The 55,631-nt window shown below is 70.5% G+C and carries 55 protein-coding genes and 1 pseudogene (2 of these 56 cut by a window edge); 27 read left to right on the top strand and 29 right to left on the bottom strand.

Translation table 11 applies throughout. The annotated features are described in order from the left end of the window. From ABH920_RS03150 to ABH920_RS03140, 3 genes are all read left to right on the top strand, one after another. Positions 1-990, top strand: partial view of a transglycosylase domain-containing protein gene (locus ABH920_RS03150; protein WP_370346511.1) — the 3' end only. The gene continues 2,055 nt to the left of window position 1, outside the view; only the last 990 of its 3,045 coding nucleotides appear in the window; the start codon falls outside the window, past its left edge; the stop codon is at positions 988-990. 59 nt (positions 991-1,049) lie between these two features. Further along, the gene (locus tag ABH920_RS03145) at positions 1,050-2,591 is read left to right on the top strand and encodes a glycosyltransferase family 87 protein (RefSeq protein WP_370346509.1); all 1,542 of its coding nucleotides are present in this window, start codon (positions 1,050-1,052) and stop codon (positions 2,589-2,591) included. A gap of 113 nt (positions 2,592-2,704) precedes the next feature. Beyond that, positions 2,705-4,240 (top strand): mannosyltransferase family protein, encoded by a 1,536-nt coding sequence (locus tag ABH920_RS03140; protein ID WP_370346507.1) that lies wholly within the window; start codon positions 2,705-2,707, stop codon positions 4,238-4,240. Here ABH920_RS03140 and ABH920_RS03135 read toward each other — a convergent pair. After that, entirely contained in the window at positions 4,225-4,995 is a 771-nt protein-coding gene (locus ABH920_RS03135; RefSeq protein WP_370346505.1) for a hypothetical protein, read from the bottom strand. The genes ABH920_RS03140 and ABH920_RS03135 overlap by 16 nt on opposite strands. Positions 4,996-5,145: 150 nt before the next feature. Here ABH920_RS03135 and ABH920_RS03130 point away from each other — a divergent pair, with 150 nt between their 5' ends. Next, positions 5,146-6,711 (top strand): N,N-dimethylformamidase beta subunit family domain-containing protein, encoded by a 1,566-nt coding sequence (locus ABH920_RS03130; RefSeq protein WP_370346503.1) that lies wholly within the window; start codon positions 5,146-5,148, stop codon positions 6,709-6,711. A gap of 27 nt (positions 6,712-6,738) precedes the next feature. Here ABH920_RS03130 and ABH920_RS03125 read toward each other — a convergent pair whose 3' ends face one another. The 4 genes from ABH920_RS03125 to ABH920_RS03110 form a co-directional block, all read right to left on the bottom strand. Continuing rightward, positions 6,739-7,797: an alanine racemase gene (locus ABH920_RS03125; RefSeq protein WP_370346501.1), complete on the bottom strand. Its 1,059-nt coding sequence runs from the start codon at positions 7,795-7,797 to the stop codon at positions 6,739-6,741. 53 nt (positions 7,798-7,850) lie between these two features. After that, positions 7,851-9,047, bottom strand: a complete 1,197-nt coding sequence (locus ABH920_RS03120) for a lipid II:glycine glycyltransferase FemX (protein ID WP_370346498.1) — start codon at positions 9,045-9,047, stop codon at positions 7,851-7,853. A 9-nt stretch (positions 9,048-9,056) separates the two neighbouring features. After that, entirely contained in the window at positions 9,057-9,845 is a 789-nt protein-coding gene (locus ABH920_RS03115; RefSeq protein ID WP_370346496.1) for a deoxyribonuclease IV, read from the bottom strand. 122 nt (positions 9,846-9,967) lie between these two features. Beyond that, complete coding sequence (locus ABH920_RS03110) at positions 9,968-10,327, bottom strand: hypothetical protein (protein WP_370346494.1); 360 nt, start codon at positions 10,325-10,327, stop codon at positions 9,968-9,970. A gap of 253 nt (positions 10,328-10,580) precedes the next feature. On the opposite strand from ABH920_RS03110, the gene rpsF reads away from it, so the two are divergent. The 6 genes from rpsF (at position 10,581) to dnaB (ending at position 15,909) form a co-directional block, all read left to right on the top strand. Then, a complete protein-coding gene (gene rpsF / locus ABH920_RS03105) occupies positions 10,581-10,886 on the top strand; it encodes a 30S ribosomal protein S6 (RefSeq protein WP_012784585.1) in 306 nt (101 codons plus the stop codon). A gap of 30 nt (positions 10,887-10,916) precedes the next feature. Beyond that, complete coding sequence (locus ABH920_RS03100; protein WP_370346492.1) at positions 10,917-11,561, top strand: single-stranded DNA-binding protein; 645 nt, start codon at positions 10,917-10,919, stop codon at positions 11,559-11,561. Positions 11,562-11,663: 102 nt separating this feature from the next. After that, positions 11,664-11,900 (top strand): 30S ribosomal protein S18, encoded by a 237-nt coding sequence (rpsR, locus tag ABH920_RS03095; RefSeq protein ID WP_012784583.1) that lies wholly within the window; start codon positions 11,664-11,666, stop codon positions 11,898-11,900. A 15-nt stretch (positions 11,901-11,915) separates the two neighbouring features. Continuing rightward, positions 11,916-12,371 (top strand): 50S ribosomal protein L9, encoded by a 456-nt coding sequence (gene rplI, locus ABH920_RS03090; RefSeq protein WP_370346489.1) that lies wholly within the window; start codon positions 11,916-11,918, stop codon positions 12,369-12,371. A gap of 159 nt (positions 12,372-12,530) precedes the next feature. Then, positions 12,531-14,144: a N,N-dimethylformamidase beta subunit family domain-containing protein gene (locus ABH920_RS03085; RefSeq protein WP_370346487.1), complete on the top strand. Its 1,614-nt coding sequence runs from the start codon at positions 12,531-12,533 to the stop codon at positions 14,142-14,144. A gap of 382 nt (positions 14,145-14,526) precedes the next feature. Beyond that, positions 14,527-15,909, top strand: a complete 1,383-nt coding sequence (gene dnaB, locus ABH920_RS03080) for a replicative DNA helicase (protein ID WP_370346485.1) — start codon at positions 14,527-14,529, stop codon at positions 15,907-15,909. 47 nt (positions 15,910-15,956) lie between these two features. Here dnaB and ABH920_RS03075 read toward each other — a convergent pair whose 3' ends face one another. Both ABH920_RS03075 and ABH920_RS03070 read right to left on the bottom strand, forming a co-directional pair. Continuing rightward, complete coding sequence (locus ABH920_RS03075; RefSeq protein WP_370346727.1) at positions 15,957-16,346, bottom strand: hypothetical protein; 390 nt, start codon at positions 16,344-16,346, stop codon at positions 15,957-15,959. Between the two features lie 240 nt (positions 16,347-16,586). After that, a complete protein-coding gene (locus tag ABH920_RS03070) occupies positions 16,587-17,216 on the bottom strand; it encodes a TetR/AcrR family transcriptional regulator (protein WP_370346483.1) in 630 nt (209 codons plus the stop codon). A gap of 68 nt (positions 17,217-17,284) precedes the next feature. On the opposite strand from ABH920_RS03070, the gene ABH920_RS03065 reads away from it, so the two are divergent. Further along, positions 17,285-18,160: a ketopantoate reductase family protein gene (locus tag ABH920_RS03065; RefSeq protein WP_370346481.1), complete on the top strand. Its 876-nt coding sequence runs from the start codon at positions 17,285-17,287 to the stop codon at positions 18,158-18,160. Positions 18,161-18,220: 60 nt separating this feature from the next. Here ABH920_RS03065 and ABH920_RS03060 read toward each other — a convergent pair. After that, positions 18,221-18,952, bottom strand: a pseudogene (locus ABH920_RS03060) (class I SAM-dependent methyltransferase); the annotation flags it as partial. A 34-nt stretch (positions 18,953-18,986) separates the two neighbouring features. After that, positions 18,987-21,101 (bottom strand): DUF4132 domain-containing protein, encoded by a 2,115-nt coding sequence (locus ABH920_RS03055; protein ID WP_370346479.1) that lies wholly within the window; start codon positions 21,099-21,101, stop codon positions 18,987-18,989. Positions 21,102-21,275: 174 nt separating this feature from the next. Between ABH920_RS03055 and ABH920_RS03050 the strand changes: the two genes are divergently transcribed. Beyond that, on the top strand, positions 21,276-21,566 hold the full coding sequence (locus tag ABH920_RS03050) for a hypothetical protein (protein WP_370346477.1): 291 nt from the start codon (positions 21,276-21,278) through the stop codon (positions 21,564-21,566). Positions 21,567-21,765: 199 nt separating this feature from the next. Here the strand turns inward: ABH920_RS03050 and ABH920_RS03045 are convergent, their stop codons facing one another. The 8 genes from ABH920_RS03045 to ABH920_RS03010 all read right to left on the bottom strand — a co-directional run bounded on the left by ABH920_RS03045 (position 21,766) and on the right by ABH920_RS03010 (position 29,946). Further along, the gene (locus ABH920_RS03045; RefSeq protein WP_370346475.1) at positions 21,766-22,212 is read right to left on the bottom strand and encodes a hypothetical protein; all 447 of its coding nucleotides are present in this window, start codon (positions 22,210-22,212) and stop codon (positions 21,766-21,768) included. Between the two features lie 80 nt (positions 22,213-22,292). After that, on the bottom strand, positions 22,293-23,465 hold the full coding sequence (locus tag ABH920_RS03040) for an ABC transporter permease (RefSeq protein WP_370346725.1): 1,173 nt from the start codon (positions 23,463-23,465) through the stop codon (positions 22,293-22,295). A gap of 497 nt (positions 23,466-23,962) precedes the next feature. Then, entirely contained in the window at positions 23,963-24,673 is a 711-nt protein-coding gene (locus tag ABH920_RS03035; protein WP_370346473.1) for an ABC transporter ATP-binding protein, read from the bottom strand. Next, the gene (locus ABH920_RS03030; protein ID WP_370346471.1) at positions 24,670-25,773 is read right to left on the bottom strand and encodes a peptidoglycan-binding protein; all 1,104 of its coding nucleotides are present in this window, start codon (positions 25,771-25,773) and stop codon (positions 24,670-24,672) included. The genes ABH920_RS03035 and ABH920_RS03030 overlap by 4 nt, the downstream gene beginning before the upstream one ends. Then, positions 25,763-26,335 (bottom strand): hypothetical protein, encoded by a 573-nt coding sequence (locus tag ABH920_RS03025; protein WP_370346469.1) that lies wholly within the window; start codon positions 26,333-26,335, stop codon positions 25,763-25,765. The genes ABH920_RS03030 and ABH920_RS03025 overlap by 11 nt, the downstream gene beginning before the upstream one ends. Positions 26,336-26,430: 95 nt before the next feature. Beyond that, complete coding sequence (locus tag ABH920_RS03020; RefSeq protein ID WP_370346467.1) at positions 26,431-28,209, bottom strand: sensor histidine kinase; 1,779 nt, start codon at positions 28,207-28,209, stop codon at positions 26,431-26,433. Beyond that, positions 28,202-28,957 (bottom strand): response regulator transcription factor, encoded by a 756-nt coding sequence (locus ABH920_RS03015; protein ID WP_370346465.1) that lies wholly within the window; start codon positions 28,955-28,957, stop codon positions 28,202-28,204. The genes ABH920_RS03020 and ABH920_RS03015 overlap by 8 nt, the downstream gene beginning before the upstream one ends. A gap of 41 nt (positions 28,958-28,998) precedes the next feature. Further along, a complete protein-coding gene (locus tag ABH920_RS03010; protein WP_370346723.1) occupies positions 28,999-29,946 on the bottom strand; it encodes an NADP-dependent oxidoreductase in 948 nt (315 codons plus the stop codon). Positions 29,947-30,106: 160 nt separating this feature from the next. On the opposite strand from ABH920_RS03010, the gene ABH920_RS03005 reads away from it, so the two are divergent. Continuing rightward, on the top strand, positions 30,107-30,697 hold the full coding sequence (locus ABH920_RS03005) for a TetR/AcrR family transcriptional regulator (RefSeq protein ID WP_370346463.1): 591 nt from the start codon (positions 30,107-30,109) through the stop codon (positions 30,695-30,697). Between the two features lie 54 nt (positions 30,698-30,751). Here the strand turns inward: ABH920_RS03005 and ABH920_RS03000 are convergent, their stop codons facing one another. Next, a complete protein-coding gene (locus tag ABH920_RS03000) occupies positions 30,752-31,159 on the bottom strand; it encodes a VOC family protein (RefSeq protein ID WP_370346461.1) in 408 nt (135 codons plus the stop codon). A gap of 86 nt (positions 31,160-31,245) precedes the next feature. Between ABH920_RS03000 and ABH920_RS02995 the strand changes: the two genes are divergently transcribed. Together ABH920_RS02995 and ABH920_RS02990 are read left to right on the top strand one after the other, a co-directional pair. Then, positions 31,246-32,211 carry a helix-turn-helix transcriptional regulator gene (locus tag ABH920_RS02995; RefSeq protein WP_370346459.1) on the top strand — a complete coding sequence of 322 codons (966 nt, stop codon included), beginning with the start codon at positions 31,246-31,248 and terminating at the stop codon, positions 32,209-32,211. Positions 32,212-32,301: 90 nt separating this feature from the next. Continuing rightward, on the top strand, positions 32,302-33,021 hold the full coding sequence (locus ABH920_RS02990; RefSeq protein ID WP_370346457.1) for a DUF6882 domain-containing protein: 720 nt from the start codon (positions 32,302-32,304) through the stop codon (positions 33,019-33,021). 52 nt (positions 33,022-33,073) lie between these two features. Here the strand turns inward: ABH920_RS02990 and ABH920_RS02985 are convergent, their stop codons facing one another. Beyond that, entirely contained in the window at positions 33,074-33,877 is an 804-nt protein-coding gene (locus tag ABH920_RS02985) for an alpha/beta hydrolase (RefSeq protein WP_370346455.1), read from the bottom strand. A gap of 179 nt (positions 33,878-34,056) precedes the next feature. Further along, on the bottom strand, positions 34,057-34,509 hold the full coding sequence (locus ABH920_RS02980; RefSeq protein ID WP_370346453.1) for a MarR family winged helix-turn-helix transcriptional regulator: 453 nt from the start codon (positions 34,507-34,509) through the stop codon (positions 34,057-34,059). Between the two features lie 174 nt (positions 34,510-34,683). Between ABH920_RS02980 and ABH920_RS02975 the strand changes: the two genes are divergently transcribed. From ABH920_RS02975 to ABH920_RS02960, 4 genes are all read left to right on the top strand, one after another. Continuing rightward, positions 34,684-36,255: an MFS transporter gene (locus tag ABH920_RS02975; RefSeq protein WP_370346450.1), complete on the top strand. Its 1,572-nt coding sequence runs from the start codon at positions 34,684-34,686 to the stop codon at positions 36,253-36,255. A 225-nt stretch (positions 36,256-36,480) separates the two neighbouring features. Further along, positions 36,481-38,052 (top strand): TROVE domain-containing protein, encoded by a 1,572-nt coding sequence (locus ABH920_RS02970; protein ID WP_370346448.1) that lies wholly within the window; start codon positions 36,481-36,483, stop codon positions 38,050-38,052. Positions 38,053-38,157: 105 nt separating this feature from the next. Continuing rightward, complete coding sequence (locus ABH920_RS02965) at positions 38,158-39,015, top strand: sterol desaturase family protein (RefSeq protein WP_370346446.1); 858 nt, start codon at positions 38,158-38,160, stop codon at positions 39,013-39,015. A gap of 43 nt (positions 39,016-39,058) precedes the next feature. Continuing rightward, on the top strand, positions 39,059-39,784 hold the full coding sequence (locus tag ABH920_RS02960; RefSeq protein ID WP_370346444.1) for a phytanoyl-CoA dioxygenase family protein: 726 nt from the start codon (positions 39,059-39,061) through the stop codon (positions 39,782-39,784). Positions 39,785-39,841: 57 nt separating this feature from the next. Here ABH920_RS02960 and ABH920_RS02955 read toward each other — a convergent pair whose 3' ends face one another. Beyond that, positions 39,842-40,411 carry an SRPBCC domain-containing protein gene (locus ABH920_RS02955; protein ID WP_370346442.1) on the bottom strand — a complete coding sequence of 190 codons (570 nt, stop codon included), beginning with the start codon at positions 40,409-40,411 and terminating at the stop codon, positions 39,842-39,844. Between the two features lie 58 nt (positions 40,412-40,469). On the opposite strand from ABH920_RS02955, the gene ABH920_RS02950 reads away from it, so the two are divergent. Continuing rightward, positions 40,470-40,934: a winged helix-turn-helix transcriptional regulator gene (locus tag ABH920_RS02950; protein WP_370346440.1), complete on the top strand. Its 465-nt coding sequence runs from the start codon at positions 40,470-40,472 to the stop codon at positions 40,932-40,934. 17 nt (positions 40,935-40,951) lie between these two features. On the opposite strand, the gene ABH920_RS02945 is transcribed toward ABH920_RS02950, so the two are convergent. Then, positions 40,952-41,815, bottom strand: a complete 864-nt coding sequence (locus ABH920_RS02945) for a TIGR03621 family F420-dependent LLM class oxidoreductase (RefSeq protein ID WP_370346438.1) — start codon at positions 41,813-41,815, stop codon at positions 40,952-40,954. 137 nt (positions 41,816-41,952) lie between these two features. On the opposite strand from ABH920_RS02945, the gene ABH920_RS02940 reads away from it, so the two are divergent. Continuing rightward, positions 41,953-42,705: a class I SAM-dependent methyltransferase gene (locus ABH920_RS02940; protein ID WP_370346436.1), complete on the top strand. Its 753-nt coding sequence runs from the start codon at positions 41,953-41,955 to the stop codon at positions 42,703-42,705. Between the two features lie 61 nt (positions 42,706-42,766). On the opposite strand, the gene ABH920_RS02935 is transcribed toward ABH920_RS02940, so the two are convergent. Together ABH920_RS02935 and ABH920_RS02930 are read right to left on the bottom strand one after the other, a co-directional pair. Beyond that, positions 42,767-43,279, bottom strand: a complete 513-nt coding sequence (locus ABH920_RS02935) for a tetratricopeptide repeat protein (protein WP_370346434.1) — start codon at positions 43,277-43,279, stop codon at positions 42,767-42,769. Between the two features lie 39 nt (positions 43,280-43,318). Then, the gene (locus ABH920_RS02930; RefSeq protein WP_370346432.1) at positions 43,319-44,758 is read right to left on the bottom strand and encodes a sugar porter family MFS transporter; all 1,440 of its coding nucleotides are present in this window, start codon (positions 44,756-44,758) and stop codon (positions 43,319-43,321) included. A gap of 77 nt (positions 44,759-44,835) precedes the next feature. On the opposite strand from ABH920_RS02930, the gene ABH920_RS02925 reads away from it, so the two are divergent. Both ABH920_RS02925 and ABH920_RS02920 read left to right on the top strand, forming a co-directional pair. Continuing rightward, complete coding sequence (locus ABH920_RS02925; protein ID WP_370346430.1) at positions 44,836-45,249, top strand: Mov34/MPN/PAD-1 family protein; 414 nt, start codon at positions 44,836-44,838, stop codon at positions 45,247-45,249. A 68-nt stretch (positions 45,250-45,317) separates the two neighbouring features. Continuing rightward, the gene (locus ABH920_RS02920; RefSeq protein WP_194893594.1) at positions 45,318-45,623 is read left to right on the top strand and encodes a TfoX/Sxy family DNA transformation protein; all 306 of its coding nucleotides are present in this window, start codon (positions 45,318-45,320) and stop codon (positions 45,621-45,623) included. A gap of 14 nt (positions 45,624-45,637) precedes the next feature. On the opposite strand, the gene ABH920_RS02915 is transcribed toward ABH920_RS02920, so the two are convergent. The 3 genes from ABH920_RS02915 to ABH920_RS02905 all read right to left on the bottom strand — a co-directional run bounded on the left by ABH920_RS02915 (position 45,638) and on the right by ABH920_RS02905 (position 48,592). Beyond that, on the bottom strand, positions 45,638-46,792 hold the full coding sequence (locus ABH920_RS02915) for a peptidoglycan-binding protein (RefSeq protein WP_370346427.1): 1,155 nt from the start codon (positions 46,790-46,792) through the stop codon (positions 45,638-45,640). Positions 46,793-47,028: 236 nt separating this feature from the next. Then, positions 47,029-47,892 (bottom strand): LysR family transcriptional regulator, encoded by an 864-nt coding sequence (locus ABH920_RS02910; protein WP_370346425.1) that lies wholly within the window; start codon positions 47,890-47,892, stop codon positions 47,029-47,031. Positions 47,893-47,956: 64 nt separating this feature from the next. Continuing rightward, a complete protein-coding gene (locus ABH920_RS02905; RefSeq protein ID WP_370346423.1) occupies positions 47,957-48,592 on the bottom strand; it encodes a TetR/AcrR family transcriptional regulator in 636 nt (211 codons plus the stop codon). Positions 48,593-48,701: 109 nt separating this feature from the next. On the opposite strand from ABH920_RS02905, the gene ABH920_RS02900 reads away from it, so the two are divergent. Together ABH920_RS02900 and ABH920_RS02895 are read left to right on the top strand one after the other, a co-directional pair. Next, positions 48,702-50,930, top strand: a complete 2,229-nt coding sequence (locus ABH920_RS02900) for an MMPL family transporter (RefSeq protein ID WP_370346421.1) — start codon at positions 48,702-48,704, stop codon at positions 50,928-50,930. 100 nt (positions 50,931-51,030) lie between these two features. After that, positions 51,031-52,326, top strand: a complete 1,296-nt coding sequence (locus ABH920_RS02895) for a M18 family aminopeptidase (protein WP_370346419.1) — start codon at positions 51,031-51,033, stop codon at positions 52,324-52,326. A gap of 1 nt (position 52,327) precedes the next feature. Here ABH920_RS02895 and ABH920_RS02890 read toward each other — a convergent pair whose 3' ends face one another. After that, entirely contained in the window at positions 52,328-53,263 is a 936-nt protein-coding gene (locus ABH920_RS02890; RefSeq protein ID WP_370346417.1) for a M56 family metallopeptidase, read from the bottom strand. Between the two features lie 252 nt (positions 53,264-53,515). Beyond that, on the bottom strand, positions 53,516-53,905 hold the full coding sequence (locus ABH920_RS02885; protein WP_370346415.1) for a BlaI/MecI/CopY family transcriptional regulator: 390 nt from the start codon (positions 53,903-53,905) through the stop codon (positions 53,516-53,518). Positions 53,906-53,963: 58 nt separating this feature from the next. Here ABH920_RS02885 and ABH920_RS02880 point away from each other — a divergent pair, with 58 nt between their 5' ends. Beyond that, entirely contained in the window at positions 53,964-55,448 is a 1,485-nt protein-coding gene (locus ABH920_RS02880) for a cytochrome ubiquinol oxidase subunit I (protein WP_370346413.1), read from the top strand. Further along, positions 55,445-55,631 carry the beginning of a cytochrome d ubiquinol oxidase subunit II gene (locus ABH920_RS02875; RefSeq protein ID WP_370346411.1) on the top strand. It continues 830 nt past the right edge of the window, so only the first 187 of its 1,017 coding nucleotides appear in the window; its start codon is at positions 55,445-55,447; the stop codon falls past the right edge of the window. Before ABH920_RS02880 ends, ABH920_RS02875 begins: the two co-directional genes overlap by 4 nt.

Genomic DNA, 55,631 nt, shown 5'->3' with positions numbered 1-55,631 from the left:
CGCATGGCCAACGTCTACGGCGCCTTCGACAACGGCGGCGTCTCGCACGAGCCGGTGCAGGTCACCGCGATCATCGACCAGCGCACCGGGCAGACCGTGTGGACGCCGCCGTCGATGCGCAAGGACAGCACCGTCAACAAGCAGGTGATGTCCGCGAACACCGCCGCCGGGGTCACCAACGCGCTGCAGTCGGTGCTCCAGAAGGGCGGCACGGCGAACGCGAACAACTACGCCGCCGCGCTGGCCGCGTCCACCAACTACAACCTGGCCGGCAAGACCGGTACCACCGACCAGAACCACTCGGCCTGGTTCACCGGGTTCTCCTCGTCGCTGGCGACGTCGGTCGCGATCTTCAGATCCACCCCTGACGGCACGCTCGAATCCATCAAGGGCCTTGGCTACGACGACCAGAGCACCCGTATCAACGGTATGGACTGGCCGACGTCGGTCTGGACGAAGTTCATGAGCATCGAGTTCAACAAGGACAAGACCAACTTCGCCAAACCGTTCGCACCCTACGCGCCGATCTGTTCCGGGGTCAGCAACATCGTGAGCTTCGGCCAGTCCGTCTCGGCCGGCCCGCTGGCCACGGACACCAACGCGCTGCCTGGCACCCCGACCGGCTCGGAGGCGAACTGCCAGGCGGTGTTCGTCCCGACGCCGACCCCGACGCCGACGCCGACCCCGACGAAGGCCACGACAAGCTCGCAGCAGCAGCTGTGCCAGCCGCCGGCCCAGTTCGACCCGGCCTCGCAGCAGTGCGTGACGCTGCCGTCGACCCCGACGGACAGCACCACGCAGCAGCAGCCGACCGGCACCGGCGCGACCAACACCACCGGGCCGACCACTCCGACGAACACCACCCCGACCACGCCGTCGAGCAAGTTCTGCCAGAACCATCCGACGGATCCGCTGTGCCCGACGACGACGACGTCGCCGACCACCTCCAGCACCACGTCCAACCCCTTCGGCGCCCCGCCCGGGGGCTGACGCGGGATCTTTGCCAGGACATGCAGACGGGGGACGGAGCGGTAGGGCACGATGTGCAAGTGAGTTCGGACGTGAGCGACCAGGCGCCCGGCCCGTCGGCGGAACCGACGGGCCGGAGCGCGGCGGCGGCACCGACCCTCGTCGCCCCCTCCCTCGACGACCCGGTGGTGAACGCCGCCTCCGACGCCGTGGGCGGCCCGCTGGGCGCGCGCGCGTGGCGGCCCCGGCTGGGGTCGCGCTCCGCGATCCGGACGGTCGCCAGGGTGCTGGTGCTGCTGACGCTGCTCACGCTGGGGCTCGGGGTGGCGCAGCGCTCGCCGTGCTACTCCACGGCCTGGAACGGCACGGGCAAGCAGCAGTACAACCACCTGTGCTACACCGACGTGCCGTACATGTACTACGGCCGGGGCTTCGACAAGCACCTCACGCCGTACCGCCAGACCGACGCGGCCAGCGGCAACTACGGCCTGGAGTACCCGGTGGTGGCCGGCGCGGCGATGGAGACCGCGGCGCTGCTGGCGCAGAAGATGGGCGCCGACACCCCGGACCAGGTGCGCTGGTTCTACAACGTCACGACGTGGTTCCTGATCATCTTCGCGCTCGTCTGCGTCCTGGCGGTGATCGGGCTGGCAGGACGAAGACCATGGGACGCGGCGATGTTCGCGCTGGCGCCAGGGTTGCTGCTGACCGGAACCATAAACTGGGACCTGATCGCGGTCGCGCTGGCCTCGGTCGGGATGCTGGCGTGGGCGCGGAACAAACCGGTGGTCGCGGGCATCGCGCTGGGCCTGGGCTCGGCGACGAAGCTGTACCCGGTGTTCCTGCTGATCCCGCTGCTGGTGCTGTGCTGGCGCGCGGGCCGGATGCGCCAGTGGACGCAGGCGACCGGCACCGCGGTGGTGACCTGGCTGGTGGTGAACGCCCCGGTCATGATCTTCGCCTTCCAGGGCTGGAAGTACTTCTTCACGTTCAACGACAACCGCCCGATCGACCTGGGCTCGCCGTGGTTCGCGATCCGCCACTGGTGGGGCTGGGAACCGCCGAACAAGAACATCGTCATCATCGCCCTGGTGCTGGCCGGCTGGCTGGCCGTGGCGCTGCTGGGCCTGATGGCCCGCCGCCGGCCCCGGTTCGCGCAGCTGGCGTTCCTGACGGTCGCGGTGTTCGTTCTGCTGAACAAGGTGTACTCGCCGCAGTACGTGCTGTGGCTGATCCCTCTGGCGGCACTGGCGCGGCCGCGCTGGCGCGACTTCCTGATCTGGCAGTGCTGCGAGGTCGCGTACTACGTGGCGGTCTGGTACTACCTGGTCTGGCAGGCCGGGCCGAGCAACGGCAACACCCGCGGCCTGCCGGACAACTTCTACGTGTGGGCGATCGTGATCCACCTCGCGGGCATCGTGTTCATGATGGTGCAGATCATCCGCGACATCATGGACCCCCGTCGCGATCCGATCCGCGCCGACGGCGTCGACGACGACCCGGCGGGCGGCGTGATCGCGGACAGCCCGGACGTGTGGGCGTGGTCGCAGCCGCGGTCGCACCGGGCGGGGGCGGGGCATGGGGTCGGGGCCGGAGCCGAGCCTGAGCTTGCTTCGGCCTGAAGTTGGCCGCGGGGGACGGGGCTGGGGAGGCTCGGGGGGCTTCGGCGGCTCGCGAAGCTCCGGGGGCCCGACTGCCGGAGAGCGATAGCCGCGAGCCCAGTGGGGAGGCGGTCGTGGCGCGCGAGCCGGAGGGCGGCGCGCTGGAGGGCGGCGTGCCGGACAGCGGCGGTCTGGTGGGCGGCGCGCTGGAGGGCGGTGCCCCTGCGCTATCCGGCGGTCAGCGCCCCCGGCGCAGGCTCGGCGACGGGGACCGCACGGCCCTGGCGGCGTGGGGCGCGACGCGGCTCGGGATGATCGTCCTGGCGTGGATGAGCGCCTGGGTGTTCGCGACGGCGGCCACGACGCCGGGCCCCTGGCTGGCCCGCTGGGACCGCTGGGACGAGGGCATCTTCACCAGCATCGCGCAGCACTGGTACTTCGCACCGGGCACCGACCCGAGGCACGTGGCGTTCTTCCCGGGCTTTCCGGTGGCGATGTGGCTGGCGCACCTCCTGGTCTGGAACTGGGTCGCCGCCGGGCTGGCGGTGTCAGCGGTGGCCGGCGCGGTCGCGACGGTGGCTTTGGGGCGGCTCGCGGCGCAGGAGGTCGAGGGCGCTTGGGTGCGTCGCGAGGGCAGCCGTGATCCACTGGATGCGGTGCTTCGGTTGCCCCGGATGCGTGCCGCCCTCAACCTCGCTGAGGTTCCGAATTCCGAATCATCCATTGCACCGCAGCCCTCCCCGATCGGCATCGGCTCAGCGCGCGCAGACTCCGCGCCACAAGCGATCGCGGCCGCGGAGCCGGCGCGGCCAAGCGAAGCAACCGCCTCGCTGCCTGCGTCCGATGCGAGCGCAGGCGGGCACGTGCGCGGCGCCGTCCAGCCCTCCGCGAACCTCCCCCTCCCCCGAGGCGTCCGCGCCCGAGCCAACCAGGCCGCCGCCAACGCCGCGCTCTTCTTCACCCTCGCGCCGGCGGCCGTCTTCCTCGCGGCGGGCTACAGCGAGAGCCTGTTCGCCGCGTTCGCCTTCTCGGCGTGGGCGGCGGCGCGGCGCGATCGGTGGACGAGCGCCGTCGTGCTGGCGGCGGGCGCCAGCACGGTGCGCGTGAACGGGTTGTTCCTCGCGGCGGCCATCGCGTTGGAGTTCGTGCTCGCGGGGCGGGCTCGGCGGCGGTGGCGGCAGGCGCCGCTGCTCGTCGTGCCGGCGCTGCCGGTCGCGGCCTATGTGCTCTACCTCCACCACGACACCGGGGACTGGCTCGCCTGGCAGCACGCGCAGGCCGCCGGGTGGTTCCGCACGTTCCGCAACCCGAAGTACGCGTGGGACCAGACCTGGCGCGCGGCCTTCGAGGCCAGCCAGGCGGGGCACACCGCGTGGGTCTTCCAGCTGGAGCTGCTGGCGGTGGTCGTGGGGCTCGGGCTGACGGCGCTCCTGCTGCTGAAGCGCCGCTGGCCCGAAGCCCTCTACGTCGCTCTCTCGCTGCTCGCGCTGGGCACCACCACGTGGTTCATGTCCGTCCCACGCACCATGCTCCTGTGGTGGCCGCTGTGGACGATGCTCGGCGCGTGGGCCACCCGGCGCCCGGCGGTGCGCACGCTCTACATCTGCTGCGTCGCGCCGGTCATGGCGGGGGTGGCGTTACTGTTCCTGTCGGGTCAGTGGGCCGGCTGAGTGGGTCGGGCAGGCTTGTCGGGCCGCGCAGCCTTGTCGTTCCGGGCGGGCTTGTCGGCCCGGATCCAGCGCGCGCCGGCCAGGTAGCCGGCGGCGGTCGCTCCGCCGGCGGCGACGATCCCCCACACCGTCGGGTCGGAGCGGTGCACGTAGAAGACGATGATCGCCACGACGGTCAGCGCCACCAGGTACCGGTCCGCCACCCGCGCGAAGCCGTGGCGGAATCCGGTTCGCGGGGTGTGGCGCATGACGCGCGCGCCAATCAGCCCGAAGACCAGCATCACCAGCGAGATGAAGACCAGCGGATACGTGGCCGGCGTGCCGTCCACGACGCCGAACCGTCCGCGCGCGCTCTCGACGCTGACCACCTTGCCCCGCACGACGCGCGCGGTGACCTTGTCACCCTTGTGCGGGTCGAACGCCGGCCAGTCCGCCTCCGCGAACGGGATCTGCGGGCCCGGCGTGGTCGACGGCGGGATGTTCAGCGTGATCCAGCCTGTCAGGACCGAACGGGAGCCGCCGTGCGTGCCGTCGCTGACGGCGATCGTGCGCCACACGGTACCGGTGTCGGTGATCGTGGCGGGCTTGTCGACCCAGCAGTAGGCGTTCTCCTGCGCGGCCTGCGAGGCGCTACAGGCGGCGGCCCGGCTGGCACTCACTCCCGCGTCACTGTGCGTGACCGTGATCGCCCAGAACACGGCTGCGGCAGCGACCAACACGGTGGACAGGAGCGTGCCGAACGGAATACGAGTCATCTAGTCCCCCCGGTCAACAGATACTCGGTGCGTATGCGTAATGCGTGCGTAGCGCGTAGTGGGTACCGCGCAAATCCCCGCTGACAGTGTCCTGCCACGTATGTGGGCCGCAGAGGGGATTCCTTAAACCTCCCGGCTACGATCGTCCCCATGTCGAGCACGTCGAAGTTCCTGCGCGATCTGGCGAAGAAGACCAACACGGCTTCGGCCGCGCGCGCCGTCCTGAAGGCCACGCACCTGAAGTCCGGGCCGGGGCGGCTGGGGGATCCGCGCGCAGGACTTCCGGCGTCTGTGCTCCCGGCAGGCGGGAACCGTATTACTGCGGAGAACGCTAAGGCGGGCTCTGCAGAGTGGCGGATGGGTTCGGGGAAGTCGCGGCCGGGGACGGACTACGAGCGTCAGATCAAGGGCTACGCGTCGACCGATTCGGTGGCCGTCGGCGAGGCCATCGACTTCCACGTCGCGGTGGAGCCCGCGGGGTCCTTCACGATCTCCGTCTACCGCCTCGGCTACTACGCCGGCGCCTCGGCGCGCCGCGTCCTGGTCTCGCCGCCGATGACCGCCGGGCCGCAGCCGGTGCCCACGGCCGATCCGGAGACGGGCCGCATCGCGGTGGAGTGGCCGGTGGCGTGGACTCTGGACGTGCCCAGGGAGTGGGTGTCGGGGACGTACGTGGCGGTGCTGGACAAGGCCGACGGGTTCCGCAACTACGTGCCGTTCGTGGTGCGCGACGACGAGGCGGCGTCGGACTTCCTCGTGGTGCTGCCGTCGACGAGCTGGCAGGCGTACAACTGGTGGCCGCGCGACGGGATCACCGGTCGGAACGTCTACTACGGCTATGTCACTAAGGAAGCTGCGGAAGGGGACTCCGCGCTTAAGGCGAAGTTCTCTACAGACGCCCGCGGCTGGATCTCCAATCCTGCGCGCGCCACCCAGGTCTCCTTCGCACGGCCGTACTTCGCCGACGGACTGCCCGACGGCTTCGTGCGCGAACAGTCCTTCATCCAGTGGGCCGAAGGCATGGGCTACGACCTCACCTACGCCACCGGACTGGACCTGCACGCTGGACGCATCGACCCGGCCAAGTACCGGGGCCTGATCTTCGCCGGCCACGACGAGTACTGGTCCACCGACATGTATCGGCACGCAGAGGAGGCGGTCGCGGCGGGGACGTCTCTGGCGTTCCTTACCGCGAACAACGCCTATTGGCACGTCCGCTACGACGAGTCCACGCGAACCATGTCCTGCTACAAGGGCTTCGAGGACCCGCACGCCGAGGACTTCCCCACGGGCATGTGGCGCGCCGGCGAAGGACATCCGCGCGCCGAACAGCAACTCATGGGAGTGCAGTACAGCGGCATCCTCAAGGGCCGCCACCCATTGGTGGTCCGCGAGGCCGCGCACTGGTTCTGGTCCGGCACCGGCCTCAAGGACGGCGACGAGATCCCCGGCCTCCTCGGCGGCGAGGCCGACTCGCTCTTCGAGGCGATGCCGAAGGCGAAAGCCGAGGAGCAGGCACTACTGACGGCGACGCCGTACACGATCTCCAACGGCACGCAGTTCGTGCAGAACACGAGCGTCTACCGCGCGCCGAGCGGCGCTTGGGTGTTCACCGCGGGCACGTTCCTGTGGCCGCTGGGGCTGGGGCACCCGGGGTATCAGGACAAGCGGGTGGCTCGGGCTATGGCGAACTTCTTGGGGCGGGTGAAGGGGTAGCCGCGCTCCCCGGCGCCGAACCCAGCGTCAGTCGAAAACCACCCGGTCCACATGCGTCATCACCGGACTCACCTCGACCGGCAGCTCCTCCCCCACCTTCGGCGGGGTGCCGCCGGCGGGCAGGAACAGCACCGACACCTGCATGTGCGGCGGCTCCGCGAACCACAGCGCCTTCCCCTGCCAGGAGAAGGGCGACATCGTCCGGTTCAGCAGCGCCAGGCCCGCGCGGGCTGTGAACTTCGCTCGGGATCTGAGGCCCGGGACGCCGCGGCCGAAGTTCTTCGGGTTCTCCAGGCCGACGCCGTGGGCTGTGCCGCCGGAGGCCACGATCAGGTAGCCGTCGCCGCGTACCTTGTGCTGCCGGTAGCCGAAGCGGTCGCCCTTGCTCACCTTCTGCACGCTGTGCACGGTCCCGCGCGCCTGCAGCGCTTTGCGGTCGCCGAGCCAGAGCTCCGTGCCGATGCGCGGGCGCACTGTCGTCCCCTGGTGCCGCTTCGCCAGTGTGCTGATCTCGGCGGGGGACAGGTGGCTGACGAACAGTGTCCGTACCGGAATGCCCGCCGCGACCAGCGCGTCCACCCAGTCGCTGACTTCGCGCAGGTAGTCGCCTGCCACGCGGTCCAGCGGCATGTGCACCGAGAAGCCCTCGACGCGCGCCTGGTCGGACTCCAGGGCCGTGGCGAGCCGGGGGATGTCCGTCTTCTCCAGGCCGAAGCGGCGCATGGAGGTCATCAGGTCGACGACCACGCGCCGGCCCAGCAGCGCCTCCACCGCCTCGACCGAGGACACCGTGCGGATGACGCGGTCCGGGAGGCCGCGGACGTCCTCGCCGAGCAGGTACGGCGTGAGGACCAGGAGGCGTCCGGAGTAGTGGTCCTTGGCCTGTTCGGCTTCGGCAGCCGTGCCCACTGCCGTTATCTCCACGCCCCCTGCGGCGAGCTTGGAGGCGGCCTCCATGAGGTTCGGGATGCCGATGCCGTAGCCGTTGACGCCCTTGGCCACCGGCACCAGATCGGGGTGGCGGGCCAGCACTTCGTCCTGGTGGGCGCGCCAGCGCTCCATGTCGACGTGCAGCGTGAGCGACAAGGTTCCGACTCCTTAGGGAAACAGCTCAGGGGATGCGCAGTGAGTCCGCACCTTTAGCGGCGGGCCATGTACATCTCGAAGGCGCGGTGCAGCAGCGGATTCAGGGCGTAGTCCCACTCCCCGAGGTACTCCACCGCCTCGCCGCCGGTGCCCAGCTTGAACTGGATCAGGCCGAACAGGTGGTCGTCCGGGTCCAGGGTGTCACTGATCCCGCGCAGGTCGTAGACCTTGCAGCCGGCGGCGTGGGAATCGCTGAGCATGCGCCACTGGATGGCGTTGGAGGGCCGCAGTTCGCGCTTGTGGTTGTCGGAGGCGCCGTAGGAGTACCAGGCGTGGTCCCCGACGGTGACCAGCGTCGTGGCGGCCAGCAGTTCGCCCTCGTGGCGCGCGAGGTACAGACGCAGGCGGTTGGGATTCTCCGCCTCCATCGCCTTCCACATCCGCTGGAAGTACGCCAGGGGCCGCGGGGTGAAGTGGTCGCGGACGGCGGTGATCTCGTAGATCTTGTGGAACTCCGCGAGGTCCTCGTAGCCCCCGAGGGTGACTTCGACGCCGTTCTTGTCGGCCTTCTTGATGTTGCGGCGCCACAGCTGGTTGAAGCCCTTCTGGATGTCCTCCAGAGTCCTGGGCTTGCCGGCGTCGTCGACCAGCGGCAGCTGGAACACGTAGCGCGGCTGGAAGTCGCCGAAGCCGGCGCCCTCGGACTCCTTGCGGGTCCAGCCGGTGGCGCGCAGCTTGTCGATGACGCGCAGCGCAGCGGGGTCCTCGAAGTCCGGCTTGATGTCCTTCAGACGGACGCCGCCCTCGGTCTCGGCGATGGCCTTCTTCAGCGTCTCCGAGGTCCAGCGGCGGGACACCAGCTGCGGGCCCATCTTCACCGTGAACGCGCGCCGCTTGCGCAGGTGCGCCAGCAGCAGCTTGAGCGCCTGGCCGGCGTCGGCGGAGGTGAGGTCCAGGATCGGGCCCTCGGGGAGGTAGGCCAGGGAGCGGCGCAGGAACGGGATCTTGTCGCGCTTGGGGATCGGCACGTCCCGGTACAGCACCAGGGCCGCGCCGACGATCCGGCCGGTGGCGTCGTCGACCCAGCCGACGGACTCGGCCCGCCAGTCGGTCTTCAGGTCTCCCCAGGAGGGACACTGCAGGAAGCTGACAGACTGCGTCGCGGCGTCCTTCGCTCCCGTTTGTCCGGTGCGCTCCTCGATGAACGCCACATGTTCCTCGCGGCTCAGCGTCCGCACCCTCAAGACCATGCGCCAACCTTATGCGACGCGCTCCCGCAGCCACTTGATGTCCGCCGCCTGCGCCTCCGGACCGCCCGGGGTCTCGCAGATCGCCGGGCTCCCGGCGTCCGCGATCACCTGCGCGATCAGGTCCGGCGGGGCGATCTCACCGGTGCCGAAGTTGGCGTGGCGGTCGACGCCGGAGTCGAAGCCGCCCTGGGAGTCGTTGGCGTGGACCAGGTCGATCCGGCCGGTGACGGCCTTGATGTCGGCGACCGCGCTCTCCAGCGGAATGCCGCCGGCGAAGGCATGGCAGGTGTCCAGGCACAGGCCGATGCCGCTGTGGCCCACGGCGTCCCACAGCTTCGCGATCGCCTCCAGCCGCCGGGCCATGGCGTGGTCGCCGCCGGCGGTGTTCTCGATGAACACCGGGCAGTGCTGCTCCAGCTGGTCCACGGCCTTGCGCCAGTTCTCGAAGCCGACGTCGGGGTCGTCGTTGGCGGTGGTGTGGCCGCCGTGCACGACCACGCCGCGGGCGCCCGCCTCGGCGGCCAGCGCGACGGTCTGCTGGAGCAGCTTGCGGCTGGGGATGCGGATCCGGTTGTTGGTGCTGGCGACGTTGATGATGTACGCGGCGTGCACGTAGACGGCCAGATCGGCCTGCTCGGCGGCAGCCCGCAGCGCGGCGGCGCCGCCGGGATAGGCGACGGTCGGCGCCTTCCAGCTCTGCGGATCGCCCAGGAAGATCTGGACCGCGTCGGCCCCGCGGGCCGCCGCCTCCGCGATCGGATCTTCGTTGCCGACGTGGGAGCCGATGAGCATAACCATGGGCTCCACGCTAACGCCCGGCACCGACAGGGCTACTCAGGCGTCCGACAGCGCACCGGGACAGCCGCGACACCTCCGCGAGACGCCCGCGAACGCTCCTGGGACGGCAGTGACCGCAGTGACTACCAGAGACCGCCGTGATGGATGTGGAAGGCGAAGGCCACCGCGGCGAGCCCGATCGCGCAGACGTTCACCATCCGCTCATAGGTGGTGTCCGAGGTCAGCTGCGCGTAGAGGCCGACCACGATGCCGGCCAGCGCGATCCAGCCGCCCAGGACGTGCCCGCCGGTCCAGCCGATCATCGCGGCGGCGATCACGCCCAGGATCAGGGAGGCCGCCGTCAGGGCGAGCTCGTGCGTGTGGCTGCCGATGTGGAAGCCGGGGCGCTCGCGCGGATCCTCCGCGTAGTCCGCGGCCGTCGATCCGGGCCGGCCGGCCACCTCGGGGCCGTAGTCACCCGTACCGGGGGTCGTCTGCGTCATGCCCTGTCACCTCACTCACGTGCGCACAGCGGATCACAAACGTAATCGGACCAATACCCAGGATCGGGTGAACCGACACGGATTTCAATCCGGACGGCTCGCCGGGGTAACCTTGACCGTTCCCCGAGTGTCAGAGCGCCGGAGTAGCGTCGCCGCAGGCGAGTTGTGACGGTGCCGACCAGGGGAGACGCGCAAAACCCTCCTGCCACGGAGAGACCGTGGCCGCATAGTCCAAAGGAGGTGGGTTACGCATATGCGTCAGTACGAAGTCATGGTCATCCTGGACCCGGACCTCGACGAGCGTTCGATCGCCCCGGCCCTCGAGGGATTCCTCAAGGTCATCCGCGATCTGGGCGGCAGCATCGAGAAGAACGACATCTGGGGCCGCCGTCGGCTCGCCTACGAGATCAAGACCAAGAGCGGCAAGAAGGTCAGCGAGGGCATCTACGCCGTCGTCGACGTGCAGGCCACGCCGGACGCCGTCAAGGAGTTCGACCGTCAGGCGAACCTGTCCGAGACCGTCGTCCGCACCAAGGTCATCCGTCCCGACCAGCGGTAAGACACCCGCTCTCACGTTTGAGGACCTGACATGGCAGGCGAGACCGTCATCACCGTCGTCGGCAACCTGACCGACGACCCCGAGCTCCGCTTCACCCCCTCCGGTGCCGCGGTCGCGAACTTCACCGTCGCGTCCACGCCGCGCACCCTGGACAAGCAGACCAACGAGTGGAAGGACGGCGACGCGCTGTTCCTTCGCTGCTCGATCTGGCGCCAGGCCGCGGAGAACGTCGCCGAGTCGCTGACCCGCGGAATGCGGGTGATCGTCTCCGGGCGGCTGCGCCAGCGGTCTTACGAGACCAAGGAAGGCGAGAAGCGCACCGTCGTCGAACTCGACGTCGAGGAGATCGGCCCGTCGCTGAAGTACGCGACGGCGAAGGTCACCAAGGCCAACCGGCCCGGCGGCCAGGGCGGCGGAGGCGGCGGAGGCGGCGGCTGGGGTGGAAACTCCGGCGGTGGCGGCGGCAACTCCGGCGGAGGCGGCGGCGGCTGGGGTGGAAACTCCGGCGGCGGCAACTCCGGCGGTGGTGGCGGCTGGGGTGGAAACTCCGGCGGCAACTCCGGTGGCGGCGGCGGTAACTCCGGCGGCGGCGGTGGCGGAAACCAGGGCGGCGGCAACGACCCCTGGGCATCCGGCGGCGACGGCGGCTGGGGCAACGACGAGCCTCCGTTCTAAGACGCCTGTTTTCCAGGACGCCCGCTTTCCACAAGCACCCGGCGTCCGGTCCCTCAAACGGACCCTTGAACTCGTAGTGAAGAAGTAACCAGGAGAGATCCCATGCCTAAGGCACCTCTCCGCAAGCCGAAGAAGAAGGTTTGCGGATTCTGCAAGGACAAGGTCGCGTACGTCGACTACAAGGACACCACCCTGCTCCGGAAGTTCATTTCGGACCGTGGGAAGATCCGTGCTCGCCGCGTGACCGGCAACTGCACCCAGCACCAGCGTGACGTCGCCGTGGCCGTGAAGAACAGCCGTGAGATGGCGCTGCTGCCCTACACCAGCACCACCCGCTAGGAAGGGGGAGGAAACATGGCTAGCACGAAGCTCATCCTCACCCACGAGGTCGGCGGTCTCGGCGAGCCCGGCGACGTCGTCGAGGTCAAGGGCGGCTACGCCCGCAACTACCTCGTCCCGCGCGGCTACGCGATCGCGTGGACCCGCGGCGGCGAGAAGCAGATCGAGCTGATCCGCAAGGCCCGCAAGGTCCGTACGGTCCGCGACCTGGCCCACGCCACCGAGCTCAAGGGCGAGCTGGAGGGCCTGCGGGTCCGCCTGGCGACCCGGGCCGGCGAGTCCGGCCGGCTGTTCGGCGGCGTGACCGTGGCCGACGTGGCCGACGCGGTCAAGCGCGCCGGCGGCCCGGACGTGGACAAGCGGCGGATCGAGATCGGGAACCCGATCAAGACCGTCGGCGCGCACACCGTCTCGGTCCGGCTGCACCCCGAGGTGCAGGCGAAGGTGGAAATCACCGTCGTCGCCGCCTGAGAACCCTCTCCAACGCCTTTCCGGAGGTAATCCGGAAGGCTTGTGGAAGGCTCAACGGAACTGTTCAAAGAGACCGCTCCACCGCAGATCAAACGCGGTGGAGCGGTCTCTTTCGCATTCTGTTTGCCCAGTGCGCCGAGCACCTGGTTGACTTCGCTCATGCATGCCCCTTCCCGTCGCCAGTCCCTGCTGATCCTCGGCAGCCTGGGCCTGGCCGCCGTGGCCGGCGGCGCGTACATGCTGGAGAACCACGGCGGGAACACCAGCGACGCCGACGCGCCCGCCGGATACGGCAGCAAGGGCCGCGGCCACCACCGCGGTGGCGGCGGCGACGTCAACGAAGGGCTGGAGGGCGGCTCGGACGCCCAGACCGGCGAGACCATGCCCACCCTGGCGCTGGCGCTGTCGGACGACGGCGCCTGGCGGCCGGACGCGGCGGGCTACCAGGCCGTGGACGACCGCGACCAGCGGATCAAGGGCTTCGCGTCGTCGACCAGCGTGAACCTCGGGGAGTCGATCGACTTCCACGTCAGCGTGCGCCCGGCGAAGAGCTTCGTCATCAAGTTCTACCGGCTCGGGCGCAGCGCCGCCGGCAAGGGCTCGGAGCTGATCTTCACCAGCCCCCGGATCACCGGCAAGTCGCAGCCGGCGCTGAAGGTCGTCGAGCCGACCCGGACGGTCGTGGCGCCGTGGCAGTCCTCGTACACGCTGAAGGTGCCCGCCACATGGCGGGGCGGGCTGTACGTCGCGACGCTGGAGAGCCAGGACAAGTACCGCAGCTGCGTGCCGTTCGTGGTGCGCGAGGACGGCAAGGCGGCGGACCTGCTGGTGGTGCTGCCGTTCACCACGTACCAGGCCTACAACATGTACCCGGTGGACAAAGAGCTCGGGTCCAGCCTGTACAACGCGTACCTGCCCAACGGCAAGGAGGGCGGCGCCGACATCTGCTCGACCCGGGTCTCCTTCGACCGGCCGTACCACCAGGACGGGTTGCCCCGGCTGTTCGAGCTCGACCAGGCCTTCGCGCAGTGGGTCGAGGCACAGCCGTACACGATCACGTACGCGTCGAGCATCGACCTGCACGCCGGCCGGGTGGATCCGGCGAAGTACAAGGCGATGGTCTTCTCAGGCCACGACGAGTACTGGTCGCCGCAGATGCGCACCGTTCTGCAGGGCGCGCTTACTAGGGGTGTCAGTGCCGCGTTCATGGCGGCGAACAACGTCTACTGGAACATCCGGCTGGACACCTCCGACGCCGGTGCGGACCACCGGCAGGTGACCTGTTACAAGCGGCACCCGGACCCGGCGGCGACCGGCGGGGTGGCGGCCACCGTGCTGTGGCGCGACCTGGGCGAGCCCGAACAGCAGACGCTGGGCTCGATGTACACGGCGATCATCACCGACCCCAAGCCGCAGCCGCTGGTGGTGTCGACGACGGCGCACTGGTTCTGGTCCGGGACCGGGCTGAAGGACGGGCAGCAGATCCCGCACCTAGTCGCCGGGGAGGCGGACAAGGTGTTCCCGCACGTGAAGGGCGGGCCGGCGCCGACGATCCTGGCGCAGTCGCCGTTCACGGCGGAGGGCGACGGGAACCGGCCGGTCAAGGACACGCAGCAGACGGTGCTGTGTCAGTACCCGTCGGGGGCGTGGGTGTTCGACGCCGGGACGTTCCACTGGAACCACGGGTTGTCCACACCCGGGTTCGTGGACGAGCGGGTTCAGCGGGCGACGCGGAACCTGCTCGATCGGATGACGGGGAAGGTCAAGGCTTAGCGGGTCTGTGCCCGCCGGCGCCTGGCGAGAACGCCCTGTTCTTTAGCAAAGCTCCGGGAGTCCAGCAAGATTCTTCCGGGAAAATTTTTCTCCACAGCCGGTGGACGAATCAGCGACGCTCCCGTGCACGTCAGGGCTTCGCGATCAGTCGCCGCCGAGATTATTCACAGGGACCTTCCACACTCTGTCCCCAGGTACATCGGCGTGTCTCCACAGCTTTCCGCCACTTATCCACAGGTTATCCACAGGGGGTGTGGACGGCCGCCTCGACCGGCGGCGCCCGGTTCCGTACCGTGGAGGGTACGAGCCTGTCTGACCCGTCCCGTACAAAGAAGAGACGAGGGTTTCGCAGGACTGGCAACGCGGGCAAGGGAGGCGGGACATGAGCATCGACGACCTCCCGTACACCGCCGACGAGGCCTACCAGGGCGGCTTCGAACGGACCCCGCCGCAGGACATCCCGGCGGAGCAGTCGGTGCTGGGCGGCATGCTGCTGTCCAAGGACGCCATCGCCGAGGTCATCGAGGTCATCAAGGCCGTCGACTTCTACAAGCCGGCCCACGAGGCGGTCTACGGAGCCATCCTCGAGCTCTACGGCCGCGGCGAGCCGGCCGACCCGGTCACCGTCGCCGCGCTGCTCACCAAGAAGGGCGACATCAACCGCATCGGCGGCGCGCCCTATCTGCACACCCTGATCAACTCGGTCCCCACCGCCGCCAACGCCGGCTACTACGCCGAGATCGTCAAGGAGCGCGCCGTCCTGCGCCGCCTGGTCGAGGCGGGCACCCGCATCGTCCAGATGGGCTACAGCACCGACGGCAGCGACGTCGAGCAGATCGTCGACGCCGCCCAGCAGGAGATGTACAACGTCACCGAGACCCGCACCAGCGAGGACTTCGTCCCCCTGGCCGACGCCATGGAAGGCGCGCTCGACGAGATCGAGTCCATCTCCAACCGCTCCGGCCAGATGACCGGCGTCCCCACCGGCTTCCACGACCTGGACGCGCTGACGAACGGACTGCACCCGGGGCAGATGGTGATCATCGCGGCGCGCCCCGCCATCGGCAAGTCGACCCTGGGACTGGACCTAGCCCGCAGCTGCTCCATCAAGAACGGCCTGAGCTGCGTCATCTTCTCCCTCGAGATGGGCCGCAACGAGATCATCATGCGCCTGCTCTCGGCCGAGGCCCGCGTCGCCCTGCACCACATGCGCAGCGGCACGATGACCGACGAGGACTGGGCCCGCCTGGCGCGCCGCATGGGGCCGGTATCCGAGGCGCCACTGTTCATCGACGACTCGCCGAACATGTCCATGATGGAGATCCGAGCCAAGGCCCGGCGGCTCAAGCAGCGGCACGACCTGCAGCTGGTGATCATCGACTACATGCAGCTGATGCAGCACAGCAGCACCAACTCCAAGCGGCCCGACAGCCGCCAGCAGGAGGTCTCGGAGATCTCCCGGTCCCTGAAGCTCCTGGCCAAGGAGCTCGAGGTCCCGGTCATCGCCATCAGCCAGCTGAACCGAGGCCCCGAACAGCGCACCGACAAGCGCCCGATGATGAGCGACCTGCGCGAGTCCGGCTCCCTGGAGCAGGACGCGGACGTCATCATCCTGCTGCACCGCGAGGACGCCTACGAGCGCGAGTCGCCGCGCGCCGGCGAGGCCGACCTGATCGTGGCCAAACACCGTAACGGGCCGACCGCGAACATCACGGTGGCTTTCCAGGGCCACTACTCGCGGTTCGTGGATATGGCGCAGAGCTAGGGCTGAGTGCCGACGTAGCGTCGGTCCTACTGCACAACCGGCTGGCATCAGGCTGATTCATCCAGTCGCTGCAGCACACTGCCGAGCTCGTCGCAGGCAAGCAACCCGGCGATGACGGCAACCATGGCGTCCACGCCTGGCTCACGGACAATCAGTCCGTCCGGGCAGGCAAAGTAGCGGCCGCCCTGGGCTTCTCCGGTGGTCGCCCACCGATCCATCAGGCGCCGCACCTCGTCGAGGGTGAAGATCGTCGCACCCCAGCGGGAGCCGTCGCCCAGACAAACCTCGACGTCTACGTTGCATGCATCGGCGGGATCCTCACCGACGCCGAGAAGGAAGGAAGCCTCGAAGCCGTCGGACTCAACGCGGAACCAGGACACAACACACCGCTCCTTGGCCGGGTCCAGCAGGGTCTGCTCAGGATGCCGATCGTGCATCACGCGTGCGACCGTCCCCGCGCCGCCTCTTACTCCCGCCGGTTCGGTCAGCCGGCCTCGGGCACCCCGGCAGCACCTGTTGAGGGGACGCCTCGATCGTTTCACGGCTGAGACCACAGCAGCCAGAGATTTCCGCCACCGGAACGGGACGGGCGCCCCTTCGCCAGAAGCGGGACGAGGCATCAGATCGCAGGCCGGCCAGCCTTGGGCCGCCAGGACAAACGGCTGCCTACAAGGTCCTCAGGTCCCGGTCGGCGGCGCGCTCATCGCCGCTGCCAGGAACGTAATCGCCCAGCGCCGGGCCGCCTCGCCCGCCGGCGGGGTCGGGCAGCCCGGGGTGGGCTGGTTGTGGACGTCGATGCGGTCCATGGCCACCACGGCGAGGATTCCCCGCAGCCGGAACACCAGCTCCTCTGGGGAAAGGGCGGGGAGTGCACGTGCGAAGGCCGCCAGGTAGCGGTCGTGGACCGCGGCCTCGGCCGGGCCGGTCCAGCTGCGGACTTCCTCGGCCGGGTCGGCGATGATCGTCACGATCAGCCGGGATGTGCGGGCGCCGCCCTCGTCGCCGGCCGGCATCTCGTCGAACAGCGGCCCCGCGAAGGCCGCCACCAGTTCGGCGGCCGACGGGTCCGGGGTCCGGGCCAGCAGCCGGTCGAGCCCGGCGGACTGCGCGGCGTTGATGGGCTCGATCACGCGGCGGGCGACCGCGCCCAGGAGCTCCGCCTTGGAGCCGAAGTGATAGCCGACGGCGGCCAGGTTCGCCCCGGCGCGCTCGGTGATCGCGCGGATCGAGGTGCCGCGGAAACCGCGCTCGGCGAAGAGGTGCTCGGCCGCGTCCAGGATCCGGCTGCGGGTGTCGGGGGGCGCCATGGGTGCGTACGATACCAACGTTTGAATCAAACGAACGTATGAATGAGACGCGCGCGAAGAGGGTCGCCATGAAACTGCTCGTCTACGGCGCCGGGGTCACCGGCAGCATGTTCTCCGCCCGCCTCTACGAGGCCGGGCACGACGTCTCGCTCCTCGCCCGGGGCGAGCGCCTGGCTGCCCTGCGCCGGCACGGCGTACAGCTCGCCGAGGGACACAGCCCGGAGGTCAGGCGGATACCGGTACCGGTGGTCGAGCATCCGGGCGGCGGGTACGACCTGATCGCCGTCTTCGTCCGCACGCACCAGGTGGACGCGGTGCTGGAATCGCTCGCCGGCACCGGGGGAGACGTGCTGTTCGCCCTCAGCTGGGCAGCCGGCCCGGAGCCGCTGGGCAAGGTGATCGGCCCGGAGCGGGTGCTGCTCGGCTTCCCCACGGACGGCGGCACGATGGACGGCGACGTGGTCCGCTACCGCCCGCCCAGCTTCATGACCCGCCGGGTCCCGATGCCGGTCGGCGAGCCCGACGGCCGAACCACCCCGCGACTGGAACGGATCGTGCAGGCGTTCCGCACCGCCGGGATCAACGCCAAGGCCGAGCCGCGGATGGACGCCTGGCTCAAGACGCACGCCGCGTTCGTCGTGCCACTCGGGCAGGCGGTGCTCGCGGCCGGCGGCCCGAAAGCGCTGGCCGACGATCCGGACGCGGTCCGCGCCATGATCCGCCTCATGCGGCAGAACCTGGCCGCCATGCCGACGCCGCCGGTCCCGCGCGCCTTCGCCGCGTTGCAGAAGCTGCCGGAAGCGCTGCTCGTGCCCACGCTGCGGCGCTTCCTGCGCGGCCCGACGGCCGCGCACAGCGGGCTCGACAGTGCCACGCCTGCCACGGAGGCGGCCGAACTCGAGCGGACGGCCGAGCAGATGCGCGCCTATGCGACGGTTCGGTAGCCACCTCGCGAGCCGCCCCTTCCTCCCACCGATTAGGTCGGCTCGCGCAGGGATCCAGTGCTAGGCGATAAGCAGACAGCTGCCAAAGACCGCCTCGTCGAGATCGAGCAAGTCGCGGTTGCGCTCGGCCCATCGGCCTGACGACAGGTCGGCGCGCAGGGTGCGCACGGCCCGCTCTTCGGCGGCGGGGCCGACGCGGCTCCAGACCGACATGCCGGCGCGGATCTGGTCGTCGAGGTAGGCCTCGGGGCGGCGCCAGTAGGCCTCGTAGAAGCCGTCGGTGCAGTCCCAGGGGATCCGTACCGGTTCGGCGCGGGCGCCGATCGCTGCGGCCAGCGCAGGCAGGGGAGGTCGGCCGGTCCAGAGGGCGGCATGCTCGGGCAGGTGGTCGCGCGTCAGCCAGAAGCGGTCGGAAGCGCCGGCGTCGTGCGTGAACACCACCACGCGGCGCGCGACGCGGCGCAGCTCGCGCAGGCCGGCGATGGGATCCGTCCAATGGTCGATGGTGGCGAGGGCCATCGCGGCGTCGAAGGACTGGTCCTCGAACGGAAGGCTCTCGGCGCTGGCGGCCACACATGGCGCCGCGCCTGCCGGGCGCTGGGCCCGCATGGTCGCCGACGGCTCCACCGCGGTGACGTCACGGTCGGACGGCTCGTAGGACCCGGTACCCGCCCCGACGTTCAGCACAGTCCTGGCATCGCCAAGTGCCGCCCAGATCTGCGCAGCGATTCGCGCATCGGTGCGGCGCGTCGCCGTGTAGGTCGCGCCGATGGTGTCGTACAACTGTCCGCCCGGCATCAAGCCTCCCTATATGCGAATACTGAAACTACGCCTGTAGCTCCTCTAGCTGGCGCAGCACCTGCGCGGCCGTCGCGTCGTCGAGTTCGGACCAGGGCAGAGCGTCACGGTCGAAATCGGGCTCCTCGCCGGTCGCACTCAGCCACACCGCAGTAATGAACTGACGCTCGCTGTGCCCCGCCGCGCCCGCGTCGATGCCCGGCGCCAGCTCCATCACCACATGCCGACCGCCGCCCACCGGACGAAGGGCACGGTGCCACCGCGGGCCGTAGACCAGCGAAGCGGCGACGAGCGGGCCACGCTGCCAGCCTCGCGCCTGGAGTCGAGCGATCGACCACGCGAAGAAGCTGATCTGCAGGTGCAGGTAGTCGGGCCGTTCCGGCTCCGGTGTGATGAAAGACCGGACCAGTAGCTTCGACGCGCGATCCCGGGCGGTCAACGCCGGAAGCGGCCGCCCCAGCTGCTCGAACGGCTGCAGGATCTCGTAGTCGGCCGCGACCTCGGACCACTCCCCCAGCGCCGCCCCCAGATCGGCGGGGTGCGCGACGCCGACCCGCGCGCCGGACGGGATCTCGTAACGTCCATCGCTGACGTCTGCATAGCTAAGGTCCTCGGCTACGCGGAACGACCCGAGCACGTTCTCCCGCTCGTCGTAGACGCCCCAGACCAGACGCCGCACGAAACGCAGCATGACCGGGTGCCCCACCAAGTACGTAGCGAAGTCCTCCGGAGTCCACCGGCCCCGGCTGAGCATCGCCGACTCCAGCCGATTGACCTGATCGACGGCGACCGTCCGAGCCGTCTTCTTCAGCTCCGCGAACTTCTTGTACGCCGCGTCCGCCAGCTCCGGATCGTCGTTCTTCCCCGGCTTCGGCAACGCCTTCAACGGATTGCCGGCCGAGTCGGCGACCCACGGACGCAACAACTCGTCGAACCCGACGACGAACCGACGCGCCCCGTAGTCCAACTCCAGCGTGCCTTCAGGCCCCAGGCCGAGGTCCGGAACCACGCGGTCGGACAGCGCGCTCGCCGAAAGATCCATCGCCTCGGCGACGGCGTCGAACCGCTCCTGCGCCGCGCGCTTGATCCCGGCCCGCCGCCCCTTCGTCGCGTAGGCCCGCAGCGTCGTCAAAGCCCGGTCGCCGCCGATCGCCGCCAGCGCCTGGAACTCGTCCCCCACCGACTCGCTGCCGCTCTCGTTCATCTCCCGCAGCACCGGAAGCAGCCGCTCGACGGTGCTCTCGTCGCCGAACGCGCCGAGCGCGCGCAGCCCGACCTCGCGCGATGCCTTGTACAGCGACCACGCGAACTCGGCGAGAGAAGTGGCGTCGCAGGTCTCTGCGACGATCGCCAACCCGGCGTACGGCTCGTCCGGCTTGGAGATCATGAGCATGTCGACGACGGCCTGCGCCGCGCTCTGCGGCAGCGTCGTCTGGCCGTCCTTCAACCGGATCGGGGCAAGCAGCGCGGCCCGAGCAGCGGGCGGCGGCTGGGGCATCGTGCGCGGGAAGACGCCGAGCCCGTCGTCGGCCAGCAGCTCCTTGACGGCCTGGCCGACCTCGGCACCGTAGGCGCGGGTCGCGACCGCCGGCACGTCGACGCCGGCGGCCTCGACGACCCGCAGCGCCGCCTCGGCACCGCGGCGGACCTTGCCGCGCTTGCCCAACGCCGCCGGCACCACACACCGCGCCGCCGCTTCAGGATGGCGGCGCAGCCAGCTCATCGCGGAGCCCTGCACGCTGCGCAGCCGGCTCATGCCGTCCACCATCAGCGCGGCGATCTCCGGATTCACGAACGGCACCAGCAGCCGCGCACGCAGGGCGGGCCGCCGCTCGATCGCCAGCACGGCCGGAAGCGCGAGGAGGTCGTGGCGCGCGACGAACGCCCGGGCCCGGTCGTCGTCCGCCTTGATCGGGGGACGCCATCCGTCGGCCAACAGCGGACGGACCAGGTCGTCGGGGCCGTGTGCCGCGAAGTAGAGCGCGATCGAGGGGACGGCTGTGTTGTCAGTGATCTGCTTCAGCAGGCCCGACCAGCCCTCCTGCGGCGCCCAGCCGGCATCCTGTGGACAGAGCCAGTCCTCCCGCTCGCCGGGCAGCCAGTCCATCTCGGTCTCGGACGGCGGCGTGAGGCCTTCGACCACGATCGGCCGAGCCGGCTGACGTTTCCGGTCTCGCCATGGCGGCGCCGCGAGGATCGCAGGAAGCTGAGCCAGGAGCGCCTTTCCGTCTGGATCATCAGGAAACAGTGTGCTGACTTGCCTCGCGGCGGCCGAGCTCAGATATGCCAGCTCCGCGCGAGCAAACTCGGGATCAGCGTGTACGACCGTGGTCAGGACGGCAGTGGCGACGGCAGTCGGTTCGGCATCGGACAGGCGAGACAGAACCTTGAGATCCTCTGCTCGTTCCAGGAGCGCCGATATCGCTTCGGCGCGAGGTATCCGGGCGATCAGGTCCAGGATTCGTTCGTGGACGGCACAGGATTCGTCAGGCTCACAACGATGGCCGAGATCCAGCCACGCGACCAGGAACGGCAAGGCGCCAGCGCCCGCGTAAGTCAGGAACGTGAACTCGATGTCCAGATCGCCGTTCCACTCCCAGGGCTGTAGGCGAGCGGCGTCGCCGAGCGCGACCGCCTGCTGAGCACTTCCCTGTCCGACCGGCCCCAGTCGGCTTCCTCGGGGAAGAGGAAGCTCGTCAGGGTTCGATGAAAGCCGGTGCGATCGCCTTCCCTCCGCCGGACGGCGGCGCGTTTGGCGTCGTCGTGATCCGGCGCTGGGACCCGGCGGCGGAGCTCCAGCAGCCGCTTCAGCTGCGGCCAGTCGAGTCCAGATGGCAGAAGTGGGCGAACGCCTCCACGGCGAAGGCCAGATCCCGGGCGCATTCCCAGATCTCGACGTCCGCGACGTCGTCATCAGTGTTCGAATATTCGCTGGCGCGGATCGTCATCGCGATCAGAGCGGCCTGCAAAGGAGACTGCGCCGCGAGGTCGAAGACGTCGACGTCAGACAGCGCCTCGACCAGTTCCAGATCGCTTTCGGGAGAGGTCCGCGCCTGCTCGATCAGGCGTAGCAGGCCGGAATCCCGTTGCTGGCGTTGCGCCAGGACCCGCTCGGCACCGCTGCGATCCATCTCAGGGTGCTTACCGAATGCGAACCGGGAGCGGTCGACGATCGTGCGGCCGTCGTAGACGGACGGCAGGGTGAACTCGTCTTCGGGGTCCCGCCGCGCCGTACCGAACTGATCGTCGCCCATAGCGCAGTAGTATGCCGCCGACGTGGCGTTCAGCACCTCCTTGAGCGATGGCCCCGAGGTGAGGCTTCGGGGCCATCGCGTCACACCGTCGCCAGGGCCTCGGTCGGCGGCAGGCGCGAGGCGCGCACGGCCGGATGGACCCCGGCGAGGACGCCGACGACCAGTGCCGCGCCGACGCCGCCGAGGACGGAACCGACGGGGATGACCGCGGGCCAGTTGCGGGACATCGCGTAGCCGGCGGTGCCGAGGACGCCCACCGCGGCGCCGGCGAGGCCGCCGAGGAGGCACAGCATCACGGATTCGGTCAGGAACTGGCCGCGGATCTGGCGGCGGGTGGCGCCGAGGGCTCGGCGCAGGCCGATCTCCCGGCGGCGTTCGAGGACTGACACGATCATCGTGTTGGCCACGCCGACCGCTCCGACCAGCAGCGCCACGCCCGCCAGGCCGAGGAACAGGCCCGACAGCGCGGTCTCGGTCAGCTGCTTGGCGGCGAGGGCGGCGGAGGGCTGGCTGACCACGATCTGGCCCGGGTTCTGCGGGTAGACCGTCGCGGCGAGCACGGATTGCACCGCGTAGATCTGGGATTCCTGGACTCGTGCGTAGAGCTGCGTCGGGTGTTCGTCGAAGCTCAGGTAGCGGCGGGCCGCGTCCCAGCCGACGAGGACGGACTGCTGCACCTCGGGGGCCAGCGGGGTGGCCGTGAGGATGCCGATGACGGTGAAGGCCTGCGAGCCGATCCAGATCTGCGGAGCGGGCTGGCCGGGCGGGAGCGTGGTGATGCCCAGCCAGGTGGCGGCCACGGAGCCGAGGACGACGGTCGGGAAGGCCTCGTCGGAGGCGGTGAGGTAGTGCCCCGCGGCGAGATGCGCGCCGATCACCGCGGGAAGGTCGTAGCCCTCGGCGGCCAGAACGCTGACGCCGGAACTGTCCTTGGCCGGGATGGCCCGCGACCGGCGCACGTCGGCACCGGTGTTCGCGACCTCGCTGACCTGCTCGACCGGCGGGATCCTGGCGACCATCGCCCCGGCCGACTTCAACACCGGCGGCGGCGCCTGCGTGTCCTGGTCGAGGACCGCCTGCGCGCTGAGCAGGTTCGTCCCGAGGGCGGAGAGCTGCTCGGTGAGCGCGCGCTGGGAGGACGCCGGGATGCCGACGACCATGATCACGGTGGCGATGCCGATCGAGATGCCGAGGGAAGACAGGACGGCGCGGAGCTTGCGGGTGCGGGGGCCCAGGAGGCCCAGGAGGAGGATGTCGGCCGGGTTGAGGCGGACCGTGCGGCGCGACGAGCGACCGGGGCGAGCTGCGCGGGCGGCGCGCTTTGAGGCAGGGTCGGGCTCGGAGGCGGCGGCGGGGGCGGCTCGGTTGCGGGCAGATGCAAAGGCATCAGGCTCGGCATCGCGACCGGCGCGCTTGGAGGCAGGGTCGGGCTCGGCAGAGGCGGCGGTGGGGGCAGCGGCAAAAGGATCAGTCTTGATATCGCGGCCAGCGGCGTGCGCGGCGGAGGCGGCAGCGCGCGCCGCATGGTTGGCGGTATCAAGAGCGGCAGCGCGGGCGGCACGCGCGGCGGCAGGGTCAGCCTCGGAGGCGCCGCGGGCATCGTGGGCAGCGGCGAAAGCATCGGACTCGATCTCGCGGCCGGCATCGTGCGCGGCATCGTCGGCGGCGGCAGCAGCGCGCGCCGCATCGCGCGCAGCACGTTCGGACAAGGCGTCGCGGGCGCTTTCGGAGGCGTCCCCATCAAAGCGCGTCACAACATCGCCCCCTGCTCCGCAGCGACCGGCGCGGACAGTGCCTCGTCCGTCCTGATCCGGCCGTCCAGGATCTCCACTCGGCGGGGGAGTGCGTCGGCGATCTGGCGGTCGTGGGTGATCAGGGCGATCGTGGTGCCCGTCTGGTTGAGGGTGCGCAGGAGGTGGAGGATCGCGCGGCCGTTGGCGGTGTCCAGGGCGCCGGTCGGTTCGTCGGCGAGGACCAGGGCTGGGTCGTTGACCAGGGCTCGGGCGATGGCGACGCGTTGCTTCTCGCCGCCGGAGAGTTGGTGGGGTTTGTGGTTGCGGCGGTGCGCCAGGCCGACCTTGTCCAGGGCGGTTTCGGCGAGGGTGCTGCGGGATCTTCGTGGCACGCCGGCGTAGAGCAGGCCGGTTGCGACGTTCTGGGCGGCGCTGAGGCCTTCGATCAGTTGGAACTGCTGGAACACGAATCCGATCTCTCTGGCGCGTAGTGCGGACAGCTCCCGGTCGTTCAGCGTCGCCACGTCCTGGTCACGGACGGACACCGTCCCGCTGGAGGGCCGGTCCAGGGTGCCCATCAGGTTCAGCAGCGTGGATTTGCCGCTGCCGGAGGGTCCGACGATCGCGAGCAGTTCGCCGGCCTCGATGGTGAGGCTGGCGTCGTCCAGAGCCCGTACGCCGCCGGCGTAGTCCTTGGTCGCGTGGTCGAGCTTCAGCACCGTGCTCATGAGACCGTCACGACCTTCAGCCCTTCGGTGATCCCCTGCCCGGAGATCTGCACGAGCCCGTTCGCGAACAGCCCGGTCTGCACCCCGACGAGCATGCTCGTCTGGCCGCCCCCGGCGACCACCTGGACCGCGTACCCGCCGCCCTGGACCGCCACCAAAGCCTCGACCGGCACGGCCAGCACGTTGTTCACAGAGCCCGTGGTCACGTTCACCCCGACCGAGCCCGAATCCATCCCGGTCAGCACAGACTGGTCGGCGATGTCGATGGTCATCGACGGACCAGACGCACCAGCGCCACCGCCGCCACTACCGCCGCCGGAAGCGTTGGAACCAGCCGCAGCCGCCCCACCAGGCGAACTCAGCGCCGAAACGCTGCCCGTGGTCTGCTTACCGTCCGGCAGCGAAAGAGAGACCTTCAGCCCGCGAGTCAGAACACTGGTATCCACCTGCCGCGGATCGACGGCGACCGTGACGTGCTTCGTCGTCGAACTCAGACTCAACAGATCCGCCGTCGCCGACGCCCCGAGCTGAGCGTCGAGCGAGCTGACACGGACCGGCGCGGGCAGCACGGCAAGATCGCCGATCGCCAACGTCCCGTTCGCCGCGAGCCCCTTGCTCAGCTGCCACTTCTTGAGCGCGCTCTCGGTGCCCGAGGTGTACGCGTCGCCGCTCGGCGCAACCTCGTACCCGAGAGAGCGCAGGTCCGCGTTGACTTCAGCGATGTCCGGCCCCGGCGTGGCCTGCGCGTTGATCGCGCGGTAGAGCGGGGTGGCGCCGAGAAAGAGGACCACAGGCTGTGCGTCGACGCCATAGAGCGTCTGGCCTTGACCCACGACCGCGCCGACAGCGGGAAGCCAGGTGACCGTGCCGCTCTTCCGGCCGGTGTAGGGCGTGGCGGTGCCATACCCCAGGGTGCCCTGGAGCGTGACCGTGGTGGTCAGGTCGGTCCGCGCGATCGCCGTCGTCTGCGGCGGTGCCGGCTTGGCTTCAGGCGGAGGCGCGGGGTGGAAGCGCAGCATGTAGGCCGCTGTCACAGCGACCGCGGCAACGACCACGGCGCCGAGCGCGGCGAGGAACCATTTGCGCACCTCAGCTGCCAAGTCCTTGCGCGGCGACCTGCTTCTCGCACTCCGGCGTGTCCTGCATCCCGAGGGTGATCGACTGGGAGTCGTTGTCAGGACCGCCGAACGAGAAGCCGACCTGGCCGTTCTGCGGCGAGTTGTTCTCCGAGACGTACTGCACGCCCTTGTCCCGCAAGCACTGCACGACCGCGTGGACGAACGCCCCGGCCTTGGGATTGCTCGCGTCGAGCTGCCACGGCGGCAGCGGATCCTCCGACACGCAGGCGTTCTCGGCCTTGGTCCTGGCGGCCTGGTCCTGGACGTTCTTCTCCTTGCTGTAGCCGTTCGTCGCCATGCATTGGCTGTACTGGTTGTAAAGCGCGTTGATCTGCGTGTTGGTCATGTCGAGTGTGATGCGCGGCCGCGCGGCGGTGGCAGTGCTCGTCGTCCCCGCCGAGGCACCCGCGTTCGGGCCCGCGCCCGCGTTCGCGCTCGCCGAACCGGAGGTGGCGACAACGGCCGGCAGCGAAGGGACTTGGGCCTGAGGCTGCTTGGCCGCGGAGGACGAGCACGCGGCAAGCGCCAGCGCGCATGCGGCCACGCCGCCGGCGGTAGGAAGGGAAGGCCAGGAAGACCAGGTATGGGTTTTCACAGCCCACGAGCCTGTCGAGCAAATGCGAAGAACTTGTGCGAACGCTATGCGGGTTCCTTCGCCACCGGCAGCCGGATGGTGAACGTCGTGCCCGCGCCCGGCGTGCTGGCGACGCTGACGTCGCCACCGTGCGCCTCGACAAGTTGACGCACGATGGCCAGCCCCAGACCGCTGCCGCCGGTCCGGCGGTTGCGCGACTTGTCCGCACGCCAGAAGCGATCGAAGACGGAGGGCAGATCCTCCGCGGCGATTCCGGGTCCGGTGTCGGTCACCTCGATGCACACGAGTTCGCCGACCTGCTCAGCGCGAATCGTGATCCGTCCTTCCGGCGGAGTATGCCGCTCGGCATTGGCCACCAGGTTCCCGACCGCCTGCCGCAACCGCATCGGATCCGCCACGACCCGCAGATCCGGCGGCACCTCGACGATCGCATGTCCCCCGCCGGCCGCGCCGATGTGCCGGAGCAGTCCGCCGAGGTCGAGCTCGGCCGGTTCCAACCGCAGCTGCCCGGCGTCGGCCAGGGCGAGGTCCCGCAGGTCGTCGACCAGATGCTGGAGCAGCTGAGTCTCCTCCAGCAGCGAGGAGACCAGGTCGGCGTCGACGTCGGCGACCCCGTCGTTCGCGGCGATCAGCCAGCCCTTGATCGTGCTCAGCGGCGTGCGCAGCTCGTGGGAGATGTCGTTGACCAGCGCCTTGCGCTGCCGGTCGGTCCGCGCGACGTGCTCGGCCATCTCGTTGAAGGCCGCGGTCAGTTCGGCGATCTCCCAGCGGGCGCTGGTCGCGGCGCGCGCCGTGCCGTCGCCGGCGCGCATCCGGCGCGTGGCCTCGGTGAGCGCGCGGACCGGCCGGATCACGCGGTTCGCCAGCAGCATGGCGACGCCGACCGTGAGCAGCGCGACGAGGGTGGCGACACCGGCGATGCGCCAGCTGTCGGCCGACGACAAGCCGACGGTCGCCTGGCCGTCGGCCCTGCCGAGCGGCATGGCTTCCATGAACGCGGCGGGTGCGACGTACGGCCGCAGCTGGAGCCGCCGGGCGTTGAGCAGGCAGGTGCGGTCCTGCGCTTCGTCGGCCGGGGGCGCGACGACGGTGACCTCGCCGGCACCGGTCAACGCCAGCTTCATCGGGGCGGCGGTGACGCAGCTCTTCATCGACGCGGCCAGCTGGTCGAGCGCCGCTTGTTCGGTCGCGGTGGCCCGGATCGAGGGGGAGTCCTCGAACCCGACGTAGCCGCCGCCCTGATACAGGACGTCGCGGCAGGCCTCTGGGACGCCGGCCATCGGGACGCGCAGGTAGGGACGGCCGCTGGGGACTTCGGCGATGCCGTCGTCCAGGCCGTCGTAGCGCAGGCAGCCCGCCGCCTTCTCGACCAGCGACTCCAGGTCGGAGTGTTCCTGCGTGGTCAGCAGGAAGGGGCTGGTGACCTTGGGGTCGATGCCGTCCGGGAACTGGGTCGAGGCGAGCGCGTTGTCGACGGTCAGCGGGTCGATGGCGACCAGCGGCTCCGAGCCGTGCGCATCGGACGACGAGGCCGGCGAGCTCTCGATCGGCCGGCCGCCGTCCGGGGTGACGACGATGCGGACGTCCAGCTCCTGCGACATGTTGGCCAGGACCGGGCCGACGGTGGACCAGGTGGTGTGGGTGGCGGCGTAGTCGATCACGGCTTCGTAGACCAGGGGATAGGCCTGGCGGACGGCCTTCTCCTGCTGTGCGATGGAGGTGGTCGCGCCCTGGACCGAGAGCCAGGCCGTCGCGGCGACGGCAGCGGCGGCGACCAGGATCGTGCCGGCCAGAAGCCTGGTCCGGAGGCCGTACTTAGGCATCGGCGGCGTCGGCAACGATCCCGTCGGCCGCCGATGTCGGATGCGGCGCTTCCGTCATGCGATAGCCGACGCCGTAGACCGTTTGCAGAAGTACGGGATTGCGGGGATCGACCTCGATCTTGCGCCGCAGGTTCTTCACATGCGCGTCGGCGGTCCGCTCGGTCACGAAACTGTCGGGCTCGTGCGCCCGGTCGAGCAACTGACGCCGGCTGAAGACCCGGCCGGGACTGGACATGAGCGTTTCGAGAAGGCGGAATTCCACCGGCGTGCACTCGATTCTGGCGCCGTCGAGCCGGACCTCGTGGCGGACCTGGTCGAGGGTCAGCGGCCCGACGCGCAGCGGGAGGACGACCGAGCCGACCGAGCCGGCCGCGCCGCCGGAGGCCTGCGCGCGCCGCAGCAGCGAGCGCACGCGGGCCATCAGCTCGCGCGGGTCGTAGGGCTTGGTGAGGTAGTCGTCGGCGCCGAGGTCGAAGCCGGCGAGCTTGTCCTCGGCCGCCGACCGGGCCGTCACCACCAGGATCGGCACGTCGTAGTCGCGCCGCAGGACGCGCAGCACGTCGAGGCCGTCGAGCTCGGGCATCATCACGTCGAGGATCAGCAGGTCGGGGCGTCTGCTGCGCACCTGGTCGATCGCCGCGCGACCGTCGGCGACCACGAGGACCGCGTGGTCCTCGCGCCGCAGGTAGCGGCGAACCAGCTCAGCCTGCTTCGGATCGTCCTCGGCGACCAGTACGAACGCGCCCACGGCCCGAGACCCTACGCCGCCACTGTCACGGCGGCGGCTCCTCACGTTGAGGTCGGCACCAGCAGGAGCTTGCCGCGGGCCCGTCCGGACTGGCTGATCTCCAGCGCCGTGCGCCACTGGTCGAGCGGGAAGGTGCCGGCGACCGGGATGCTGAACGCGCCGTCGGCGGTGAGCTTCGCGAACTCGGGGAAGTGGCCGTAGCGCTCTTCGTCGGTGAACGTCGCGGGATCCTCGTGGAAGCTGTCGCGCGCGCCGAGTTCTGCCGCGCCGGCCAGGTCGGAGCAGGTCAGGACGCGGCGCGGGTCCCCGCCGGCGATGCGCACGAGATCGGGGAGCGCTCCGTTCGCGGGTGCCGTGTCGAAGACGATGTCCACCGGGCCGTCCGTCAGGGCCTTGACACGCTCCACCAGGCCGTCGCCGTAGGGCGTGACCGTGGCGCCGAGGTCCGTCAGCCGGGCGGCGTACGTCTCGCCGGCGGTGGCTATGACGCGAAGGCCGCGGATGAGCGCGATCTGCACGGCCGCGTAGCCGATCGTGGTCCCGGCGCCGTTGACCAGCAGCGTGCGGCCCGGAGTCAGGCCGAGGCGGGCCAGGTGCCAGTACGCGGTGCTCAGCGCCATCGGGAGCGCGGCCGCCTGGACCGGGTCCAGGCCCTCGGGGACGGCGAACCAGTGGTCCATCACCGCATGATCCGCTGCGCCGGCGCTGGGCTGGCCGACGTAGTCGGCGGTGCCGAACACGAGGTCGCCCACCGCGACGTCGGTGACGCCGGCGCCGACCGCCTCGACGGTTCCGGCGACGTCGCAGCCGACGCCGCGGGGCAGCTCGCCGGCGAACAGGCCGCGGCACAGGGCCCAGTCGGCGGGAGCCAGGCCGCAGGCGTGCACGGCCACCCGGATGCGGCCGGGGCCGGGCTCGGGGACCGGGGCGGTCTCCAGGGTCAGCACGTCGGAGGGCGCGCCGTACTCGTGGAAGCGCACTGTGCGCATGGTGTCGGGTGCGGGGGTGTGGTCAGCCATGGGATCTCCAGATCGGGCGCTGGAACAGCGGCGGAGAAACGGAACGGAAGCAAAACGGAACACGCTCCGTTTCAACTCCGGCCTATACTAACCCGATGACCGCCAAAAATGGAACGCGATCCGTTTAGCCATGGACACCGCCCCGACCTCCCCCGCCCAGCAGCAGCTCCGCTCCGACGCCGTGCGCAACCGCGAGAGCGTGCTCGCCGCCGCCACGCGCGCGTTCGCCACGGCGGAGGCCGAGCCGTCCATGCGCGAGATCGCCCGCCAGGCCGGCGTCGGGGTCGCCACCGTCTACCGCCACTTCCCGACCAGGGAGGCGCTGGTCGACGCGGTCTACCGGGACCAGGTGGTACGGCTGACCGCCGGCGCGCACGACCTGCTCGGCGCGCACCCGCCGGCGCGCGCGCTGCGCCTGTGGATGGACCTGTTCGCCGACTGGCTGGCCACCAAGCGCGGGATGACCGACACGCTGCTCGCCATGGTCGACTCCGGGGAGATCTCCCTCGCGCACACCCGCGGCGAGCTGTTGTCGGCGGTCGCCGCCATCCTCGACGCCGGGGTCGCGGCCGGCGAGATCCGGGCCGACACCAGCCCCGAGGACGTCAGCGCCGCGGTGCTGGGCATCCTCGCCGTGTCCGCCGAACGCGGGAACGCCGCGCAGGCCAAGCGATTGCTCGATGTGCTGATGGACGGGCTCAGGCCGCAGCCGTCTTCCTGAGGCGGAACAAGGCGGAAAGAAGCAGCGCGACCGGAGAACCCGAACAGCCAGGCCTCACAACCCGAACGTGGCGCGCGCCTCGGGCGTCACCGGCGTGAAGAAGTTCACCAGGTTGCCGTCGGGGTCGCGAACCAGCAGGGAGCGGTTGCCCCAGGGCATGGTCTTCGGCTCGGCGACGACGTCGGAGCCGGGGATCCAGGCGGCGAGTTCCTGCCAGCGGGTGTCGACGTCGTCCACCAGGAACTCGAGGATCACGCTGCGGTTGGCGGCCGGTGCGGCGCTGCCGGCGGCGAACAGCGGGACGGTGCTGGTGCTGCCGATGGCGAGGGTCGCGCCAGCGGGGCCGGCCAGCTCGGCGAAGTCGGGCGTGAACCAGGTGGCGGCGAGCGTGGTGGCCTTCTCGTAGAAGGCGACCAGGGCGGTGATGTCGGCGGTGATGACGCGGGTCGATGCGAAGTTCATGATCTTCTCCTTGCGGGTCGTCGTACTCGCACCGTACGGCGGATACCGGACAGAATCGGTCCGGTATCCGCGCTAGTTTGGGAACCGTGAACCGACCGGTCGGACGCGTGCTGACGCTGCTGGAGCTGTTGCAGTCCGGCGGCGTGCGGCCGGCGGCCGAGCTCGCCGACCGGCTCGGCGTCGACCCGCGGACCGTCCGCCGCTACGTCGACCACCTGCTGGATCTGGACATCCCCGTCGAGTCGGTGCGCGGCCGCCACGGCGGCTACCGGCTCGCTCGCGGGTTCCGGCTGCCGCCGCTGATGCTGGGCGACGACGAGGCGCTGGCGGTCCTGCTGGGCCTGCTCTCCGGGCGACGCAGCGGGCTGACGGCGACTCTGGGACCGGCCGGCGAGACCGCGGCCGCCAAGATCCGCCGGGTGTTGCCCGCGCGGCTGGCCGACCGGCTGGACGGCGTGCTCGAAAGCATCGCCTTCACCGGCGGGGAACAAGATCAGAGCGCGGCGCCGGATGCCACCGTGCTGCTCACGATCGCCGACGCCGTCGCGAACCGGCGGCCGATCGCCCTCGCCTACGGCGACCGCACAGACCGGACCGTGCATCCGTATGCCATCGTGAGCCACGAGAAGCGCTGGTATGTCAGGGCTCTGGATCCGGCGATCGCGGAGGAGCGCACCTTCCGCCTGGACCGGATCGGCGCCGTCCGGACGCTGCCCGGCACCTTCGAGCCGCCCGCCGAAGATCCGGTACGCGGCCTCGTCACGGGATTCGCCACGGCGGAGTACCGCCACGAGGTCGTGATCCGGGTCGAAGGCACCGTCGAGCAGATCCGGACCCGGTTCCCGGCCAGTGTCGCGACCCTCCAGCCGCTCGCCGACGAGGGCCGCCCGAGATGGCACCGCCTCGCCATCCGCGCCGAACGGCTCGACTGGCTCCCCGCCACGCTGGCCGCGCTCGACCTGCCCTTCGAGATCGAGCGTCCGGCCGAGCTGCGCGATCTTGTCCTGGCGCTCGCCGAACGCCTCGCGTCAAGAGCGCGCGGGGGCGCCTGAGAATTCAGATCAAGGCCGTCACCTGCCATTAACCCGGCAGCTTGGACCATCGCCCCGACAGAATCCACCGCGCCCCGCTACTGTCGACACGTGACTTCTGCGTTCAGCGATGCCTTCCTCCGTATGGCGGAGCCCCACGCGGCCTGGGGCATGCGCCAGATCGAGGAGTTCAACGAGTTCCTGCCGATCGGGCCGTGGACGGTGAACCTGGACGAGCGCCGGTACCGGCAGTCCGGGCGGGAGCTGCGGATCAGCGTGCTCGGCAGCTTCGACACCTCGGAGGGCTCCTGGCTGTGGGGCTGGGCCAACCCCGGGTTCGGCAAACTGCCGGTGGTGGCCGCCGCCGAGGCGCTGCGGGCGTTCGGGCAGGAGCACGGCGTGCCGGAGTTCGCCGAGGAACTGGTCGACCTGTCGGGCTTCGAAGACCCCCGGTACGCCGCGGAGATGCTGGCGTTCGGGGCGATGGGCGTGCTGCGCGCCGACGGCTACATCGGCGTGCAGGCCAACGAGACCGGGCGGCTGTACATGGTGCCGGACGACCCGCAGGTGCCGGTGGCCGCGCCCGATCCGATAGCGCTGCCCCGACTGCTGATGCAGGGGGCGCAGTTCTTCAACCGCTCGGCGTACGAGGTGGTCGCCGGCTACTTCCACCACTTCGGCATCCCGTGGCGGCAGGAGGGCGACACGATCAGCGCCGAGCTGCCCGGCGGGGCGACCGCGTCGGTGCAGTTCGACCAGCAGGGCCGGGTCTCCGCGGTCTCGATGGGGTCGGTCACCAAGGAGTCCCTGGGGAACCACGCCGCCGGCTGAGCGGTGCGGCACCGGCGCCCGGCCGGGTGGCCGGACGCCGACGTCGCTCCGGTCACGCGGCGCCCACCGCCGGGGCCACGGGCTCTGACGCGGAGTCGGCTCCGAGTCCGCCGACCAAGTGCCGGGCGAAGAACCGGACGGCGCTGTCCGCCTCGAACCGTGGCAGCTCCTTGTGCCGCCCCGCGTTGGCGTGCAGCGTCTTCTCCGCCGAGGCGAAGGCGTCGAACAGCTCCAGCCCGGCCGAGCGCGGGATGTGCTCGTCGTCCCACTGCAGATCGAACTCGATCGGGATCGTGATCCGCCGGGCCGGCTCGACCAGGAAGTCGGGCCAGTGCTGGCCGAACACGGCGGCCGTGAACCGGGCGTCGGAAGCGACCAGCGGGACGCCGGTCGCCGTCCCCATGTTGATGCCCCAGTACCCGACCGGTCCGTCGGCGCCGATCTCCGGCAGCTCCTGGAGCGCGTCCAGGGTCATCCGCCATTCCGGCACGGCCTGCTCGGCCAGATGAGCGTTGTAGCGCACGATGACCGGGCCCTCCGGCTCGCCGGCGTCGCGCGCCGCGAACATCGCGTCGAGCTCGCGCTCGTCGTGCTCGGTCCGCGGCCGGTCGCCGTGGCCGGGCGCGTCGATCGCGGCGGCGTGGAACCCGCAGCCGAGCACCAGGCGGCGGGCCCGCCCCGCGCTGGCCGGCGCCTTCTTGTGGATGCCGCCGCCGTGGCCGATCAGGACCAGCGGTGCGCGGTCGGGACGGGAGTCCGGCGACCACAGGACACCGGGGACGCCGCCCACGGTGAAGTCGCGTTCGCGGACGCCGTCCGCGGAGAAGTCACTGGTGAAAAGAAGTGAAGAAGACATGGCAGTCACCTTTCGGGAGCACTGGAATCCGGCGCTCCCGACGACCGCTGTGTCAGTCGCCTGCCCGTGACAGCACGGGGAGCACCCACGTCGATACCGCCTTCATGGGTCTCACCTCCTTCGCTTCGGTCACGGCGTACGCAAGGTAGCCGTCCGCTCCGGCAGCCCGCAACAGGGTTTTACTTCTTGTCCGCCGCACCGCACGACGCCGCCAGCGCCGCCATCCACTCCCGGGCGGCCTGCCGCACCTCGGTGCTGAGCCCGGCCTCCAGCTCGTCCTCGCGGCGGCGCACGGCCGGCCGGGCCTTGGCCGACAGCGCCAGGCCGGCCTCGGTCGCGTGCAGCTGGTACATGCGCCGGTCCGTCGGATGCGGGGCGCGCTCGACCAGGCCGTGCGCCTCCAGGCCGGCGACCATCTCGTTCGCGGACTGCCGGGTGCTGCCGCACAGCCGGGCGACCTCGGCGATGCTCAGGCCCGGGGAGCCCTCCAGCATCATCAGGGTCGCGAACTGCGGGACGGTCAGGCCGAACTCGGCCAGCTCGTCCTCGATCGCGGCGCGCATGCCGAGCCAGACGTGGCGGACGGCGAAGCTGACGACGCTGTCCTCGCCGTACTTATCGGAGTGGGGCATTCCGGCACACCTCGCCTCTCACGGTCGCAGAAGACAGCACGGGAACGATTGACAGGTACCTGACGAGTTTGCCAGGCTGATATCCGACAGGTACCTGTCGATCGTACCAAGCGTGTCCCGTGCACCAAGCATGTCCCGTCTGCTCATTCCGCGATCCTGGGGGGTCGTCCAGCCATGTCCACAAGCAGCCCGCCGTCCGGCCGAAGGCAGCGCCTGATCCTGACCGTCCTGATCTTCGCGCAGCTCCTGATCTGGATCGACGGCACCGTCCTGTCCACCGCCTACGAGACCCTGGCCGATCCGGTGCGCGGCCTGGGCGCCACGCCCGACCAGCTCCAGTGGGCCACCGGCTCCTACACGCTGGTGCTGGCCACCGTCACCTTCACCGGCGGCGCCCTCGGCGACCGCTTCGGCCATCGCAACACCCTGTTGACCGGGATGGCGCTGTTCGGCCTGGCCTCGGTCCTCGCCGCCTACTCGCACAGCACCGGCGAGCTCATCGCGGCCCGCGCCGTCATGGGCCTGGGCGCCGCGCTGCTGATCCCGGCGACGCTGGCGGTGATCAGCTTCACCTATCCGCCCGAGCAGCGCCCGCAGGCCTTCGGCGTGCTGAGCAGCTTCGCCGGCGTCGGCATCGCGGCCGGCCCGGTGCTGGCCGGACTGATGCTGGCGAATTTCTGGTGGGGGTCGGTGTTCCTGATCAACGTGCCGGTGGTGCTGGTCGGCCTGGTCGCGATCGCCCGCACGGTGCCGAACTTCCAGCCGCCGCAGAAGCGCGGGCTGGACTTCCCCGGCCTGGTGCTGTCCACCGCCGGCCTGGGCCTGCTCTCCTACGGCCTGATCCGCGCCGGCCAGGACGGCACGGTCACCGAGCCGCAGGTGTGGAGCACGGTCGTGGCCGGCCTCGTCGTCACCGCCGCGTTCGTGTACGTCGAGCTGCGCCGCAAGTACCCGAGCTTCGACCCTCGGCTGTTCCGGCTGCGCCAGTTCGCGGCCGGGAACGTCACGCTGACGCTGCTGTTCCTGGCGTTGAGCGCGAGCGGCTTCTACTTCGCGTTCTACCTCCAGGGCGCGCGCGGCTACTCGGCTCTGCGTGCCAGCCTGATCGGCATCCCCGGCGCGCTCGGCGTGGTCGTCGGCGGTCCGGTCGCGGCCCGGCTGGCACGCCGCACGTCGGTGCGCCGGGTCAGCGGCACCGCGCTGGTGGTCGCCACGATCACGCTCGCGGTGTTCTCCCGCATCGGCCTGACCATGCCGATCCCCGCCTACATCGCGGTGGCCATCGTCCAGGCCACCGCGATCGGCATGACGATCGCCCCGCTGACCGGCGCGATCCTCGGCTCGCTGCCGCTGACCCAGGCCGGCGCGGGCAGCGCGGTGAACGCGACGATGCGGCAGACCGGCAGCGTGCTGGGCATCGCGTTGGGCGGCACGATCCTGTCGATCGGCTACCGGCACGCGATCGGCGGTTCGGTCGCGGGACTACCCGCGCCCCTGAAGCAGCAGGCTGAGACGTCGGCCGAGATGGCGCGGAACGTGGCCCGGCACAACGGGATCCCCGGGCTCGTGCACCAGGCGGACCTCGCCTTCGTGCACGCCATGCACACCGGGATGCTGTGGTCCGCGGCGGCCACGGGGATCGGTGCGCTGCTCGTGTTCGGTGGATTTGCCAAGCCCAGAAAGGCAAAGACGGTCGTCACGGAGCCGGAGACGACCACGGCCGTTCCGGAATCCGCTTCGGCATAAAGGGAAAACGGGTGGCGCGCCGGACAGCGCCTCCAGCATTCTTTCAGGGCACCTCCCGGTGCGCAGGCGGCGGATACTTCTTCCAAAGAACCGAGACCGCAGCCAATTTGATCTCGGGAGGGCGCTCTGACTTCGCGGGGGGTCGGCCGGCATATCTGCCGGCCTTTCATTCAGCCTTTCCGTGAAGCGCGCGCCGCTCCCCCGCAACACAACGGGGTGGTCCGGATGGCGAAGTTCAACAAGGGGTCGACCGCTGTCACCCAGACTTTCGAGGGCGGCAAGGCCTACAAGCGCGACCCGAAGTCGGACCTGTTCCTGCTGGCCGTCACCAACATGGTCGGCGAGGACACCTTCTACGAGGCCGCCGACGTCCGCGACAAGCGCTACCGCGACCTGATCCACGCGGTCGCCGTCGCCGACCCGGAGTGGATGCTGCGGTTCGTCACCTGGCTGCGGGCCGAGGCGAACATGCGCAGCGCCGCGGTGGTCGCGGCGTGCGAGGCGGTCCGGGCCCGGCTGGACGCCGGCGCGTCCGGGTACAGCCGGCAGCTGATCGCCGCCGCGTGTCAGCGTGCTGACGAGCCCGGCGAGGTGCTGGCGTACTGGACCGGCCGCTACGGCCGCGCGCTGCCGAAGCCGGTGAAGCGCGGCGTGGCCGACGCTGTGGGGCGGCTGTACAACGAGTACTCGTTCGCGAAGTACGACTCGGACGCCAAGGGCTACCGCTTCGGCGACGTCATCGACCTCGTGCACCCGGCCGCCGCGGCCGACAAGCCGTGGCAGGGCGACCTGTTCCGGCACGCGCTGGACCGGCGCCACGGCCGGGACAACCCGGTCCCGGAGTCGCTGCCGAAGCTGACCAAGCGGGCGCAGCTGCTGGCGCTGCCGGTCGAGGACCGGCGGCCGGTGCTGCTCGCCGCCGGCGGGACCGAGCGGCTGGCCGAGGCCGGCATGACCTGGGAGGCGCTGGCCGGCTGGCTGCAGGGGCCGATGGACCGGACCGCGTGGGAGTCCGTCATCCCGTCGATGGGCCTGATGGCGCTGGCGCGGAACCTGCGGAACTTCGACGAGGCCGGGGTCGCCGACGAGGTGGCCTGGCAGGTCTGCTCGCGGTTCCTGGACGCCGGACAGGTCGCGCGGTCGCGGATGCTGCCCTACCGGTGGCTGTCGGCGTACAAGGCCGCGCCGTCGCTGCGGTGGGGGCACGCGCTGGAGGGGGCGCTGGGTCACGCGATCGCGGGGATCCCGGAGCTGCCGGGGCGCACCCTGGTCCTGGTCGACACCTCCGGGTCGATGACCGGCCGGGTCTCGACGCGCTCGACCGTCACGCACCTGGACATCGGGGCCCTGATCGGGGTCGCGCTGGCCGACCGCGCGGCGGGGTCCGGCCGGGCCGGCGCCGTGGACCTCGTGGGCTTCGCCGACGGCGTGTTCACGCACGAGCTCGCCAAGGGCGGCAGCGTGCTGCGCGGGGTCGAGGCGTTCGCCAAGCGCTCCGGCGAGGTCGGGCACGGCACGCGGATGGTCGACGCCATCGCGAACAGCTACGACCGGCACGACCGCGTGGTGATCGTCAGCGACATGCAGACGTTCCCGTACTACTACAACCGGGACAAGGGCGCGGACGCGTTCATCCCGGAGTCGGTGCCGGTGTTCGGGATCAACACCGCGGGCTACGGCCCGAGCGCGTTGCCTCCGGGCAAGCGGAACCGGTTCGAGATCGGTGGATTCTCGGACAAGGTGTTCACCATGTTCGGGTTGCTCGCCACCGGGGACGGTCCGGCCTGGCCGTTCTGAGAGGCCGGCTGAGGGATCGGCCGGACGCTTCGGCGTCCGGCCGGTACCGAATCGTAAGGAGCGGCAGCCCGACGGCTCTGGCCAGTTGGACTACCGGTCAGTAACATGCGCCGTGTGATCGACGGCATAGACCTCACGACCCTCGCGATCCCCTTCTATGTGCTGTTCATGGCGCTGGAACTGCTCTCGCTACGGTTCTTCCCGGACCCCGGCGAGCAGGGCTACACCGTCAAGGACACCGCGACCTCGCTGACGATGGGCATCGGCTCGATCGTCTGCAACCTGGGCTGGGGACTGGTGACGGTCGCCGCGGTGGCCGGGGTGCACGCGATCTCGCCGTGGCACATCGGGAGCTCGCTGACCAGCTGGCTCGTGCTGTTCGTGGCGTACGACTTCTTCTACTACTGGGAGCACCGGGCCAACCACCGCGTCCGGATCCTGTGGGCCTCGCACGTGGTGCACCACTCCAGCCGGCACTACAACCTGTCGACCGCGCTGCGGCAGACCTGGACCGGCGTCGGCAACACGGTGTTCCTGCTGCCGCTGGCGCTGGCCGGCTTCCCGTCGTACATGATCTTCGCGACCGCGGCGATGAACCTGCTGTACCAGTTCTGGATCCACACCGAGCGGATCGGGAAGATGTGGCGGCCGGTCGAGTTCGTGATGAACACGCCCTCGCACCACCGCGTGCACCACGGATCGAACCAGGGCTACCTGGACAAGAACTACGGCGGGGTGTTCATCGTCTTCGACCGGCTGTTCCGGTCCTTCGAGCCGGAGGGCGAGCCGGTGCATTACGGGCTGACGAAGAACATCGGCACGTTCAATCCGCTGCGCGTCGCAGTGCACGAATACGCCGCGATCGCGAGGGACGTGCGGGGCGCGGCGAGCTGGCGGGCCCGGTTCGGCTACGTGCTGCGGGGTCCGGGCTGGTCACCGGCGGGTTCCGGCATGACGGCGTGAAATCCGTTCGCCCGGCTTCCGCCGCCGTGCCTAGGCTGGCGGTGTGCTGAGCAACAAACAGGTGAAGGAGTTCGGCGAACGGGGATTCGTCGTCGTACCGGGTGTGGTGGCGCCGGAGCTCCTGGAGCGGGCGGACCGGCGGATCGACGAGCTGATCGCGGAGAAACCTCCGGCCGAGGGCCATGTCGGGCATCACTTCTACTTCCCGGTCGCCGCGGATGAGCCGGCGCTGACCGAACCGCTGATGGATGCCGGGTTCGCTTATGCCGAGGCGCTGACCGAGCCCGGACTTCTGGAAGCGCCGCAGCAGGTGCAGGTGGCGCTGAACATCCCGCCGTTCTCGCACCAGCCGGGGCGGCCGCACATCGACGCCTCGATCAGCGAGCCGACGCCGGGTTTCAAGCCGAACAGCTTCACGTTGCTGGCCGGGGTTTTCGTCACCGATCAGATGACGGAGAACTCGGGGAACCTGTGGGTCTGGCCCGGCACGCACCTGACGCATGCGGAGTACTTCCGAGAGCGCGGTGTGGAGATGTACTGCGCGTACCCGGACATCGAGCTGCCCGAGCCGGAACAGGTCACCGCGCGCGCCGGCGACCTGTTGCTCGCGCACTACTTGCTCGGGCACAACATCGGGGGGAACTACGAGTCGGACACGACGCGGCGGATGCTGTACTACCGGGTCAGCGTTCGTGGGCATGCCGAGGGGCCCGAGCGGATTCTGACGGAGCCCTGGTATGAGTACGGGGCTGTTCGAGCCCTTATGTGAGGCGGGTCTGGGCCGCGGGCTCGGCGGGCTCGGCGGATTCTGGGCGCGCTCTGGTTGCTAGGCGAGGTCAGCGCGGTCGGCGTGCTTGGCACGCTCGGCGCGTTCCGTACGTACGACGGAGGCGGCGTCCTGGTGCTCCGGGGCGTCGCCGTCGTTCTTCGGATTGGGGTGTCCCTGGCCGGTCTCGATCAGGCTGCGCAGGCTGCCGCCGATGTAGCCGCCCCAGGCGTTGGAACAGACGTCGTAGCACTCGTCCTGCGGCAGCAGACCGACGTGGGTGAAGTGGACCTCGGTGCCGGCGTCGGTCCGGCGGATCTCGAAGACGACGTCGGTGCCGGTCCACTCCTTCTGGTCCTCGATGAAGTCGAAGTAGTTGTCCTCGATGTGCCAGGCCACCTTCTGACCGGGCACGAGCTCCGTGACGTGGACCCGGCAGCGGTGGACGTCCTGGAACCGGTAGTCGAAGACGCCGCCGATCCGGTCGGTGGGTCCTTCGACGGCTTCGGACCACCAGCCGCGGACGTTGAGGATGGCTTCGTAGGCCTCGCGTGGGGTTCGGTCCACGGTGAAGGCGGTCGTGTAGTGGCGTTGCTGCGCTTCGTGCTGTTCCCGTGTGACTTGCATCATGCAAGCAACGGTAGGCGAGGCGCTTTCATCATGCAAGTGGTTCGGTAGGATGGGTTCCATGCTCGGGAAGACGTACGACTCTCAGGTGTGCTCGATCGCGCGGGCCCTGGAGGTGATCGGCGAACGCTGGAGCCTGCTGATCGTGCGCGACGCGTTGTTCGCCGGCGCGACGCGGTACAGCGACTTCCAGCGGAGCCTCGGGATCGCGACCAACATCCTCAAGACCCGCCTCGACGGCTTCGTCGAGACGGGCATCATGCGGCGTCACCAGTACTCGCAGCAGCCGGAGCAGTACGAGTACCTGCTGACCGACAAGGGCCGGGCGCTGGCGCACTCGCTGGTCGCGCTCTCGGAGTGGGGCGACCAGTGGGCGACGGAGGGTGAGCCGCCGATTCTTTACGTGCACTCGGTGTGCGGGAGCGGGGTCACGCAGCAGACGGTGTGCGCGCACTGCGGCGTCGTCGACGATCCGGCGGAGATCAGCGCCGAGATCGGGCCGGGGATGCCGGCCGATCGGCGCTAGGCGTGCTCGGGACTTATTCAGTTCCCTGAGAGCATCTCCACCACCGGGGCCAGCTGCTCCAGGAACATCCCGTTCACCGCGATGGAGGAGATCCCCAGCTCGTCGCGGCGGCGGCGCAGCGTGTCGGCCATCTCCTGCGGCGTGCCGGTGAGGACGGCCGGGGCCCCGGTGCGGATCAGTTCGGCGGGGTCGACGCCCATCTGCTGGCTCAGGTAGGCGGGCAGATCGGTGCCGACGCCGGCGATGTTGTAGTTGAGTTCGAGGTCGTCGAAACGGGAGCCGGCGATCGCGCGGAGCTCGGCGACCTTCGCGGCGAGGCCTTCCTCGGTGGTGCGCGGGCTCAGGCCGAGGGTGATGATGTCGGCCTCGGCGGCGGCCAGCTGGAACATCTTCGGGCCGGAGGCGGCCACCAGGATCGGCGGGTGCGGCGTCTGGACCGGCTTGAGCAGGGAGTGGCCGGTCGCGGCGGCGGCCATCTCCTCCTTGACGATGTGCAGGGCGTCAGAGAGCTGCTTCACCCGCTCGGCCGGCGTGCCGAACCGCCGCTCGCGGTGCACGACCTCGTCCTCGGCCCCCGGGCGGCCGGCGCCCAGGCCCAGGTCGAAGCGGCCGCCGGAGAGCAGGTCCAGGGCCAGCGCGCGCCAGGCGATCTCCGAGGGCGGGTAGAACGGCGCCGGGAGGACGAAGGTGCCGACGCGGAGGCGTTCGGTGGCGGTGGCCGCTGCGGCGAGGGCCGTGAAGGGCTCCAGGGTGGTCATGGTGTCGGGGGCGAGGAGGGTGTCGTAGCCGAGGTCCTCGGCCCGGCGGGCCAGTGCCTGCCAGGCTTTCGCGGTCGGGGCCAGGGCCGCGACGACGGCGAAGCGGAAGGTGCGGGGGTGCATGGCGGTCTCCCTGGGTGGGTTCTGCGTTCTGCGGTGCTGTTCGAGCCGATCCTGCTCCTGCCCGGGGGAGGCGGGCGTCCGGCGAGGGGAGGTCGCGTCCGTACTCTGCCGGGAGTAGTCGTCGTATCGTCTCCAGCGTGCTGGATTACGACCTTGAAGCGGCTCATTACGACCAGACGCGGGGCGGCGTCGCGCGGGCCCGTGCGGCGGCCGGGGCGGTCCTGGAGTTGATGCCGGGGGACTGTGCGGCGCTGGTGGACGTGGCGTGCGGGACCGGCATCGTGACGGAGCTGCTGACGGCGCCGGGGCGGACGGTGATCGGGGTGGACATGTCCGCCGGGATGCTGGCGCTGGCGCGGCCCCGGCTCGCCGGCCGCGGAACGGCGGTACGCGGCGACGCGACACGGCTGCCGGTGGCGTCGCGGTCGGTGGACGCGGTGACGTTCATGTGGCTGCTCCACCTGGTCGACGAACCCGTGGTGGCGGCGGCGATCACCGAGGCGGCCCGGGTACTGCGGCCCGGCGGGGTGATGGTGACGACGGTGGACAAGAACTCGGCGCAGTTCGAGACGGCCGGCGACGTCCGCGACATCCTCCGTGCTGCCCGACGGGAACTGGCGCCACCGCCGAGCGACGGCATGGAACTGGTGCGGGACCTCGCGACGGCCGCAGGCCTGGAGCCGGCGGGAACGGCCGGCTACCTGGGACACGGCCAGGGCCGGTCGCCGCGCGAGTGGGCCCGCCGGGTACGGGAGGAGATCCCCTGGACGCGCCGGGCCGACCCGCGCCGGGTGGCGGAGATCTGCGACGCGCTGGAGGCACTGCCGGAGCAGGACGCCAGGCGGGTCGATCCGGAGTACAGGCTCGCGGCATTCCGGCTCGGCGGCTGACGGCTGAGCCTGGCCGGCGCTCACTGTGGAGCGCCGACCAGCCCATCCAGCTAGAAGCCCCCTACAACTTCGCCATCGCCGCCTCGAAAGCCGCCCGCACCACCGGCAGCTTCGGGCTCCCGATCCGCTGGTCGATCTCCAGCGCGAGCCGGAAGCGCAGCGCCGCCTCCACGTGCTTGCCCTGGTCGTAGAAGCTGCGGCCGGAGTGGTGCGCGGCGGCGGCGACCAGGTGGTCGTCCTTCAGGTACAGCGCCAGCTTCTCGGCGCGGTGGAACATGGTGTCGGCCTGGTCCCATTCGCCGCGCCACTGGCGGGCGTGGCCGACCAGGAGCATGGCGCGGACCATGCGGCGGAGGTCGCCGGACATGTCGGCGGAGGCGAGGGTCAGTTCTGCTTCGAGGGCGGCCTCTTCGTGGCGGCCGGCGATGCGCAGCAGGTTGGCGTACTCCGAGCGGGCGTCGGGCATCTCCTCGAGGTCGAGCGCGGCCAGGGTGCCGATCCGGGCGGACAGTGCGGCGGGATCGTCGACGATCTCGCGCAAGGTCTCCGGATCGGTGCGGAAGTCAAGGCCCATGGGTCCATCCTGCGACGCAGAAGGGTCCTTACGCGACACCTAACCCATGGATTCCAAGGTTTTTCCCTTCGTTTCGCGTACGAGGTAGTACACGAAGGGGATGGAGATCGCCGCGGCGATCGCGTAGAGCGAGTACGCGCCGGCCAGGCTCCAGCGGGACAGCGACGGGAACGAGACCGTCACCAGCCAGTTCGCCAGCCACTGGGCGCTGGCCGCGACCGACAGTGCCAAGGCCCTGATCCGGTTCGGGAACATCTCGCCGAGCAGCACCCACACCACCACGCCCCACGACATGGCGAAGAAGAACACGTAGGCGTTCGCACTGATCAGCGCGGCGACCCCCTGCCCCTTGGGCATGGTCGTCTTCCCGTTGACGTGGCTGCCGTAGGAGAACATCCACGCGCACAGCCCGAGCGTCACGGCCATGCCCGCCGAGCCGATCAGCAGCAGCGGACGCCGGCCGATCCGGTCCACCAGCGCCATCGCCACCACGGTGCCGGCGATGTTCACCACCGCCGAGATCATCGAGATCAGCAGCGAGTTGGAGGTGTTGATGCCGACCGACTGCCACAGCAGAGAGCTGTAGTAGAAGATCACGTTGATGCCGACGAACTGCTGGAGCACCGACAGTCCGATGCCGATCCACACCACGGCCAGCAGGTTCTTCCGGCTGGGCGTCAGCAGATCCGTCACCTTGGGTTTGACCTCGCCGGCCAGCTGCTCGCGGATCTCCGAGATGCGGTCGCCGACGTTCTCGTCCGTGCCCTCGACCTCGGCGAGCACCTGGCGGGCCTGGTCGTCGCGCCCGACCGCGACCAGGAACCGCGGCGACTCCGGGATCATCGAGCTCAGCACCCCGTACACGATCGCCGGAACCACTTCGGCGCCGAGCATCCAGCGCCAGGCCGCCAGCCCGCCGAGGTGGTCGGTGTTGGTGCCGCCGGCCCACTGGTTGATCACGTAGTTGACCACCGCGGAGATGGCGATGCCCAGGACGATCGCCAGCTGCTGGAAGGCGGTCAGCCGGCCGCGGAAGGCCGGCGGGGAGACCTCGGCGATGTAGGCCGGGCCGATCACCGAGGCGATGCCGATGGCGAAGCCGCCGATGACGCGCCAGATCGTCAGGTCCCACGGCTGGTAGGAGAACATACTGCCGACGCCGCTGATCGTGAACAGGACGGCCGCGATCTGCATGGCCCGGATCCGGCCGATCCGGTCGGCCATCCAGCCGCCGGCGATCGCCCCGGCGGCCGCTCCCGGCAGGGCCGCGGCGACCATGAAGCCGGTGGTGCCGCTGCCCACCTTGAAGTCGTGCTGGATGCCGGTGACGGCGCCGTTGATGACCGCCGAGTCGTACCCGAACAGGAAGCCGCCCAGCGCCGCGGCGGCGGCGATGAAAACGATGCGCGGCGCGACCTTCGCCGCCGTGGACGGGCCTGGCTGGTCGGGGCCGCTCGCGCGGTCGGTCCTGGTCGTCATACCCCTACCCCTGCCGCCGATCCCGCCTGGCGATGCGGCGATGCGTCCGATCGGGTGGTTGGCCTACCGTGGAGCGCATGCTGAACGTCTCGCAGGAGATCTACGACGCGATCGTCGCGCACGCCCGCAAGGACCACCCGGACGAGGCCTGCGGGATCGTGGCCGGCCCCGAGGGCTCGGACCGCCCCGAGCGCTTCGTGCCGATGACGAACGCCGAGCGCTCGCCGACGTTCTACAGCCTGGACCCGGCCGAGCAGTTCAAGGTGTGGCGGGAGATGGACGACCGGGACGAGGAGCCGGTGATCATCTACCACTCGCACACCTCGACCGAGGCCCGTCCCTCGCGGACCGACATCAGCTATGCCTCTGAACCCAATGCGCATTACGTGCTGGTGTCCACGCGCGACACGGACAAACTCGGGGACTTCCAGTTCCGCTCGTTCCGGATCGTCGACGGCGAAGTCACCGAGGAGCCGGTCACCATCGTCTGAGCGGTCCGCGTCCCCTGACGGGTCAGTCCGGGATGCCCGCTTCCCGTTCCCGGTTCAGGCTTGGAGGCGTGAGTTCGACTGAGACGGTCACCCCGATCCAGAACGCCGTGAACATAGGGCCGGTGCTGACGCAACGGCTCCGCGACGTCGGCGTCACCACCCTGGACGAGGTCCGCGAGCGCGGCGCCATCGAGGTGTGGCAGCTGATCGCCGACACCGCCGAGGGCAATGAGTGCGCGCACATGCTGCTCGCCCTGGAGGGCGCGCTGCGCGGGCAGCGGTGGACCTCGATCCCGCGCTCGGAACGCGACGCGCTGCTGGTCGAGGTCGGCCTGAAGGACGCCTCGGAGCTGCGGGCCCCGAAGAAACGCTGACGGGGCCCGCCGGCTCAGCCGACGATCTGCCCCTGCTGCAACGCCGTCCACACCGGGCCGTTGACGATCCCGTCCGCGGGCAGGTGCATCGCAGCCTCGTACTGCACCACGGCGGCGAACGTGTCCGTGTCGAACTGCCCGCTGGCCTTCACGTTCGAGTTCAACGCCACAGCCAGCGCCTGCTGCAGCCGCTTGATGTCCGCGGCACTGCCGCCCTTGTGGTGCTTGTCCCCGCCGCCGAAGATCGGAAGCCCCGCACCCACCTGAACGGTCAGCGTGGGCTTGCTCCCCGCGGCGATCAGCGCGGTCCGCGTGGACCGACCGACGACGCCGGACGGATCCGTCGCGTGGCTCCGGTTCTGGAACGCGGCGACCGCGGCCTGCGTCTGCGCGTCGAAGGTGCTGTTGATCGGGCCGTTGTAGAGCCCGAGCTGGTGCAGCCGGGTCTGCAGCCACTTCACCTCGGCGCCGGTGTCGCCGAGCTGCAGCTGACCCGGGGTGTGCTGGGTCGGCGAGCTGGCCGAACTGCTCGGCGTGGAGCTGGTCGCGGTGCTGGCCGGCGCCGACGTCTGCGCGGCCGAGCTGGGCGGCCCGGTCGGGGTGGTGACCGAGCCCTGCGCACCGCTCGGCGCGGCCGTCGGAGTGGAGCTGCCGCCGCCGAGGGTGATCAGCGAGACCACGATCACCAGGACCGCGCCGGCCGCGACGCCGATGCCGATCATCGCGCCGCGGTTGGAGCGGCGCCCGTCCTCGGGTTCGCCCGGGTAGTCGTCGTCCGCGTACCCGGCGTCGTAGGGCTCGGCGTAGGCGCCGCCGCCCCCGGCCTGATAGTCGATCGGCTGGTCGTAGGCGGGCTGGTCATAGCCGGGCCGGTCGTACCCCGGCCGGCCGAAGTCGGGCGAGACCGGCGGCATCACCTGCGTGGCGTTCGGGTTGGCCCGCGCCGCGCCGCCCTCGGGGCGGTAGAGATGAGCGAACGGGTCCGGCTCCGGCGGCGCGCCCTGCGCCGGGATGGCCTGGGTCGCCGCCTCCTGGGGTGGCAGCGCCCACGTCATACCGTTGTTCACGGCATTGTCGGGCGGGGCGCTCGGCACGCCCTGGTTGCCCACGCCCACGGCCGCGTAGGCCTGGGTCGGATCGGACACAGCAGCCGGAACCGATGCCGACATCTCGCCACAATTGGGGCAATAGCGTGCCCCCGGCGTTTTCGGCAGGACGGTCCCGCAGTGCTGACAAGTCTCCATGGTTCTCTGAACCCCCTCGGGCAGACCCGCCCACTGTAGAACACCCAAGCAAAGCCCGTATGCGCTCTCGCCACGGATCCCAGGCAGGCCGATGGCGCGGCGGCGACTCTTGACCCACTCTTGGCTTGCTCTTTGCCTTGGTTACCGGCGACCGGCCTTTCTCACCAGCGGGAAGCCACCGCGACCAGCCGGTCCCGCACTCGCGCGACCGCCGCCGACCGGGCCCGCTGCCCACGCACCGCGACGAAGAGAGTACGGATCGGCGGGATCTCCGGTTCATCGAGCAGGACGAGCGTGCCGTCGTCCAGGGCCGGCGCGCACAGCGGCCGCGGCAGCACCGCGACACCGCAGCCGGCGACCGCCGCATCGAGAACGCCGCGCAGGTCGGGGATGACCAGCGCGGCGCGGGAAGGGGATTCGGCGTCGTATACGGACGACCAGTAGAGACCTATATAAGGAAGATCCTCGGCGAGGTCGAGCAGCGGCGTGCGGCCGGCGCGGTCGAACGGCTTCCAGCGCGGTGCGCCGACCAGCGCGTACTCCTCGTCGGCCAGCGGGATCACCGTGACCCCGGGCAGCCGCGGCCGGGTGACCGACAGCGTCATGTCCAGCCGGCCGGCCGCCAGCTGCGCGACCAGCTCTTCGCTGCGTCCTCCGGCCACGACGACGCGAAGGCCCTCGTCCACCAACGGGGCGAGGGCCGGGAGCAGGAGCGTCGTGGTGAGGCTGGCCGGACAGCCGAGGCGGACCACGGCGTGCGACCCCGAGTCCGGGATCAGCGTCTCGTGCGCGACCGCGGCGAGCGCGTCCAGATGCGGGGCCACGGCGCGGGCCAGCTCGTCGGCGGCGGCCGTGGGCGCGACGCCGCGCGGCAGCCGGACGAACAGCTCCCGGCCGACACGCTGTTCCAGGGTCCTGATCTGCGCGGTCACCGCGGGCTGGGACACGCCGAGGTCCGCGGCGGCCCGGGTGAGCGAGCCGGCGCGGTGGACGGCGAGGAACGTCCTCAGCAGCGCGAGATCCATCCCCACCAGGATAGGCGTGGTGCCGCCGGGCCCAGCAGGGTTTTTGTGCGGACTTGGGGCAGCCTCAGGACTCGGATCCGGACCGCAGCACCGCGAGCGCCGCCGCCAGCAGGATCTCGGCGAGTTCGGCGCCCTCGGGGTAGTCGGCCGGAGCCGGCAGGCCGGCCGCCGCGGCGGCAGCCGCCTCGATGTCGGGCAGCGCCGGATCGGCCGCGGACTCGACCCGCCGGGCGATCATGAAGCCCTGCGATATGGCCCCGAACGCGGCGGCGGCGCGGATGTAGTCCTCGGGCCGCGGATCGGGGCCGGCCAGCCGCCGGTTGACGTCCCGCCGCAGCTTCACCGAACGCTCCACGAGCTCGGCGGCGGCCAGGCTCGCGTGGTCGTTGGCGACCAGCTGGAAGACCGCCTGGTGCCGGTTCAACAGGTCGATGTACGAGCGCAGCAACGTCTCCGGGTCCGGGTCGCCGGCGACCAGGAGCTCGAACTCGTCGATCAGCGGCTGCGTGACCGACTTCAGCAGCTCCTGCTTGGAGGCGTAGTGGTAGTACAGCGCCGCCTTGGTGATGCCGAGGCGGTCGGCGATCTCGCGTAGCGAAGTCTTCTCGTACCCGTGCAGCACGAACAGCTCCAGCGCGACCTGCTGGATGCGTTCCTTGGTGCCGCCCGGGTCGTGCTCCGAGTGTGAGGTGCGTCTCATGAACCCTCTCAGGGCCAAAATCCCGAAGCCCAGTCTACTTGCCGCACGGTAAGTTTGTGAAAGCTTGCACAAGACATATCTCGAAACCGAAACGCTCAGGAGTTCGCCCATGTTCGGACGGCTCGGACGCTTCGTCGTCCACAATCCCTGGAAGATCATCGTCGGCTGGATCATCGCGGCCGTGGCGCTCGTCGCGCTCGGCCCGCAGTTGTCCAGCGTGACGAACGACAACCAGTCCTCCTTCCTGCCCTCCAAGTACGAGTCGGTCCAGGCCAAGAACGCCCTGGACGCCGAGTTCCCCTCGACCGTCGGACAGGTCGCGACCATCGTGATCCGGCCGGTCGGCGACGGCGCGCTGTCGGGCGCCGCGCAGCAGAAGGTCTCCGACCTGGCGACCACGCTGACCGATGACCACATCACCGGTGTGGCCGGGGTGCAGGCCGGCCAGGTGTCGCCGAAGCAGACCGCTCAGCTGATGTTCGCGAAGCTGACCGCCGACCAGGGCGACCAGAAGGGGAGCAGCGACGCCGTCAAGGCGCTGCGCGCGGACCTGGCGAGCAAGCTGAACGGCACCGGGATGAAGGCCGAGGTGACCGGCGACGCGGCCATGGGCCTGGACACCTCGGACTCCTCGAACAAGGCCACCGGCATCGTCATGATGGCCACGCTGCTGCTGATCATCGTCCTGATGGGCTTCATCTTCCGGGGCGTCATCGCGGTGCTGCTGCCGATCCTGTCGGTGTTCCTGGTGATGATGGTCTCCCAGCCGGTCATCGCGCTGATGGCCAAGGGGTTCGGTCTGCACGTGCAGTCGTTCCTGGAGATCATGCTGGTCGTGGTGCTGTTCGGCATAGGCACCGACTACATCGTCTTCCTGCTGTTCCGGCTGCGTGAACGGCTGCGCACCGGGGACACGATCGAGCAGGCCGTCCAGACCACCGTCGAGCGCGTCGGCGAGGCCATCGCCTCGGCCGCGGCGGCCGTCATCATCGCCTTCTGCGCCCTGGGCCTGGCCACCTTCAAGGCCTTCACCTCGCTGGGCCCGGCGCTGGCCATCGCGGTCGCGGTGATGCTGCTGGCCGGTCTGACGCTGGTGCCGGCGCTGATGGTGAAGCTGGGCACGAAGATCTTCTGGCCCGGCAAGAAGTGGCGCAGGATCCCCACCGCGGGTCCGGCGCGCAAGGTCGGCAACCTGGTCGGCAAGCGTCCGGCGGCGGTGGCCGCGGTCGCCTTCGTCATCATGGCGGGCCTGGCGATCGGCGCGACCGGCTTCAAGGCCGACTACGACCAGCAGTCGCAGATGCCGGCCGGCGTGGAGTCCACGATCGCGATCAAGGACATGCAGAGCGCCGGATTCGCCCAGGGCGCCACCGCGGCGACCGACGTGATCGTCACCTCGACCGACGGCAAGCCGCTGGACCAGGGGCAGATCCAGAACTACGCCAACGCCCTCGGCACGGCCTCGCCGCAGCTCGGCGGTCTGATGCCGTTCCCGGTCAAGCCGGGCTCCCCAGCGGGGACCAAGGGCGCGACCGTGGAGTACAACCCGGCCGGCACCGCGGCGCACATCCAGGTGCTGACCAAGGACTCGCCGTTCGCCGCGTCCTCGATGAGCGCGGTCAACGGCCCGCTCAAGAGCCTGGCGCACAGCTCCGCACCGGCCGGGACCAAGGCCCTGGTCGGCGGCGGGACCGCGGCGCTGGCGGACATCCAGTCGGCGAACAACTCCGACCTGGCGCTGATCCTGCCGGTGGCCGGCCTGCTGATCTTCCTGGTGCTGGCGCTCCAGCTGCGGGCCCTGGTCGCGCCGCTGTACCTGATGGTGGCCGTGGGGCTGGGCTACGCCGGCACCCTGGGCGCCTCGGTGCTGATGTTCCAGACCGTCCAGAACAAGCCCGGCATGATGTTCATGCTGCCGGTCATGGTCTACCTGTTCGTGGTGGCGATCGGCACCGACTACAACATCCTGATGATCTCCCGGCTCCGCGAGGAGGCCCGCGAGGGCAACGAGCCGAAGCGCGCGGCGGCCCTGGCCGTCGAGCACGCCGGGCCGTCGGTGGCCTCGGCCGGCCTGATCCTGGCCGGCACCTTCGCCTCGCTGATGCTCGGCGGGCTGTCGATGATGCAGCAGATCGGGTTCGCGGTGTCGATCGGCATCAGCATCGCGGCGTTCATCATGTCGATGTTCCTGGTGCCGGCGTTCACCGCGCTGATGGGTGCCAAGGCCTGGTGGCCCGGGCACAAGGGCGTGGCGTCGCACGGCGACGACCGGGGCGAGGGGCGGCCGCGGATCAGCGACCTGGACGACGAGAGGGTCGGAGCCGGCGCCCGCGGGTGACGGCACTAGTACCCACATGACGGTTCCACTGCCATAACGAAGTCCCGGGCGCCCCTGTCACTCCCAGTGACAGGGGCGCCCGTCTCTTATGCTCTGAAGCATGCCGATATTCGACCGCGCCCACACGGACGACCTCCTCACGTTCCTCGCCGCCTCGCCGACCCCGTACCACGCGGTCGCGAACGCGGCCGCCCGCCTGGAGGCCGCCGGGTTCCGCCAGCTCCGGCAGAGCGCCGGCTGGGAGGGCGCGGGCAGCGGCGGGTTCTACGTGATCCGGGGGGCGGCGCTCATCGCCTGGTACGTCCCGGAGAACACGAAGGCGCACACCGGCTTCCGCGTCGTCGGCGCGCACACCGACTCCCCCAACCTGCGGGTCAAGCCGCTGCCGGACACCGGCTCGGCGGGCTTCCGGCAGGTGGCGGTCGAGCTCTACGGCGGGCCGCTGCTGAACTCGTGGCTGGACCGCGACCTGGGCCTGGCCGGACGGCTGGTGCTGCGCGGGGGCGACGCGGCGCTGGTGCACGTGGACCGCGCGCTGATGCGCGTGCCGCAGCTGGCGATCCACCTGGACCGCGGCGTGAACGACACCGGACTGCTGCTGGACAAGCAGCAGCACCTGACCCCGGCCTGGGGGCTGGGGCCGGTGGAGGACGGCGCGCTGATCGAGTTCGCCGCGAAGGAGGCCGGGGTCTCGGCGAGCGACGTGCTGGGCTTCGACCTGATGCTGCACGACGTGACGCCCCCGACGTACCTGGGCCGCGACCTGGAGATGATCGCCGGCCCGCGGATGGACAACCTGGTCTCGGTGCACGCCGGGGTGCAGGCGCTGATCGCGGCCTCCGCCGGAGCGGCCGGACCCCTGTCGGCCGTCCCGGTCCTGGCCGCCTTCGACCACGAGGAGGCCGGCAGCGAGTCGGACACCGGCGCGGGCGGGCCGCTGCTCAACAACGTGCTCACCCGGGTGACGCAGGCCCAGCTCGGCGGCGGCACGGAGGACTACGCGCGGGCGCTGGCCGGGACCGTGGTGATGTCCAGCGACATGAGCCACGCGGTGCACCCGAACTACCCGGAGCGCCACGAGCCCGGCCACCGCCCCCGGCTGAACGGCGGCCCGGCGCTGAAGACGAACGTCAACCAGCGCTACGCCACCGACGGACTCGGGCGCGCGATCTGGACGGACGTCTGCGAGCGCGCGGGAATCCCGACGCAGTACTTCGTGGGCAAGAACTCGCTGCCGTGCGGGACGACGATCGGGCCGATCACCGCGGCGAAGCTCGGGGTGACGACGTTCGACGTGGGGATCACGTCGCTGTCGATGCACTCGGCGCGGGAGCTGGGCGGGGCGGACGATCCGTTCCTGCTGGCTTCGGCCGCGGCGGCTTTCTTCGGGGGCTGAGTCAGCGCAGGACGTACCAGGTCGGCCCCGCGACGAGCAGGACCGCGGCGAACCAGGCCGCCGGGCCGATGAGGCGTTCGGCGAACGACGTGGCCCCGGCGGACTTCACCAGGCGCTGCACGCGGTCGAGCGTCGGAGTGCTGCGGGTGCTGCGAGCCGCGCCGGAACCGTTGTCCGCACGCTGATTCGGCACGGGGCCCGCCGTCCCACCGATGGCGACCAGGGCCCGGGCCAGCGCGGGGCGTCCGACGGAGCGGGCGGCGTGATCGTCGGCGAGCATCTCGACGAGCGCCGTGACCGAGGCGGTCGCACGGCGCGCCGGGGGCAGCGGCAGCGCCGACTCCCACGCGACGAAGGGCTGGACCACCAGCTCGTGGCGCCACTTCGCATGCGCACGCTCGTGCGCCAACACCGCTTCGAGCTCATCGGGCGCGAGCGCGGCGATGGTGCCCTCGGTGATGACGATGCGAGGCCGCGTACCGGGGAGGCAGTAGGCGGCGGGCGCGGCATGTTCGAGGACCCGGAGCTGGCGATCGGCGTGCTCGGCGGCCAGGTCGACGGCATCGCGCTGCCGCCGCAGATCGCGCTCGATCCGCCACGCTGAGAGCAACGTCACGCCGACCAGCCGCACGGTGAGCACGGCCGCGAGCGCCAGCGCCGCCTCCTGAAGGAGGCCCAGCGAACTCGGCACGCGAAGGTGGAACGCATCACGCCACAGCACGACCAGGCCGGTCCGCAGATGCCTGTCGAGCGGGGCGACGCCGACCGCGAGCGGCGCGCCGATCAGCGACAAGCCGCCGGCAATGCCGACCGCCTGCCACAACGCGATCGCGGCGCGGGCATGACGACGCGGCCACGCGGCGCGGGCCAGGAACACCGGGACCGGCCAGGCCAACAGCACCGCCAGGACGGCCAGGGGCCAGGCATCAGAAAACATGGCGCGCCGCCTACACGACCACGGCCAGTGAAATGCTCATCGCTACCAGCTTCTCAGACACGCCGCGCTGCATGGCGGGCCAGCCCGCGCGCCGCTCGGCCGCCGCCTTTCTCGCCGCGCCCGCCGCGAAACAAGCACCATTGCGCCAGCTGCCGACTTGCCGCGCAGCACATCGCGCCAGCCCGCACGCCGCTTGGCCGCTGCCTGCCGATCTCTGCCCGCTCGGCGCAAGAGCCCACACCGCCGCGCCGCCTACTCCTCCAGCCCCGCCAAGGCCTCGCGCAGCAGCGCGGCCTCCTCGGCCGACACCGAGCCGGCGAAGCGCACCAGCGCCGAGCGGCGGTCGTCGGTCGTTTCCAGGACCGCGAGCATCGAGGCGGCGATCACGTCGTCGCGGGTCCGCGCTGCGCGGTAGCGGTGGGCGCGGCCGACGCGCTCGCGCTCCACGAAGTCCTTGCGGCGGAGGCGGTCCAGCACCGTCAGGACGGTCGTGGGCGCCAGCTCTGTGGTGCCGTCGCGGGTCGCCAGTCGTTCGACGATCTCCTGCGCGGTGCTTCCGTCGGGGGCGTTCCAGAGGACGTCCATCACCGCGCGTTCCAGTTCGCCCAGTCTTGGGGGGCCGCCCGCGCGCTCGTTCGCCATGGGGTTACTCTACAACTGGTAGAACTTCTACGGATCGTAGAACTTATGGGAGACGCCCATGCTCGGCAGCACGCTCACCGACGCCCGAGTCGAGACCGGGTTCTCGCTCGCCTTCCACATCGTCTTCGCGGTCTTCGGGGTGGGGCTTCCCTGGCTCCTGCTGTTCACCGAGGGCCGGTGGCTGAAGACCGGCGACCCGACGTGGCTCGCCCTGACGCGCAAGTGGTCTCGGGTGATGGCGGTGCTGTTCGCCATCGGCGCGGTGTCCGGGACCGTCCTGTCCTTCGAGTTCGGGCTGCTGTGGCCGGCGTTCATGGCGCGCTACGGCGGCGTGCTGGGGCTGCCCTTCACGCTGGAGGCCTTCGCGTTCTTCGCCGAGGCGATCTTCGTCGGCCTCTACCTCTACGGCTGGAAGCGCCTGTCGCCGCGGGCGCACTGGCTCACGCTGTGGCCGATCGCGATCTCCGGCACGCTCTCGACGCTGTTCATCGTCACCGCCAACTCCTGGATGAACGTCCCGACCGGGGTCAAGGAGGTCGGCGGCAAGGTCGTCTCCGCCGAGCCGCTGGCGCCGCTCACCGGCCCCGGCGCGCTGCCGGAGTCGCTGCACATGCTGCTCGCCGCGCTCATGTGCACCGGCGGGGTGGTCGCCGCGGTCTACGCGGTCGGGATGCTGCGCGGCCGGCGCGACAGCTACCACCGGCGCGGCTTCCGGGTCGGCCTGGTCACGGTGCTGGCCATGGCCCCGCTCCAGCTGGTGGTCGGCGACCTGGCCGCGCGGGTGGTGGAGAAGTACCAGCCGGCCAAGCTCGCCGCGATGGAAGCCCTGACCCACACCCAGAGCCACGCGCCGCTGACCCTCGGCGGCATCTACGATCCGAGCACCGGCAAGACCCGGTTCGGCATCGAGATCCCGGACGGCCTGTCCCTGCTCACCGGCTTCCGCACCGACAAGACCATCCGGGGCCTGGACATCCTGCCGGCGAAGCAGCAGCCTGCGACGCCGGTCGTGCACCTGGCCTTCGACACCATGGTGGCCGGCGGCATGGCGATCCTCGGGCTCGCGGCGCTGCTCACCGTGGTCGCGTTCTGGAGGCGCCGCAAGGGTGTCCGCCCCCTGATCCCGCTCAGCCGGCCCTGGCTGCTGGCCGGCGGGCTCACCGGCCCGGCCGCGATGGCCGCGATGCTGGCCGGCTGGGAGGTCACCGAGGCCGGCCGGCAGCCGTGGATCGTCTACGGCCGGATGACCGTGCGCGAGGCCGCGACGACCAGCGGCGGCATCGGCTGGTCGCTGATCGCCACGATCGTGGTCTACCTGGGGCTGGCCACGGCGCTGCTGCTGATCCTGCGCCGGCTGGCGACCGGCGCGCCGCCGGAGCTGGCGGACGGGGTCGAGAACCCCGGGCCGCGGGACCCCGAGTCCCCGGACCACGCACCACAGAGCCCTGATTCGCGAGACCGCGAACCCCGGAACCCGGAACCGCAGACCGCCGGATCCCAGACCCCTGAGACCAGCACCGAACTGGAAGGAGCCGCCCGATGACCGCCGTCGACCTCCTGCTCGGCGTGATCGTCTGCGCCCTGGCCGCCTACGCGCTGCTGGCCGGCGCCGACTTCGGCGCCGGCGTCTGGGACCTGCTGGCCCGCGGCCGCCACGCCGACCGCGAGCGCCGCCTCATCGCGCACGCGCTCGGCCCGGTCTGGGAGGCCAACCACGTCTGGCTGA

Origin of the sequence: Catenulispora sp. EB89 (assembly GCF_041261445.1) — a bacterium.
Lineage (GTDB): Bacteria > Actinomycetota > Actinomycetes > Streptomycetales > Catenulisporaceae > Catenulispora.
Note: the sequence above shows the minus strand (reverse complement) of the source record. Positions and strands in the feature narration are given on the sequence as shown.

What these genes read in the sequence shown, in the direction of transcription:
- ABH920_RS02970 (WP_370346448.1), top strand. Translation starts at nt 36,481, where the DNA reads ATGGCGAAGTTCAACAAGGGGTCGACCGCTGTCACCCAGACTTTCGAG.
- ABH920_RS02975 (WP_370346450.1), top strand. Translation starts at nt 34,684, where the DNA reads ATGTCCACAAGCAGCCCGCCGTCCGGCCGAAGGCAGCGCCTGATCCTG.
- ABH920_RS03115 (WP_370346496.1), bottom strand. Translation starts at nt 9,845, where the DNA reads ATGGTTATGCTCATCGGCTCCCACGTCGGCAACGAAGATCCGATCGCG.
- ABH920_RS02880 (WP_370346413.1), top strand. Translation starts at nt 53,964, where the DNA reads ATGCTCGGCAGCACGCTCACCGACGCCCGAGTCGAGACCGGGTTCTCG.
- ABH920_RS02905 (WP_370346423.1), bottom strand. Translation starts at nt 48,592, where the DNA reads ATGAGACGCACCTCACACTCGGAGCACGACCCGGGCGGCACCAAGGAA.
- ABH920_RS03085 (WP_370346487.1), top strand. Translation starts at nt 12,531, where the DNA reads ATGCATGCCCCTTCCCGTCGCCAGTCCCTGCTGATCCTCGGCAGCCTG.
- ABH920_RS02900 (WP_370346421.1), top strand. Translation starts at nt 48,702, where the DNA reads ATGTTCGGACGGCTCGGACGCTTCGTCGTCCACAATCCCTGGAAGATC.
- ABH920_RS02980 (WP_370346453.1), bottom strand. Translation starts at nt 34,509, where the DNA reads ATGCCCCACTCCGATAAGTACGGCGAGGACAGCGTCGTCAGCTTCGCC.
- ABH920_RS02965 (WP_370346446.1), top strand. Translation starts at nt 38,158, where the DNA reads ATGCGCCGTGTGATCGACGGCATAGACCTCACGACCCTCGCGATCCCC.
- ABH920_RS02985 (WP_370346455.1), bottom strand. Translation starts at nt 33,877, where the DNA reads ATGTCTTCTTCACTTCTTTTCACCAGTGACTTCTCCGCGGACGGCGTC.
- ABH920_RS02955 (WP_370346442.1), bottom strand. Translation starts at nt 40,411, where the DNA reads ATGATGCAAGTCACACGGGAACAGCACGAAGCGCAGCAACGCCACTAC.
- ABH920_RS02945 (WP_370346438.1), bottom strand. Translation starts at nt 41,815, where the DNA reads ATGCACCCCCGCACCTTCCGCTTCGCCGTCGTCGCGGCCCTGGCCCCG.
- ABH920_RS03005 (WP_370346463.1), top strand. Translation starts at nt 30,107, where the DNA reads ATGGACACCGCCCCGACCTCCCCCGCCCAGCAGCAGCTCCGCTCCGAC.
- ABH920_RS03020 (WP_370346467.1), bottom strand. Translation starts at nt 28,209, where the DNA reads ATGCCTAAGTACGGCCTCCGGACCAGGCTTCTGGCCGGCACGATCCTG.
- ABH920_RS03075 (WP_370346727.1), bottom strand. Translation starts at nt 16,346, where the DNA reads ATGCACGATCGGCATCCTGAGCAGACCCTGCTGGACCCGGCCAAGGAG.
- ABH920_RS02890 (WP_370346417.1), bottom strand. Translation starts at nt 53,263, where the DNA reads ATGTTTTCTGATGCCTGGCCCCTGGCCGTCCTGGCGGTGCTGTTGGCC.
- ABH920_RS02935 (WP_370346434.1), bottom strand. Translation starts at nt 43,279, where the DNA reads ATGGGCCTTGACTTCCGCACCGATCCGGAGACCTTGCGCGAGATCGTC.
- dnaB (WP_370346485.1), top strand. Translation starts at nt 14,527, where the DNA reads ATGAGCATCGACGACCTCCCGTACACCGCCGACGAGGCCTACCAGGGC.
- ABH920_RS03065 (WP_370346481.1), top strand. Translation starts at nt 17,285, where the DNA reads ATGAAACTGCTCGTCTACGGCGCCGGGGTCACCGGCAGCATGTTCTCC.
- ABH920_RS03100 (WP_370346492.1), top strand. Translation starts at nt 10,917, where the DNA reads ATGGCAGGCGAGACCGTCATCACCGTCGTCGGCAACCTGACCGACGAC.
- rpsR (WP_012784583.1), top strand. Translation starts at nt 11,664, where the DNA reads ATGCCTAAGGCACCTCTCCGCAAGCCGAAGAAGAAGGTTTGCGGATTC.
- ABH920_RS03135 (WP_370346505.1), bottom strand. Translation starts at nt 4,995, where the DNA reads ATGACTCGTATTCCGTTCGGCACGCTCCTGTCCACCGTGTTGGTCGCT.
- ABH920_RS03110 (WP_370346494.1), bottom strand. Translation starts at nt 10,327, where the DNA reads ATGACGCAGACGACCCCCGGTACGGGTGACTACGGCCCCGAGGTGGCC.
- ABH920_RS02930 (WP_370346432.1), bottom strand. Translation starts at nt 44,758, where the DNA reads ATGACGACCAGGACCGACCGCGCGAGCGGCCCCGACCAGCCAGGCCCG.
- ABH920_RS03070 (WP_370346483.1), bottom strand. Translation starts at nt 17,216, where the DNA reads ATGGCGCCCCCCGACACCCGCAGCCGGATCCTGGACGCGGCCGAGCAC.
- ABH920_RS02950 (WP_370346440.1), top strand. Translation starts at nt 40,470, where the DNA reads ATGCTCGGGAAGACGTACGACTCTCAGGTGTGCTCGATCGCGCGGGCC.
- ABH920_RS03120 (WP_370346498.1), bottom strand. Translation starts at nt 9,047, where the DNA reads ATGGTCTTGAGGGTGCGGACGCTGAGCCGCGAGGAACATGTGGCGTTC.
- ABH920_RS02895 (WP_370346419.1), top strand. Translation starts at nt 51,031, where the DNA reads ATGCCGATATTCGACCGCGCCCACACGGACGACCTCCTCACGTTCCTC.
- ABH920_RS02885 (WP_370346415.1), bottom strand. Translation starts at nt 53,905, where the DNA reads ATGGCGAACGAGCGCGCGGGCGGCCCCCCAAGACTGGGCGAACTGGAA.
- ABH920_RS03010 (WP_370346723.1), bottom strand. Translation starts at nt 29,946, where the DNA reads ATGCGCACAGTGCGCTTCCACGAGTACGGCGCGCCCTCCGACGTGCTG.
- ABH920_RS03035 (WP_370346473.1), bottom strand. Translation starts at nt 24,673, where the DNA reads ATGAGCACGGTGCTGAAGCTCGACCACGCGACCAAGGACTACGCCGGC.
- ABH920_RS03045 (WP_370346475.1), bottom strand. Translation starts at nt 22,212, where the DNA reads ATGGGCGACGATCAGTTCGGTACGGCGCGGCGGGACCCCGAAGACGAG.
- ABH920_RS02915 (WP_370346427.1), bottom strand. Translation starts at nt 46,792, where the DNA reads ATGTCGGCATCGGTTCCGGCTGCTGTGTCCGATCCGACCCAGGCCTAC.
- ABH920_RS02910 (WP_370346425.1), bottom strand. Translation starts at nt 47,892, where the DNA reads ATGGATCTCGCGCTGCTGAGGACGTTCCTCGCCGTCCACCGCGCCGGC.
- ABH920_RS02925 (WP_370346430.1), top strand. Translation starts at nt 44,836, where the DNA reads ATGCTGAACGTCTCGCAGGAGATCTACGACGCGATCGTCGCGCACGCC.
- ABH920_RS03000 (WP_370346461.1), bottom strand. Translation starts at nt 31,159, where the DNA reads ATGAACTTCGCATCGACCCGCGTCATCACCGCCGACATCACCGCCCTG.
- rplI (WP_370346489.1), top strand. Translation starts at nt 11,916, where the DNA reads ATGGCTAGCACGAAGCTCATCCTCACCCACGAGGTCGGCGGTCTCGGC.
- ABH920_RS03130 (WP_370346503.1), top strand. Translation starts at nt 5,146, where the DNA reads ATGTCGAGCACGTCGAAGTTCCTGCGCGATCTGGCGAAGAAGACCAAC.
- rpsF (WP_012784585.1), top strand. Translation starts at nt 10,581, where the DNA reads ATGCGTCAGTACGAAGTCATGGTCATCCTGGACCCGGACCTCGACGAG.